A 56,918-nucleotide genomic window follows, 5' to 3' on the forward strand; every position below is an offset into this window, starting at 1 on the left:
GCTTGACCTGAGTCGTCTCCACGCCGAACACCCACACGCCGGTGACATTGCCGCCGGCGTCCAGGCGGGGCTCGTAGGAGAAGTCGAAGAAGGCCTCCCGTGCCGTGGGACCGCTGCCCAGCAGGGCGCGGGTGTCCCGGCCGACGTGGCGCTTGCCGCTGCGGTAGACCCGGTCCAGGAGTTCGAGGAAGCCCTGGTTCGCCAGTTCCGGCATCAGCTGCGCCAGGGGCACGCCCGTACGGGCGCGGTCGTCACCGCCGATCGCCGCGATGAAGGCGGGATTCGCGCTCTCCAGCAGGTGGGCGGGCCCGGCAAGGGAGGCGAACACGGCCGTGGACTGTCCGAAGAGCACGCGCAGATCGTGGCCGGCCTGCTCGTCGGCGTGCGGACGCGCCACGGTGGAAAGGGTGGTCGGTGCCGGCTGTTCCGGTACGCGGGTCATCGCTCCTGCTACCTCTCAGCCGACAGGGACGCCGAGGGAGCGCTTCCCCCGGAGTCGGATCCGTGCCCACCACTGCCGGAGGCCAGAGCAGCCTCCATCGTGCCATGGACGCCGATCGCCTGGTCCAGGCCGGTCAGGGAGAAGGCGCGCGCCACCGTCGCGGGGACCGCCGCGAGCCGTAGTTCGCCACCGTGCGCCGCCAGTCGCTGATAGATGCGGACGAAGCATCCGATTCCCGACGAGTCGCAGAAGTCGAGGGCGGTGCAGTCGACGACGACCAGCGCTCCCTGCCCGTCGGCCTCGTCCAGGAGGCGGGCGGCGGCCTCGTCCAGTTGGACGACGCTGTCGAAGTCGAGTTCCCCCCGCACCACGAGTACGGATGCGGGCGCGGTCGACCGGACCTCAATCGAGAACACTCTTCACAGCCTCCAGCTCGGCTTTCCTCGCCCTCATCGTAAAGATCTCGTGCCGCATCACGGAAACTCGCTCCCGGGCAGGCGGCGGGACCTCGTGATCCGCGCCGGAGGCACGGCGGTGCGGGCCTCTTTACACCGGCGCATGCACCCGATCGCACGCCTCCGCGAAACCCTTCACCGTCTCCGCAGGTTCTTCACTTGTCACCTCCAGGTCACGAGGCGGCACCGCGCTGCGGCGGCCCGCGACGCGATGACAGGCCGCTGACCTGCCCGCTTCTTCGTTCGGGACGCGACGCCGCCCGGCGAGCCGCGATGGACGGAGGTGCGCACCGGAGCCGTAGGGTGGCGAAACGTCCGCCCGGCAGGGCATTTGAGGGACGGCAGGTTGCCAGGGGAGCAACCGGTGGAGGATGGTTGCCCCACGGCAACAATTCTTCGACCGGAAGAGGTGAGGGGTTCGCACAGCGGGCCTTCGTCTTTGTGACTTCAACCCAGCAGGAACACGGCATGAGCGCGCACGCTCCGGCACTCATGTCATGGTCGTCCGTCCCCTACCCGGTCGTGATCGCGGATCCCGCCGGCACGGTGCGGCACACCAATCCGCGGGCCGAGGATCTGTTCCCGGGAATCATCGTGGGCTCGCCCCTCGGGTCGGCCGTCCCCGCCTGGCTGGCGGAGGCGCACACGCACCGGACGGCGGACGACCGGGGCGAGGGCGCCGCGGTGTCCGGCCCGGTGGCCGAGAGGATGTTCGAGGCTCACCCTTCGGTGCAGGACGACGGCAGCGTCGCCTGGTGGCTGACGGACGACACGGACCACCAGATGGCCCGCGAGGCCCTGGAGACGGAGCGCGATCGGACCGCGTTCCTCACCGAGGCGTCCAACACCCTGCTCTCGTCCCTGAACCTCCAGCGCTGCATGGACGTCACCGCGCAGCTGGCGGCCGGGCACCTCGCGGACGCGGCGCTCGTCGTCGCGCCCCGCAGCGGAAACCGTCTGCCCGTCGTCACGTGCACCGGGTACGGACAGCCCGAGCGCTCCCTGCGCGAGGTGAACGCCGAGGACGTACCTGGTCTCGCCGAGGCGCTGCAGGGTTTCCCGCCGGTGCCCTCGCGCTGGATCGATCCCGCGTCCGCCCCGGACTGGCTCGTTCCCGAGGTGTTCGGGCCGGTCGGCTCCATCGTCGTCACGCCGCTGCCCGGCCACGGCGTGCCCGCCGGTGCGCTCATCCTGCTGCGTCGTAGCGAGGAGGCCGCCTTCACCGAACAGGAGGAGGTCTTCGCCCGTCTCTTCGCCGCCCGCGCCGGCGCCGCCATGTCCGCGGCCCGGCTCTACGCGGAGCAGGCATCCCTCTCCCAGACCCTGATGCGCGACCTGCTCCCGCCGGAACTGCACCAGATCTCGGGGGTCGACTTCGCCGGAGGCTACCGCCCGTCGAAGGACCATGAGCGGATCGGCGGCGACTTCTACGACGTCCACCCCGCCGCCACCGAAGGTGAGGCGTCCTTCGCCGTACTCGGCGACGTCTGCGGGAAGGGGCTCGAAGCCGCCGTACTCACCGGCAAGATCCGCAACACGCTGCACGCCCTGCTGCCGATGGCCGACGACCACCAACGGATGATCGACCTTCTCAACGGCGCCCTCCTCAACTCGCACAGCACTCGCTTCGCCACCCTGGTCATGGTCTCCGCCGTGCGCGACGCGGGCTCCGTGCAGCTGCGGCTGACGAACGCCGGCCATCCGGCGGCGCTGATCGTGCGCGCCGACGGCACCGTCGAGGAGGCCACCCGCCGCGGCACGCTCGTCGGCGCGCTCCCCGAGGCCCGCACCACGACCACGCACAGGACCCTGGCACCGGGCGAGTTCTGCGTGCTGTTCACCGACGGCATCACCGAGGCCCGGGGCGGGCCGCTCGGCGACGAGATGTTCGGCGAGGCCCGGTTGCGGGAGGCCCTCGCCCGGTGCGCGGGGATGCCGGCCGAGGCGATCGTGGAGCACGTCCAGATGCTCGCGGCGCAGTGGGTGGGATCCGAAGGGCACGACGACATGGCGGTCATGGTGATCGCCGCTCCCCGTTCCCGGCATCTCAGTGCGGTGGGCGGCCGTACTCGGGGCAGGTTCACCTCATGACCCTCACCGCCACCATCTCCCAGGACCACTGGAGACAGCAGCTCTGGGAGGCCGTCAGTACCGGTGACGAGCGCGCGGCCACGGACACCGTGTTCGACGCGCTCGACCGCGGCGTGACGGCGGAGAGCCTGCTCCTGGAGCTGATCGCGCCCGTCCAGCGCAAGGTGGGCGAGGAGTGGGCCGCCAACCGCCTCACCGTCGCCCAGGAGCACGCCGCCACCGCGATCAACGACCGTGCCGTCGCGGCGCTCTCGCACCACTGTGCCGACGGCACCGCACATCCCCTCGGCCGGGTGACGGTCGCGTGCGTGGACGGCGAATGGCACGGGCTGCCCGCCCGTCTCCTCGCCGAAGTGCTCAAGCTGCGCGGCTGGAAGGTCGACTACCTCGGCGCGCAGGTCCCCACGGGCCACCTCATCTCCCACATCCATCAGACCGGACCCGATCTGGTCGCGCTGTCGAGCTCGATCGCCACCCGGCTGCCGACCGCTCACGCGACGATCACCGCCGTCCAGGCCACCGGCACTCCCGTGCTGGTCGGCGGGGCGGCCTTCGGCAGCAGCGGCCGGTACGCCACCCTCCTCGGCGCCGACGCCTGGGCGGCCGACGCGCGCGACGCCGCCGACCGGCTGAGTCACGGTCCCCTGCGGCGGCCCGCCGCAGCGCATCAGCCCATCGACGACCTGCCGCACCTGGCCGACCAGGAATACACGATGGTCACGCGCACGCGCGCCCCGCTGGTGCGCACCGTGATGAGCACACTCGAAGAGCGCTTCCCCGCCATGCGCGAATACGGCGCAGCGCAGCGTGCGCACACCGCCGAGGACATCGCGCACATCGTGGACTTCCTCGCGACCGCCCTCTACATCGACGACGTGGAACTCTTCACGGGCTTCCTCACCTGGACGGCCGGGATCCTCACGGCCCGCAGGGTTCCCGCGCGTTCCCTCACCCCGGCCCTGGCCATCCTGGGCGAGCAGCTCAAGGACTTTCCCCGCGCCACCCTCATGCTCACCCAGGCCGCCGGCCGTCTCACCGGTGCACGGTCCGTGATCGCCTCCGACACCAGGAACACCGCATGACGCCGCCCGCCCCGTTCGACCCCACCTACCTGCGCCTGACCACCGCGAGTGAGTCCGGCGACGAAGTGCGCCTGGAACTGCACGGGTTCCTCGACTACGACAGCGCCGACCACTTCCTGGCCGTCGCGACCGAGCAGCTCGCCGACAGCTGCGGTCTGCGCGTCCTGCACGTGGACTGTGCCGGCATGAGCGGCATCGACTCCACGGGCCTGGCCATGCTGCTCATGCTGCACCGCCGTACGACCGCGGCCGACGTCACCCTCCGCCTGGCCGGGCGGCCCCCCGCCCTCGAACGGATGCTGGACATCACGGGCACCCTGGAGCACCTCGTCCCCGACCGGGCGGCCGAGGCCGGGGGCCGGTCCGAGTCCCCGTACGCCGAGTACCACCCCGCGTCGGAGAACGGACTCCCCGCCGACTCCGCGGGCCACGGCTCGCACGCCGTGGGACCGGAGATAAGCGGCTGACACCGGGGCCCGGCCGGGAGCGGCTCCGGACGCCCGTCCGTGATCTCCGACAGGCGCCCTCCTGATCCTTGACGGATAGTGGTCCGCGTCGAGCCGTCGCGGGATTGGACGCACATGGACCGCTACCCTCCCATCGCCGAACACGGCCTGGTCGGCGACCTGCAGACCGCCGCCCTGGTGTCCTCCCAAGGCGTCGTGAACTGGTTCTGCTCGCCGAGGTTCGATTCGCCCAGCGTCTTCGCCTCGTTGCTCGACCACGACCGCGGCGGGTACTTCCGGCTGGCTCCCGAGCACGCGGACGTGTCCTGCAAGCAGCTCTACTACCCCGACACCGGCGTGCTGGTCACGCGGTTCATGTCGCCGGAGGGCGTGGGCGAGGTCGTCGACTGGATGCCCGCGAACACCAGCCGTGTTCCCACCGACCGGCACAGCCTGATGCGGGTGATCCGCGTGGTGCGCGGCACCGTGCGGTTCCTCCTGGAGTGCAGGCCGAGGTTCGACTACGGCCGGGCGGACCACGAGCTCGACCTGAGGGCACAGGACGCCGTCTTCCGAGGTCCGGGGATCGCGGGTCACCTCCAGGCCACGTTCCCGCTGACCCGCGACGGCAAGGACGTGCGGGGGGCCATCACCCTCGGCGTCGGCGAGTCCGCCGTAGCCGTCTTCACCACGTGTGCCCCCGACGGTGAGGCGCCCCCTCCGCTCACCGTCGACGGGGTGACGGAGAGCCTGTGGCACGAGGTGGACTTCTGGCAGAAGTGGCTCCACACCTCCCAGTACCACGGGCGCTGGGCGGAGATGGTGAACCGCTCCGCCATCACCATCAAGCTCCTGACCTACCACCCGAGCGGCGCACCGGTCGCCGCCGCGACCATGGGGCTGCCGGAGCAGGTCGGCGGGGAGCGCAACTGGGACTACCGGTACTCCTGGGTCCGGGACGGCGCGCTCTCCGTACGGGCTCTGCTCGACCTCGGTTTCGCCGAGGAGGCGTCGGCGTTCACCAAGTGGCTGGGCGACCGGATGCGGGACCGGGCCGATCTGCCCGGTGAACGCCTGCAGATCATGTACCGGGTCGACGGCGATCCCCATCTGACCGAGGAGACCCTCGACCACTGGGAGGGCTACCGGGGATCGAGGCCGGTCCGGGCCGGCAACGCCGCCGCCGACCAGCTCCAGCTGGACATCTACGGCGAAGCCCTCTACGCCCTGGCCGAGGGCAAGGACGTCGGGGTGGAGCTGGGCTACCACGGCTGGAAGGGCCTCGCCCGGACCCTGGACTGGCTGTCCGACAACTGGGACCGCCCCGACGAGGGCATCTGGGAGACGCGCGGCGGCCGGAACGACTTCACGTACAGCCGCGTGATGTGCTGGGTCGCCTTCGACCGCGGCATGCGCCTGGCGACCGAGCTGAGCCGCCCCGCGGACATCCCCCGCTGGCGCAACGCCCGCGACGCCATCCTCGAACAGGTCATGGACAAGGGCTGGAGCGAGTCCGAGCAGGCGCTGGTGCAGCACTACGGCGGAGACGTCCTGGACGCCTCGCTCCTGCTGATCCCCCGTGTCGGATTCCTCGCCGCGAAGAGCCCCGGCTGGCTCAACACCCTGGACGCCATGGAGCGCAAGCTGGTGTCGGACAGCCTCGTCTACCGCTATGACCCGGCCGCCTCCCCCGACGGCCTGCGCGGCTCGGAGGGCACCTTCAGCCTCTGCACCTACCTCTACGTCGACGCGCTGGCCCGCGCCGGACGCATTCGGCCCGCCCGCTACACCTTCGAGAAGATGCACACCTACGCCAACCATGTCGGCCTGTTCGCCGAGGAGATCGGGCCGAGCGGCGAGCAACTCGGCAACTTTCCCCAGGCGTTCACCCACCTGTCGCTCATCATGGCGGCATCGACCCTGGACGAGGCCATTGACCGGCAGCGACAGCTCCGCTGAGGCGCACACCGAGCAGCCCGGACGCGGCGCGCGCCCCCGTCAGAGCCGTGCCGCCTTCGACACGCTGTACGCGCGTCTGCGGCAGCGGGCGGACGACGCCACGTCCCCCGCCGGCCCCGGTGCACCGGCCGGGATCACGCGGGCGACGGTGCTGGCCGCGGCGGGCGAGGTCCGCACGGGGCGGACGGTCTCGCTCGCGTCCCCCATCGAGACCCGGACGGAGCCCGACGATCCGCACCCGGCCGTCCACCGGATCACCAACCGCCCCAGGACCGCGGCAGCGGGTCTGCAGTTCGCCACCGACCGCTTCGCGATGAACGTCCACGGTGACGCGGACAGCCACCTCGACGCCCTGTGCCATGTCGTCTACGACGGCACGCTGCACGGCGGTGTTCCCGCGAGCACCGTCACGGACGAGGGTGCCACCGCCCTGTCCGTCGCGTCCCTGCACGACGGCATCGTCGGCCGGGGTGTCCTGCTCGACATTCCGCTGCTGCGGGGGGTGCCGTGGCTGGAGCCCGGCGACTGCGTCACCTACGACGACCTCCTGGCCGCGGAAGCGGCGCAGCACGTTCGGGTCGGCGCCGGGGACATCCTGCTCGTACGGGTCGGCCACCGCCGCAGGCGCGAGGAGCTCGGGCCCTGGGACGCCGCACGCGACCGCGTCGGTCTGCACCCCGCCGCCGTGGAGTTCCTGGCCGAACGCCGGGTCGCCGTGCTCGGCGGCGACGGCAACAACGACTCGGCCCCCAGCCTCACCGACGGCGTGGACTTCCCCGTACACGTCCTCGCCCTCCACGCTCTCGGCGTGTATCTGATGGACTATCTGCGGTTCGAGGACCTCGTGCCTCTCTGCGCGGACGCGGAGCGCTGGTCGTTCCTGTGCGTCGTCGCACCCCTGCGTCTGCCCGCCGCGACCGGCTCCCCCGTGAATCCCATCGCCATCCTGTGACGTTCGGGGTTGGATGGTCGCGCCTCGCCCGCATCTCCCCTCCGACGAGGGGACGACCGCAAGGAGCAGCATGGTGGGATCGGCCACGGCACCGGCGATCATCGTGGTGATGGGTGTTTCCGGTTCGGGCAAGACGACGCTGGGCCGGCTGCTCGCCGGCCGGCGCGGGGAGCCGTTCGTGGAGGGCGACGCGCTGCATCCGCCGGAGAACATCGCGAAGATGTCGGCCGGTCGGGCCCTGACCGACGAGGACCGCGCGCCCTGGCTCCGGGCCGTCGCCGACGTGATCCGTGCCGCGACGGAGAGCGGGAAGGGTGCCGTGATCTCGTGCTCGGCCCTCCGCCAGGACTACCGGTGTCTCTTCCGGGCCGCCGGCCCCGGGGTGTGGTTCCTGTACCTCGCTCTGGACCGCGAGGTCGCCGAGGCCCGGGCCGGGGGACGGTCGGGACACTTCATGCCGGTCGCCCTCCTCGACTCGCAGTTCGCCGCGCTGGAGCCGCTGCGGGGTGACGAGCCGGGGCTGACGGTGGACGCGGCCTCCGGAACCGAGGCGATCGTGGAGCGGGCGATGGCCGCTCTGGCGCGCTTCGAGCCTCCTGGGCAGCACTGACGGCCTCACGTCACCGCAGGCGGTCGAGGAGGTGGTCGCCGACTCGCAGAGCGTTCGCGATCGCCGTCAGAGACGGGTTCACCGCCCCGATGCTCGGGAAGAACGACGTGTCGACCACGTACAGGTTGTCGAGGTCGTGCGCCTTGCAGTTGACGTCCAGCGCCGAACTGGCGGGGTCCGTACCGAATCTGACCGTGCCCGCCTGGTGGGCGGTGGCCCCGATCGGCATGCCCTTGTGCAGGTAGATGCTGTGTGACAGCAGATGGTCTTCGTGCATGCCCAAGTGCCCGAGCATGCCCTGGAGTTTGTGCCGGAGTCGGTGGAGACCCGCGATGTTGTTCTTCTCGTCCAGGGCGAGATGGATGCCCCCGTCGCCGTCGAGGGTGACCCGGCTCGTGGGCAGCGGCAGGTCCTCGCCGCACAGCCAGAAGTCGACGGCGTGGTGGGCGAGCATCTCGAACGGCATGTCGGGCGCGACCGCACCGGCCCAGCGCGGTGCCTCGCCGTGGATCTGGTCGGCGTCGGACTTGCCGAGCATCTGGATCCCGCCGAGGGGGTAGTCCCAGTCGTCCGCGCCCAGGTACCAGTCGTGCAGGGCGAGTGTCTTCTGGAACCGGGTGGGATTGGGTTCCTTGGACACGGCCATCAGAGCCAGGTTGTTGTGCCGCATGTAGTGGCGTCCCACGACGTCCGAGCTGTTGGCCAGGCCGCGCGGATGCCGGTCGTTGGCCGAACGCAGCAGCAGGACGGCCGAGTTGACCGCTCCGCAGGCGACGACCACGATGTCCGCCCGGAAGGTCTCGGTCGATCCGTCACCGAGTGCGGTGACGACTCCCGTGACGGTACGGCCGTCCGTGCCGGTCTCCAGGCGCCGTACTTCGGCGTTCGTCAGCATCGTGACGTTGTCGTGTTCGAGGGCCGGATCGACGCAGATCACCTGTGCGTCGGACTTGGCGCCCAGCAGACACGGGAAGCCGTCGACGCGGTCGCAGCGGATGCACGCGCTGCCGTGTGCGGCACGGCCCTGCTCGTCCTGCGTGAGGTCCACGCCGATCGGCAGGTGGAAGGGGTGCAGCCCCTGCTTCTGGAGGTCGTCGCTCAGTTGCTGGATGCGCGGCTCGTGCGCGACGGGAGGGTAGGCGTAGTCCGCGCCGGCCGGACCCTCGGTCGGGTCCTCACCGTGACGCCCGTGCACACGGTAGAGGTGCTCGGCCTGCGTGTAGTACGGCTCCAGATCCTGGTGGTCGATCGGCCAGGCCGGTGACATCCCGTCGTGGTGCCGGAGTTCGCCGAAGTCCTGCGGGCGCAGCCGGAAGAGGGCGGCGCCGTAGAACTTCGTGTTGCCGCCGACGTAGTAGTTGACCTCGGGCGGGAACGGGTCGCCGTGTTTGTCGTACCAGAACTCGGGGGCGCGGTACTTGCCCTTCACGAAGACCGCCGTGGAGTCCCAGTTGTCCCGCTCCCTCGGCAGGTAGTCGCCCCGCTCCAGGACGAGAACGCGTTTGCCGCTGGGAGCCAGTCGGTGGGCGAGTGTGCCGCCGCCGGCACCGGTGCCGATGATGATGACGTCGAAGTGCTGCTCGTCGGCCATGCGACGGCCCCGTTCCTGGAGTTCCGCGCCGCCCCGGCCCTGTCGCGGACCGGCTCCGGCCGAGGCCGTCGGGGCGGCTGTCTGCTGAGACCTCACGTCCGTTCCGGACGGGAACCTATCCCGGCCCCCGGACTGCGGAGGTCCGCGCCGGTCCGGCGGGCCGACGCTTCACCCGAACGCCTCTCCCGGTCGGCGTCCCGCGGGATCCCGGCGGCGCCGCCTCGTCCGGGACGGCGAAGAGGTCGCCGTGGATCTCCTGCGCCTTCACGCCGCCGACGGCGCTGTCGGGCCGGTCGACGTGGGCGGTCTGCCGGCCGTCGGACAGGGCGTGACGGTCACGACGTCGCCGGTGACCAGGGTGACCGCGTGGGTGGCCGTCGGCTTCGCGGGAACGGGGGCTGGGGCTGGGGCCTACTGGGCGCGGCCTGCGCGGGCTCCTGCAGTACGGCGAGCCCGGACGCCACGAGCGACACCCCGGCGAGGGCCGGAGCAGTCGCCGACGTGTGCGTCGGGGGGCGGAGGACGGGGAGGGAGAAAGCACGCCCCGGGTCTACCGGCCCGTCGACTTCGCCGAGAAGGCGGGACGACGACAAGTCCTCGCCATGGCGAGGACTTGTCAGTCACTCCCGGCACCCGAACCGACTCGGCCGCGCTGTCCGGATCGGCCGCGCTCGGGCGCGCGCCAGGGTCAGCCGGGCCGGGTCGCCCGTTCGGATCGGTGCCGGTCGGAACGCGAAGGCCGTTGTCAGGACGGGGCGTCGAGCCGTGCCACGGATCCTTCGCTCAGGCGCCGACCAGCGCCTTGTTCACGGCGCCGAGGAAGTCGTCGAGGTCCTTCGGTGTCCGGGACGTGACCAGGGTGTAGCCGTTCGCGGTGTCGCTCACGACGGACTCGTCGACCCAGTCCTTGGCGCCCGCGTTCCGGATGTCCGTGCGCACGGAGGGGTAGGAGGTCAGCGTCTTCCCGTCCAGTACGCCGGCTTCCACCAGCGCCCAGGGACCGTGGCAGATCGCGGCGATCGGACGCCCCGAGGACGCGAATGCCCTGACCGTCTCCAGGGCCTTGGGTTCGAGCCGGAGTTGGTCGGCGTTGATGGTGCCGCCGGGAAGCAGCAGCAGCTGATGCCCGTCGGGATCCAGAGATTCGAGGGTCGCCGTGGGCTCGACGGTCTCGCCCGGGTCCTTGTCACCGACCAGGGTCTGGATGGGGTCCGAGGACACGGCGGCGATGGTGACGTCGGCGCCGTCCTCCCGCAGTCGGTTGACCGGCACCACCAACTCGTCCTGTTCCACACCGTAGTTGGTGACCAGGACGAGCACGCGGTGACCGTTGAGCGGCTTGTCGGACATGGTGATGCGTCCTTCCTTTCGTTCTGCCTGTGCCGTGGGTTTCAGAGGTCGAGTGAGCGGGGGCGGTGGCTCCCGCGAGACGCCCGCCGGCTCCGTCTCGGCCCGGCGGGCTCCGAGCGCAGCGGTCGCGTCAGCGGGAGACGGACTGCTTCGCCGCGTCCTTCTCGGTCGTGGCGCCGTCCGTGGCGAGTGTGCCGCCCGCGGTCTCCAGGTGCGCCCGGATGAACCACTGGAACTGCTCCAGGTCCCGCAGTTGCCCGATGAGCAGGTCCTCGGTGGCGGGGTCGATGTCTCCCGCCTCCTTGACCGCGGCGCGCAGGTCCTCGATCAGCCCGGTGTACACGAGGTCGAGCGCGCCGAGGTGGGCCATGGCGTCGGCGCGGCCGACGCTGTAGTCCTCCCAGGTGCGTCCGTCGACCAGTGTGCCCGGCGTGCCCTGTGCGACTCCGCCCAGCGCGGCGATGCGCTCGGCGACGTCGTCGGCCATGGCACGGACGCGGTCGACCTGCGGGTCGAGCATCTCGTGCACGGCGATGAAGTGCGGGCCCACGACGTTCCAGTGGACGTGCTTGAGCGTGAGGTGGAGATCGTTGAGGGAGTGCAGGCGCAGCTGCAGTACGTCGATCAGGGAGCCTGCGTCCTCCACAGTGAGGCCGGGGACGGTGTAGCGGGGGGTGGTGGCGCGCGCCATGGTCATATCTCCAGTTCTCTTGCGGTTTGCCCACTCTGGGTACCCGGGACCGGAGGACGCAATCCGCCGTGGCGCATCCGGACCGGACAGTGGTCTGGCTCTGTTCCCGTCCGGCTGCCGTACTGGTGCCGCTCGGCGTCGGGGCGTTCCCGCCGAGTCGGTCAGACGCCGGCACGGTGCCGAACAGGATCTCCCCCACCGGCCGCCGGGTCGCGCAGGGCCGTCAAGAGTTCCGCCAGGCCGCCCGGAGCCCGCCCCCGCAGTCGGGACGCGGTGCGTACGGGGTGCCGGTCGGTGCGGGCGATGCGGTGGCCTGTCGTGGACAGCCGGACCGCGAGGTCGTGGTCCTCGCCGGTGGGCAGCGGGGCGAAGCCGCCCACTCGGAGGTAGGCGGCGGCGGAAACCCCCAGGTTCGCCCCGTGCACATGCGGGTGCTCCCACCTCGACTTCGTCCCCGTGAGACGGCGGGTACGGAAGTATTCGGCGTCGTGGCGGGCCACATGAAGGGCGCCGACCGTGGTGGAGGCGAGGCGGATGGTCCCCAGGACGGCGTCGTATCCCCGGTGCGCCCAGGCGAGCTGGTGGGCGATCCACGTGGTCGGCACGGTGCTGTCGGCGTCCGTCATGGCCAGCCACACGTCCGGTCCGGCATCGGCCAGCAGCGTGAGGGCGTGGCTGACGCCTGCCGCCCTCGCGGCACCGACGTTGCGGTGCCAGGTGGGGACGACACTCGCTCCCTCGTGGACGGCGAGCGTCGCTGTGGCGTCCGTGCAGGCGTCCGCCGCCACCACGATCACGACGGGCACCGGCGCCACGAAGGCGGCGGCCGCGCGCACGCTGCGCAGGCAGGCCTGGACGCGCCGCTCCTCGTCGTGTGCCGGGACCACGACGGCGACGGCGGCGGGCGTCACGCCAGTCCTTCCGCGCGAGCCGGTGAGAGCACCGGGCCGGGACCCGGCCGGTGCTCGTGGACGGTGAGGGTGAAGTCCGGGTCGTCGTAGCGGGCGAGGGGATTCAGGCCGGTCAGGGAGTCGAGCCGGTCGGCGATGTCACGGCCCGTGCAGGTGTGCTCGGCCACCGGGTGGTTCCAGTGGACGGTGACCAGATGGCCGCCTTCACCCAGGCTCTCCGCACTCCGCCGCAGCAGCCGCGTACGTGTGTCGCTGTCGAAGTAGTAGAGGAGTTCCGACAGCACGATCAGGTCGAACACGCCCTCCGGCCACTGGTCGGGCACCGTCATCCGTCGCACGGTGACGTGGTCCAGGCCGGCGGTGCGTCGCGCGGTGGCCTCGACGGCCGAGGCGACGCGGTCGGTGGACAGCACCTGCTCGCACCGGGACGCGAGGAGTTCGGTCAGCACACCCACCGAGCAGCCCGGCTCGAAGGCGCGCCGGTAGCGGCGGCGGGGCAGCGCGGCCACGGTCAGGTCGTACTTGCGGCGGTCGTACCACCGCTCCCCGAGATGCCACGGGTCGGTGGCCTCGGCGTACTGGTCGTCGAAATAACTCGCCGGGGTGTTCAACGGATCACCGTCTCGAAGGTGCGGGTGTGGTGGGCGATCTCCTGCGCGGGCAGCACCGGCCCGACTCCGCAGTCACGGCCTTCGAGCTGGCTGATGAACCGGGCCAGGGCGGCCTTCTTGCGGTCGACCGCCGCCTGAGCCAGGGGGAGGACCGAGACGCGGTCCCAGGGAACGCGAGGGTCGTACGGACGCGCCCAGTGCCACATCCAGACCGGGTAGAACCACACCGGTGTGGACCGGTCGCCGCAGGCATCCCGGGCGGCCCGACCGGCGGCCTCGTGGTCGCTGTGCAGGTCTCCCACCCAGGGCGCCACGCACACGGCGGCCCCCACTTCGTCCAGCACTTCACCGATCACGGTCCGTGCCCGGCTCTCGTGCTCGTCGAGACCCGTGTCGGGGAGGCCGGCATGCACGGCGAAGGGCAGGTCACCGAGATCGCCCAGGGCCGCGGCCAGCTCGCCGCGACGGCGGGCGGCCAACTGCTCCCGGTCCGGCGTCGGAAGGGGACCGTGCGAGGCTTCCCCGTCGGTCAGGCACACCGTGCGCACCGTCGCACCGGCGTCGAGGAGAGCGGCCATCGCGCCACCGAACCCCAGCACCTCGTCGTCGGGATGGGCGGCCACGACGACGACGGGACCTTCCGGGAGAGCGAGGTGGGGCAGCAGATCCGGGAGGCGTGCCGCCAGCCACTCCGCCTCGTCGGTGCCCTGAGCGTCGATGGCCGCGGCGGCGGCCGACCTCTCGGCGCCCATGGTCTCCGCCGAACTCATCGTGTCGCCTCCGCCGCGTCCGTCGCGATCAGACGGCCGAGTTCGGCCAGGTTCGCCTCGGCGTGGTGCTGACGGACGTAGACCGTCAGGTCCGCGACGGCGCGGGCGTGCCGCTCGTCGTGGCACAACGGGCCGGCACCCGTGGCGCGCCCCACGTGGTCCAGCACCTCGGTGCACACCTTCTCGGCGAGGGCTCGCACGCGCATGCTGCGCACGCCGGCCTCGTTCCGGACGTCGAGGGGGTCGGCGTCGATGTCCTCCCCCGCCTGGCGCAGGATCGTGTCGGCCGCGTGCAGCAGGACGTCGACGGATCCGAGATGAGCGGCCGCGTGCGCGTTGAGCCTGCCCGCCGCGCCGCGCTCGTACAGGGGCGCCGCGACGGCGTGGGCGCCGCCCAGCCAGCACGCCGCCACGCCGATGCCTCCATGCTGGAATCCGGGCCGGTCCAGATAGCCCTCCACCGGGCCGACGGCTCGCGCGGGCACGGCGGTGAAGGACACCTCCAGGCTGTCGCTGCCCGCCATGCCGATCGCGGGCCAGGTCCCTTCCACCGGTCGGACGCCGGGGTGGTCCAGGGCGACGGCGAACAGGCGGTAGCCGTCCTCGGCGTCCGCTGTCACGAGGGCGTGGGTGCAGGCGTGGGCACCGGAGCAGTAGGGCTTGACGCCGCTCAGCGTCCACCCCCGTTCGCTGCGGGTGGCATGGGTACCGGGTCCTGGCGGGCGTGCGGCCCAGACACCCCATCTCTCGCCCGCGGCGGGCAGGGGCTGGCCCAGTTCGTGCAGGATCGCGGCGGCGTCCAGGTGCCCCTCCGCGAGCCGGGCGAGGGAGAGGTCGCGACGGCCCAGCGCCATGAGGGTCGCGAATCGCCGTGCCGTCGACCGGCCCGGCAGGGGCACGCTCGGTGCCTCGCGCTCGACGAAGTCGGCGAACAGGTTCGCCGTGCGCTGTTCCGGTGTGCGGAGGCGGTCGGGGATCTGGGGAGGCGTGACGGTCACGCGGACCTCCTGCGTACATCGTCGAGGGTGTCGGGAGGCGTCTGAGTATCCGCAGGCCCGTGGTCAAAACACGCGACACGCCTGGTCCGGTGGGCGGTCGGCGCCCGTGGACCGGGCCGGTCGACCCGCGACCGGCCAGCACGCCCCTGTGCACAAGGGCCGCTCGGGCGGACGGGGCGCCTTCCGGTGCCCTGAGCGGCGGCCCTCCGGCCGGAGCCGACGGTCGGTGTCGTCCCTGCGGGCGGGGTGGACGCCGTGCACAGCCAGCATCCGGCAGCTCACGGACCGCCGCCACTTCGCGAGGCGTCGCCCTTGTGTGGCGGCGATCGCTCGGCATACCTCGGCGGAACGGTGGCACCTGCATGGCCGTACCCGGGCGGCGCGGGAAGGGGTCGGTCGCGCAGGTGCAGCGCGGAGAGCGCGCCGCCTGACGCCGGCCCGCGGCGGGGCATCGCTCGGGCGGCCCGCCCGGACCCTTCCGGACCGGTCGCCCGTCACTGTCCGGCGGGGGGGGCGCTCCGAAGCGCCGTACACATCCCACAGGTGATGTTCCGACGAATTCGGGGCAAACATGTCGAGACGAGCAGGTCGCCGGGCGGTGCCGCCCTGCGAGCGCGGTGCCGAGCGCCGCGTTCCCTCGTCAAGTCGAGGCAAGCCACTCCGGGTTCTTGGAGGACCGCGTGGACGACCGCGTGACAGAGCTGGGGAATCTGCGGAGCGACAACACCCACCTGCACGAGACGATGCGCTCCGGCGCCGTGGTGGACCATGCCATCGCGGTCGTCGTGGCTCTCGGGCAGCTGGCGCCGGAACAGGCGGAGCACATTCTTCAGGAGCTCGCTCGGCACACCGGGATCAAGCTGCGTCACGTCGCGCAGTTGCTCATCGAGTGGACCCGTACCGGACGGCTGTGCGCCGACCTCCGTACGGAACTCGACCGGCAGCTCGCGGGACACACCAAGTCTCCGCAGGTCGGCGTCTGAGCTGGTCGACGAGTGCGCCCGTTCACCCCCCGGCGCCCGCACCGCACCGCGGGCCCGGGGAACGCGGGTCAGCGCCCCAGCGCCTCGCGCAGCTGCTGCTTGTTCATCGAGGAGCGCCCTTCGACGCCCTTCTTCCTGGCCTCTGCGTACAGCTGGTCTCGTGTGGGGCCCTGGGCGCCGCTGTGCGAGCGTTCGCCGCCACGTTGCGACGCGGACTTCTTGTCGCGTGTGGACGTCCTGCTCGCCGTCTCGGACTCGCCCGCCCTGGCACGCTCCTTGTTGACCGTCCGGGCGGCGATCTCCTTCGCCCGGGCGGTGGACTCGCCTCGCTTCTCCGCGCTCTCCTTGACGTGCTCGTACTGGCGCTCACGTTTGGGACTGGAACCTGCCGGCATGACGTCTCTCCTTGTCCTTCCGAAGGGTCCTTCCGAAGGCCGGTCGGGCTGAACGGCCCGTGGTACGAGGGGTTCCCCGTCCAGAGGCACGCACGCGCGGGAACCGCCGCCTCCACTCCAGCGCAAGACCCTTCGGAGCGCGACCCAAGGGGCATGGACATGGAGGGCGCGTACGTCAGCCCTTGGGCCGTTCGATGCGGAGTCGGGCGCCGGAGAGCAGCCGTTGCGCGGAGGCCAGTACATGCCTCGTGGCCGTGCTGCCGTGGAGCGCGGCGCGGGCCGCGTTCGCTCCGCAGGCGCCGTGGACTCCCCCGCCCGGGTGCGCCGACGCCGAGGCGAGGTAGAGCCCTCGCACAGGTGTCTCGGGGCGGCCGGTACCCGGCACCGGCCGGAAGACGAGTTGCTGATGGAGGTTGGCCGTGCCGCCGTTGATCGCACCCCCGTGCAGGTTGGCGTCCATGGCCTGAAGGGTGGGAGGCGCGAGGATTCTGCGGGCACGGACGAGTGAACGGAATCCCGGCGCGTACCGCTCCACCTGGCGTTCGACCCGGTCGGCCATCGCCTCCTGCTCGCGCTCGTCCCAGGTTCCGGTGATGTTGTCGGCGCCCGCGTCGCCGAGCACGGTCTGCGGGACATGTGTGTAAGCCCAGGCGCTTTCGGTCCCCAGCGGGGAGCGCGAGACGTCGGCCGTCGTCATCTGTCCGAGCAGCGTGAAGGGCCGGTCGGGCACGCGGCCGGCGGCGAGTTGGGCCGCGAAGCGCGTCATCTCGTCGACCCCGTCGGACAGATGCACGGTGCCGGCGCCGGCCGCCTCCGCCGCGCTCCAAGGGATCGGACCGCTCAGCGCCCAGTCGATCTTGACCGTGGCGAAGTCCCATTGGAAGCGGTGCATGCTGTCGAGCAGGCGGCGCGGCAGGTGCCGTTCGTCGACCAGGCCGCCGTACAGGTCGGGTGCCGAGACGTCGGCCAGAACGCCGCGGCCGACCGGGATCACCTCACCGCTCTCGGTACGCACTCCCACGGCCCGGCCGTCTCGCACGACGATCTCGCGTACCGGCCGGCCGCAGCGCACGCTGCCGCCGCGCCGTTCGAGCCGGCGTACGAGCGCGGCCGAGAGGCTTCCCGCTCCGCCGACCGGAACCGGAAAGCCGTACTGCTGTCCGAGCATGCACAGCAGCCATCCGAAGCCACCGCTGCCGGCCGCCTCCGGTGCCAGGTCGGCGTGCAGTGCGTTGCCGGCCAGCAGCAGGCGTCCCGCCTCGCCCCGGAACTCCTCCTCGCCGAGCCTGCGGGCGGGCAACGCGAGGGAGCGGACCAGGGGGAGGCCGGCCGGGCCACGCAGCCTCCTCGCCAGGCCGGCCCCTGCCCTGAGCGGGGGAAACGGAGTGAACAGGGCGTCCAGAAGCTGCATGCTGATCCGGTCCCACGTACCGCACATGCGCGTCCACGCGGCGCCGTCTCCTTCGGCGAAGGCGTCCAGTCCCTTCGCCGTCGCCTCGGTCGACCGTTCGAGAACGGCGCAGCGTCCGTCGGGGAGGGGGTGGGCGAGCACGGACGGGGCATGGGCCCAGCGCAGTCCCTCCGCGTGCAGGTCCATGTCCCGGATGACCGGGGACGCGGCGGCCAGGGGGTAGAACGCACTGAACATGTCGCTCACGTAGTCGGGGTGCACTCCGTGATCACTGCGGACGGCTCCCCCGGGCCGGCTCTGCGCTTCCAGCACCTCGACGCTCCACCCCGCGTCGGCCAGGAGGTTCGCGGCCACCAGGCCGTTGGGACCGGCTCCGACCACCACGGCGTCCAACATGGCGACTCCTCAGGCCCCGCGGACGAGGCCCTCGGGCGCGGGCACTTCGGCGGAGGTATCGGCAGCCGGCCGACGCTCGACGACCTCCGCGAGGCGGGCGAGCATCTTGCGGTGGCGCAGTTGGATGAGGACCTCCAGCGGCGCGGTGTGGAGGGCACCGCCCAGGCCGCGCAGCGGGTGTTCGTCCACCAGAACCAGCGAGTGGGCGCCCCACGCGCGTACCTCGATCGCGATACGTGCCGTACCGAGCCGGCCGCTGTCGGCCTCGAGCTCCAGCCATCGAGGGCGCTCCATGCGGCGCACGACCGTCCGCCCCTCGTACGCGAGGCGACCGCGGCCGAGGACGTACGTCAGTCGCGCCCCGACCTGCGGCCACCGGCCGTCCGCCGGTTTCGACTCCGAGGTTCCGACGACCCACTCGGCGTAGAGCCGGGGGTCCTCCAGAACCGCCCACACGGTCTCGGGAGACCGCTCGATCACCTGGTGCCGAATGGCCACGACGGGCTCCTCAACCAGTGACGACATCGCGACGAGTAGCGCATATCGGGCGAGTGCCCCTCTGGGGCCACACCATGCGCGGCCCTCCCGTGCGTTCCGTCGGCTGCTGCCGCCCGGTCCGCGTCCGTCGGTCGGACTGCCCGGCGGGGGCGGGACCCTCGAGGTCGACGGCATCACCGACGGCCGGCCTCCGCGGGTCCACGGGCTTGCCGCAGACCCATGGACGTCTTGCCGCAGGCCCATGGACGTTTCCGCCGGGGCGCGGCTGCGCCCTCGGCGCCCGGACGACTCTTGAAGTCACAGCCCACCGGCCCGTCAGCGCGTCACCCCGGTCCGCTCGTCACGTGGTCGCCGAGGACGCCGAGGACGCCGTCAACGGCTGTTCGGCGCCGTGAGTACGGACGTCAGTTCCATCACCGCCAGCAGGCGGCTCACGCTCGGCTGAAAGGACCCGCGCAGACGAAGTCGCGCGCCGGCCGCCTGCGCCTTCTGCCGGGCCCGTATGAGAACACCCAGCGCGGCGCAGTCGCAGAACGAGACGTCGGTGAACTCGACGTCCACCCATCCGGCGCCGCCCGCCAGTACGTCCTCCAGCTCGTCCGCGAGGCGCGGCGAGGTCAGGTAGTCGACCTCGCCCGCCACCCGCACGATCGTCCTGCCGCTCGCGCCCGCGACGGACAGATCCATCCGCGAGTCGGCGTCGTCTCCCTGGCCCATGCGCGCCGAGTGCCCACATGGTGACAGTCGATGCTCATGTCTTTTTCTCCCCGTCTGCGGTTTCTGGTGCGGGCGGCAGGGCCGGCCGTCGAGACGCCCACGACGGGCTTCACGCCTCGACACGGCGCCGGAGCCGGCACGGTTCCGGCACCCGCCCGCAGGCCCTTCCGGCTCAGGAGACGCGGAGAAGGGTGGTGGCCGGGCGGATCGCGTCGGGCCCGAACTTGGCACGGATGCGGTCGCTGACCTCCTCCGCCACGAGGCGGGTCTCGCGCACCCCGTCGAGGCTGATCTGCTCGGCCACCCGGTCGGCGGCGACGAGGTCGTCGGCCTTCAGCGTGATCGCGGTGATCCGGCCGCGCTGGAGCCCCGCGGCGTCGATGAGCCGGTACGCCATCGTGCGGAGGTCGTCGTCGTGGGCGGAGGCCTCCGGAAGCCGCCGGGACTTCTCCCAGGTGGTGCCACCGGCGAAGCGCAGCGCCAGGGTCAGACCGCGAGCGGCCCGGCCACCGCCGCGCAGCTGGACGGCAAGGGTGACGACGAGGTCGAGGAGGGCCGCGCGGACGGCGGCACCGTCCAGGGTGTGCCGGGGGAAGGCACGGTGGACGCTCGCGGTCGCGGGCAGCGCCCGCGGGACGACGGGGCGGGGGTCGACGCCACGGGCACGGTCGGCGGCCTGCCGTCCTGCCCGGCCGCCGAGAAGTCGCTGCGCGGTGGCCGGCGGGACGGTGGCCAGCAGGCCGACGCTGTGGACCCCGTAGTCGCGCAGCGCCTGGGCCTGGCGGGGTCCGATGCCGTGGAGGGCTTCGACGGGCAACGGTCCGAGCCAGTCCGCGACCCGGTCCGGGGGCACGGCGAGGACCCCGCCCGGGCGGGGAACCTGCCCGGACGCGGTGGCCGCGACCGTGATGGACGACCCGATCCCGATCCGTATGTCGACGCCCAGCCGGGAGATGGTCCGTACGCGCAGCATCTCCGCCAGCCGGACAGCGTCCGCACCGTGGTAGCGCAACGCACCCTTGAGTTCCGACAGGGCGGCTGTCGGAGGCAGCGCCTGGACGACCGGCGACAGTTCCGCCATCTGTTCGAGCACCTGCCGATAAACGTCCTCCGGCAACCGCTCCGGGCAGCGCACATGCATCACGCTCGCCTCGCTTCGCACCTCGACCTCGGACGTCACGGCACTCACCTCCTCCCCACAGACTATCGAACTATTATTCGAACACGCGAGGTGGCGAAGCTGGGCGGCCGGGGAACTAGAATCGGATCTATGTTCGATGACCTGCCGCCTGACCTGGCGCGACTGCTCACCCTGCGGGTGTGGCACGCCATGTGGCTGCAGCGGATCGACGCCAAGATCGCCGCGCTCCGGAAACGGGAGGCCGAACAGGAGCGAGGCCGTACGAACCGGCCCGCGGAGCCGGACTGGATCGTCGAACTCGGCATCGGCAACGGACGCCCGCCCATCGAGGTGCACGCGGGCGACTGCTACGCCGCAGGCAAACGACGGCGGGCCGTCCCCCGGGACGAAGCGCGCCGGCTTCTCTCGTCGGGCGTCCGCGCCTGCGCCCACTGCAAGCCCGACGCCCATCTGCGGATCCTCGACTGAACCCCCCGCGTCACACGCCGCCGCGCCTCCGTGACCGACGACGGAGGTCCGCTCGCCATGCCACGGGAGCGGAGTGCTCCTAGGCTGAGAACCCTCGGGGCCTGATGCGGAGGTTGAGCATGCCCCGAACCGTCTGGTCCGGCGCCATCTCGTTCGGCCTGGTCACCGTGCCGATCCAGGTGGTCAGCGCGACCGAGGACCACTCCATCCGGTTCCACCAGGTCCACCTGGAGGACATGTCCCGGGTGCGCGTGCGGAAGGTCTGCGAGATCGAGGACCGCGAGGTCGCCCAGTCCGAGATCGGCAAGGGCTACCAGTGGGGCAAGGACACGATCATCCCCGTACTCGACGAGGAGCTGCGGGAGTTGCCGCTGCCCACGGCGAAGGCCATCGAGATCGAGGCCTTCGTGCCCCTCGACTCGATCGACCCGATCCAGATCGGCGACGGCTACTACCTCCAGCCGTCCGGACAGGTCGCCGCCAAGCCGTACAAGCTGCTCCGCCAGGCCCTGGAGCGGTCCTCGAAGGTCGCCGTCGCCAAGTACGCGTGGTCCGGCCGCGAACGCCTGGGCCTGCTGCGGGTCCGCGACAACGTGATCGTCCTGCACTCCATGCGCTGGCCCGACGAGGTCCGCGACCCCTCCTCCCTGGCCCCCGAGGCGGTGGAACTCACCGAGGACGAGATCGCCGGAGCCGAACAGCTCATCGCCCGTATGACGCGGGACGACCTGGACGGCCCCGAGTTCGTCGACCGGTACAACGACGCCGTCGCCGAGGTCATCAAAGCCAAGCGCGAGGGCGTCGAGCCCCCCGAGGCCCCGGAGGAGGCCAAGCCGGCCGGGAAGGTCGTGGACCTGATGGCCGCGCTCAAGGAGTCGGTGGCCAAGGCCAGGGAATCGCGGGGCGAGGACGCGACCGTCCACGATCTGCCCAAGAAGAGCACCGCCAAGACCACCAGGAGGACGACCAAGAAGCAGCCCGCCAGGAAGGCGGCGAAGAAGACGGCGGCGAAGAAGACCACGTCCGCGCGCAAGTCCCGAAGCGCCTGAGGCGCCTTGGGGCAGGCGAGACGTCGCGGTGACGCCCGGGCGGCGGTCCGGCCACCGCGTCGGACGTGGCCGTCCGGGCGGAGGGCCTGTGGTTCACCCGCAGGCCTCCGCCCAGCACGCGACCCGCCCCGCTACACCGCCTTCTCGAGCTTGGCGATCTGCGCTTCCATGACCTTCGCGGGCACCTCGGGCGCCTGCCCGCCCAGCGCGTTCATCGCGTAGAACACGACGAGCGTCGAGCCCTCACGTACGACGGTGTAGGACACGGGGATCTTCTCGCCGTCGATGTCATTGGTCATCGAGTAGGCCACCGACTCGTCGCCCAGCTCAGGAGCCTTGAGAGCCTTGACGGAGGTGTACTTGAAGTCCGTGTGCTCGAAGGACGTGCACTTCTCGCTCTGCGTCCGCAGATCGGCCACCACGTTCTTGGCGTCCGCCTCCTTGTGCGCGAGCAGTCCCATCCGCAGCACCGTCGCGTCGGTCTGCTCCAGGCTCGTCAGCGAACGGGAGACCCGCGCCGCCGCGTCGGGCTCGGTGCCGAGGAGGAACATGTCGGCGATGGCCTGACAGTTCGCGGGCTTCGCCGGCACGCTCACTTCGGGGATCTCGTCATCCGGAGTGTTGCCGACGCGGTACCCCTTCACATCCGCCTTGGTGATCGCGGCCTTCGTCAACTGCGCCTCGGTCAGCGGCTTCAGGCCTTCCTGGGCGGCCGGCGAGGCCTTGGCCGCCGGCTTGCCCGACGCGGCGCCCTTGTCGCCGCCGTCGTCCTGCCCCCCACACGCCGCCGTCGCCGCGAGCGCCACCGACACACCGGCGCCGACCAGCACGCGCCCCAAAACTGACTTCACGTTCGTTCCACCCCAAGAGTCCAAGGGCACGACCACCACATCGGTCATACCGCGACGCATCAAAGCCCACAACCAGCGGGTTTTGCCAGCGCGTTAGCCGCTCTTGGCGTAACGATCAGAGATCAACTATTTGGTTGTACGGACGCAAAGTGGCACGCGCCACAGATCCGTGGGCGGCGGTCGCACGGCCGCCGACCCCGGCGACATCTCCCTTCGTCCGGCCGCGCCCACGGATCAACCGCGTTGCGACGGGCCCGCGTCGAAGCCACCGAGGTCACATCGACGCCTGTCCCGGCATCGCCGAGGAGGGCCAGAGGGAGCGGTTCCGAGCGACCCCGGTGATCCCGCACGACGGGTGGCGGACCTCTGCGTGTCACACGGCCTCACAGCGAAGGATCTCGATCCGGGCCGCAGGGAGCGGACCTCGTCGTCCCTGTGAGACCGCCCGTCGCGCGCCAGGAGCCCTCCCCCACCCCCGAGACACCGCGCCGACATCCTCAGCCCGGTCGACGCCCGGCCATGACCGCAAACACCCACGTGAGAGGCAGTCAGCTACGCAGAGTCATGGGCTGTTTGAGTTATTTTTCGGGTTTTTGACGGTGTCTCAAAGGATCTTTGGCCGATTCATGGCATTCATTATGTGCTCGGTCGATAAGTACGACAATCATTCCGGCTTGAAGGAGCCTCGCATGGTCACCACCTCTTCCCTCCGCGCCCGCAGCATCCGTGGAGGTGCCGCGATGGCCGTCGCGGCCGTCGCCACTCTCGCCGGAGCCGGCGCCTCGTACGCCGCTCCCGGCGACAGCGGCGACATCGACGTCCGCTCGATCGGGTGGCACGCACGGGGCGGCGACGGCGTCGAGGTCTGTGAGTTCGTCCTCGCCGCCAGCAACTTCGAGTCCTTCCCCGCGGTCGCCTGGACGATCACCGCCCAGCCCCCGACCACGCCCCCCGGCGACACGCTCCAGAGCACGCTGCCGCTGGTCAACGGCTCGGCGCGGAGCGCGAAGTATCTGCTCCCGGAGGGCACGTACCAGCTGGTGTGGACCACCCCGGCGGGCCCGAAGCAGAAGCGGTTCTCGGTCGACTGCAAGACCCGGCCCCAGGCCCAGCACAGCCGTCCGGCCGAGATCGGCGCGGGCGGCAGCCCCGCCAAGGAGTACTCCAAGCCGGTCGGCGGAGTTCCCGCGGGCGGCGGCGCCGTCCCTGAGGGCAAGGAGAATCTGAGCTCCGGCAGCGACACGAACTTCGGCACCACCGCCGCACTCGCCGCCAGCGGTGTCGGCATCGCGGCGCTGGTCATGGTCCGCCGAGCCGCGCGCCGCCGTGCCCGCAACGAGGCGTAACGTCCCCAACCGACGGCGCCGACGACGTGGACCGAGTCGCGCGTGCCGTCTGTCGATGACGCTGACGGTGACCTTCTCGCTGGTGGCCGGAATCGTCTGGGCGTGCTCCGGCTCGCCCGACGACTCCGCGGTCACCGCCGCCCGTGGCAGTGACGCCGCGGGCGGCGGGCCGCCGCCCGCGGCGCAGGCCGCGCCCCCGCCTCAGGCGCGTTCGCGGCCCGTGAAAATCGCCATTCCCTCCATCTTCATCGAGGCCCCGGTCGTCGACCTCGGTCTCGACAAGCAGGGGCAACTCGGTGCCCCGCCTCTGACCAAGCCGAAGGAGGTGGGCTGGTTCCGCGGCGGCCCGTCCCCCGGCGAGGCGGGAACGTCCCTGATCGTCGGCCACCGGGACACGACGACCGGACCGGCCATCTTCCTCAACCTCAACGCACTGCACCGGGGGGACACGGTGAAGGTCACCCGGGCCGACAACGTGACCGCCGTCTTCACCGTCGACGAGGTCGGCAAGTACGCGAAGGACAAGTTCCCGAACGACAAGGTGTACGGGAATACGAAACGTCCGGAACTCCGGCTCATGACATGTGGCGGTCGCTTCGACAAGAAGCACGGCTACGCGGCCAATGTCGTGGTCTTCGCCCACCTGGCCTCGCTCAAGAAGCGCGCGGCCTGAACACGAGCACCGTGCGGAAGCGGCCGGCACCTCGCATCGAGGAACCGGCCGCTCGGCATGTCAGGCCGCGTCGGACGCGAGCCGTCCGTCGACGGGGACCAACGTGAGGTAGGCCAGGCCGAGTACACCCCGATAGCCCTTCAGCCAGCTCGTACGGTGCCGGTCCACACGCTCACGTGTCTCGTCCGCCAGCGGGTGGTCGCCGTGGACGGCGAGCCACTCCTCCACGTCGGACTGGTACCCGGACTCGAACGCGTCCCATTCGTCGCTGTTCGCCGTCTCGATCCAGACCGGGCGGAAACCGGAGGCCACGGCGAGGTCGACGAGACCGGCCAGATCGTGCAACTCGTCGACACGGGCCCCCGGCCACATAGCGTCGAGTTCGGCCGGGCTCGGGGTCCGCTGCCAGAAGGTCTCGCCGAGGAGGACCCGCCCTCCAGGACGGACCAGTCCGCGCAGCGCGCGCAGTGCCGCGGCTGTGTGCGCGGGCGGTTCCGCGCCGTTCAGCGCATGGCTGGCCCCGAGACACAGCACCAGGTCGGCCGGACCGCGTTCCGTGCCGTCGGCGGACTCCTCCACGAACGTCACGCGGTCGGCCAGTCCACGCGCCAGCGCGTTCGCGCGTCCCCGCGCCAGGTCCTGGGCGTTGACATCGACGCCGAGGCCGGTCGCGCCTTTCACCGCCTCCAGCGTGCGGAGCATCAACTCGCCCCAGCCGCACCCGATGTCGAGGACGGTGGCCGGCGCGGCCGGGACGAGTCTGTCGACGATCCGTGCGGCTCGGGACTCGGAGAGGGGGCCCTGGAACGTGAGGCGGGTGAGCCGTGGCGGAGGATCCTGATCACTCATGGAGCGCAACGCTAGTCTCGGCACGGCCGCCGCGACATCGAGTTTCCGCGGACCTCGGCTCAGCGGATACTCCGCACCCGGTTCGGCCGGGTGCCGCACCGGCTGTCGCGGTCCCGGAGCTGGACGACGGTGGCGTCCGCCGCCGCTCCGTTCTTCCTGTCCAGGCAGCGGTTGCCGCCCTGGCCGACGACGGTGTTGCCACCGGACGGGGGGTGCCCATCCTCGTACCGGCGGGCCGCGGGGGTGCCCATCCTCGTACCGGCGGGCCGCGGCGACCGAAGCGGGCGCCCCGGATCATGATCTCGGCGCCGTTGTTCCGCCCGGCCTGGTGAGGTGAGGAGTCGAGGCAGATGTCCTACGCCTCGTCCCAGGACCCGCCGGTGGTCCGGTAGGAGACGGTACTGCGCGGTTTCTTGAAGGCACCGACCTGCACCGGGAGGCCACCGCCCGCGCTGCAGGTGCCGTAGTGGCAGCCCGCGTAACCGGACGGGTACGCGGCGGGAACGCCGTTCGCTTCGGGGAGTTCTCGTGCCGCCTCGGTGTGTCTCGCGCTTCTTCGTCCTGCTTCTCGTGCCGCCCGGCCGCGTGCCGCCGCGCGGCGAGGCTCGCCACGACATGTGCCGTGCCGAGGTGCGCTCTCTGCACGTGGACCTCGCCGTGCGGCGTGCACCACCCTGTCCGGGGCAGGGGCGAACGATTTTCCTATGTGGTGCGGCAGTTCAGTACGGGTGTACCGGCCCCGCCCGGCGCGGCACCGAAGCCGAAGCTGGTGGAGGCGCCGGCCGCGACGGCGCCGTTGTGGTCGGCGTTGCTCGCGGTCACCGTCCTGCCGACCTGACTGTAGGAGGCGTTCCACATCCCGGAGACGGTCTGGTTTCCCGGCCAGTCCCAGGTGACCTGCCACGACTTGGTCGCCGAGGTGCCCGTGTTGGTGACCGTGATGTCGGCGTTGAACCCGCTGCCCCAGTCGCTGCTGACCTTGTACGTGGCCTTGCAGCCGGCGGAGCCGCCCCCGGTGCCGGTGGTCGTCGCGGCGACCGAAGCGGACGCCGGGGAGGTGTTGCCGGCCGCGTCGCGTGCCCGCACCGAGTAGTCGTACCGGGTCCCGGCGGTGAGGCCCGCGTCGGTGAAGGACGTGCCCGTCACCTGACCGACCCTGCCGGTGCCGCGGTAGACGTCGTAGCCCGCCACCGCGGTGTCGTCGGTGGACGGTTTCCACGACAACGACACACTCGACGCGGTGGTGGCCGTGACCGCGAGTCCGCTCGGCGTCGACGGCGCGGTCGTGTCACCGCCTCCCCCTCCCCCGCCCCCGGTGAATCCCGGGGCCTTGATGGCGGCGAGGTAGCCGTCCTTGACCGTGTCCACGGTCTGCCAGTCGTCCTTGAGGATGCCGCCGGTGTCGCCGGAGTCCGGATTCCACGACCAGAAGGTCCAGTTGAAGCTGTCCGCGCCGTACGTGCTCGTCGGGCGCAGGTAGTCGACGAGGGCCGCGAGCCACTTCTGGTCCACCGTGGACTGCAGCGTGGTACCGAACTCGCCGAGCCAGACGGGGGCGATGTTCTGCTTGAAGATGTAGCCCCAGTTCTTGTCCCAGATGGCCGGCATGTTCGCCGGGAACGACGGGTCGCTGAACCACGGTTGCTGGGCGACGCTGGTGGCGTAGTCGTGGGCCGAGTAGACGAGGCGGTCGGCGACGCTCAGGCGTACCGGGGCCGTGGCGACCCCGGCGAGGTTGCCTCCCCACCAGTTGCTCTGACCGTTCACCGTCTGCACGCCCTCGACGAATATCAGCAGACCGGGATTGACGGAAAGGACCGCGTTGCCGGCCCGCTCGGCGGCGAGCCGCCAGTCGAGGCTCGTGTCTCCGCATCCCCAACAGGCCGGGTCGTGGGGCTCGTTGTGCAGGTCGATGCCGATCACCGCCGTGTTGCCCTGATACCGCGCCGCCAGTGCCTTGAGGTCGGAGATCCAGGTCGTCTCGGGCACGGCGGAGGTGTACCAGAGCGCCGACTGGCCCGAGGAGTCGGGGCGATGCCGGTCGAGGACGACCTTGAGGCCGATCGACCCGGCGTAGTCGACGATCTTGTCCATCACCTGAAGCGAGTTGAGGCCCGCCAGATCGGTGTTCAGGCCGTTGGCGTAGGTGATGCCGTTGGGCTGGGTGCCCTTGAAGATGTCGTCGCTGTAGGGCAGGCGGATGGTGTTGTAGCCCAGCGTCTTCATCTGGTCGATCATGGACTTGTAGTCGCGGGACCAGAGGCCGTGCGCGACGTAGTTGGCCGTCTCGAACCCGAACCAGTTGACGCCGGCCATCCGTACCGGCTGGTTCTGCGTGTCGAGGATCCGGCGGCCGTCGGTGTGCCAGTACCCGGCGCCGGAGGCGGCTGCCGCGGCCGAGGGGGGCGAGGGGGCGACGGCCGCCTGCACGGGTCCTGCCGCCGCGAGCGGGACGAGAGCGGTGAGCGCCGCGGTGAGGAACGCGACCAGGGCGCGTCTGACGCGGTAGCGGGGTGGATGACGCATGGTGGGGGTCCTTTCCGGGTGGGAGCGCTCCCATTTTTGGGCGCACGTCTCCGGGCGGGCAGGCGGGTGGGCATCCGGCATGGCGGCTCCCGCAGACCGGCAGGAGTGTCCCGCTCCCGACGGCCGGCTCATCGAAGCCGGACTGCGCACATGGAAGCCACTAAGCGTGTCCGCGTCAATACCTCACGCAGCGATCGCATCCCTTCGCGAACGTGTCGGCCACCGGGCACGCCCGTTTCGGCCACGTCCTCGCCCCCACACCGTCGAGGCAGGGCAGCCGCCTTCCATGTTCCGCACCGAGCACCTCGGAGGTCTCCCGCCCCTCCACCCCCACCGCGACCTGGCGCGCGCACCGCGCAGCCACCACTCGCCCCGCGACTCCGACCAGACGCTCGACGTCCCGTCAGAAACCCACTCCTGACACGGGTGTTGACATCCACGGTTCCGGCGTCGCACCTTGGGAGCGCTCCCACGTTCGGTGCCCCTGTCCCCGCCGTCACCTCAGCGACCGGGCACCGTCTGCGCGCGACGACGAAACGCCGGGCCCCCGCCCGGTCGGCGCCGCGGCGCGCTCCTGTTCGGCGGCCCGTCTGTTCCACTCCGCGCGACGCACACGGTCGCACCGTCGTCCTGCCCGCACGCCCTGTCCGGCGGTCTTCCGTCCGGCGTGCCCGGGACGCGGCGCACCGGACGGTCGCCGTCGTCCCCGCACGCCCGTACCTGCCCGCTCTCCCCAGGAGATGACCGATGCCTTCCCGTAGACCTGACTCCGCCCTGCGTCGAAGCGGCCCGAAGCGCACCGCCGCTCTGGCCGCCGGCGCCCTTCTCGGAGCCCTGTCCGTCACCGCTGTCCCGACCACCGCGACCGCGGCCGCCAAACTCGACAACCCCTACGTCGGCGCGAAGGCGTACGTGAACCCCGACTGGTCGGCCAAGGCCGCGGCCGAGCCGGGCGGTTCGGCCGTCTCCAACCAGCCGACCTTCGTCTGGCTGGACCGGATGGCCGCGATCCAGGGCACCGCCGACGCCCGCGGTCTCAAGGCGCACCTGGACGCGGCCAAGGCCCAGGGTGCCAACCTCGTCCAATTGGTCATCTACGACCTGCCGGGCCGCGACTGCGCGGCGCTCGCCTCCAACGGCGAACTCGGTCCGGACGACCTGGCCACCTACCAGAGCGACTACATCGACCCGATCGCCGCGATCCTCGCCGACCCCGCGTACGCGAGCCTGCGGATCGTCAACCTGATCGAGCCCGACTCGCTGCCCAACCTCGTGACCAACGCGGGAGGCACCGCCGGCTCCACGCCCGAGTGCGCCACCATGAAGGCCAACGGCAACTACGAGAAGGGCGTCGGCTACGCCCTGCACAAGCTCGGCGCTCTGCCCAACGCCTACAACTACATCGACGCCGGTCACCACGGCTGGCTCGGCTGGGACAGCAACCTCACACCGTCGGCGCAGGAGTTCAAGAAGGCCGCCACCACCAACGGCGCCACCGTGAACGACGTGACGGGCTTCATCGTCAACACCGCCAACTACTCGGCCACCAAGGAGCCGTACGTCAAGGTGACGGACACGGTGAACGGGCAGACGGTGCGCCAGTCCAAGTGGATCGACTGGAACCAGTACGACGACGAGAGCTCGTACGCGCAGGGGCTGCGCACCGCGCTCGTCGCGCAGGGCTTCGACTCCGGTATCGGCATGCTCATCGACACCTCGCGCAACGGCTGGGGCGGTTCGGGCCGGCCGACCGGTCCCGGCCCGACCACGAGTGTCGACGCCTACGTGGACGGCGGTCGCATCGACCGGCGCATCCACGCGGGCAACTGGTGCAACCAGAGCGGCGCGGGGCTCGGCGAGCGCCCGGCGACCGCGCCCGACACCGGGATCGACGCCTATGTGTGGGCCAAACCGCCGGGTGAGTCGGACGGGGCGAGCCAGGCCCTCGACAACGACGAGGGCAAGGGCTTCGACCGGATGTGCGATCCCACGTACACCGGGAACGGGCGGAACGGGAACAACCTCACCGGAGCACTGCCCAACTCCCCGCTCGCCGGGCACTGGTTCTCCGCCCAGTTCCGTCAGCTGCTCGCGAACGCCAACCCGCCGGTGAGCGGATCGGGCGGCGGTGGCGGTGACACGCAGGCCCCGACCGTGCCCGGCGGTCTCGCGGTCGGTTCCACGACGAGCACCAGCGCCACCCTGAGCTGGAACGCCTCGACGGACAACACCGCCGTCACCGGATACGACGTCTACCGCGACGGCACCAAGGTCGGCAGCGCCACCACCACGTCCTACACCGACACCGGGCTGTCCGCCTCCACCACGTACGCGTACACCGTCAAGGCCAAGGACGCGGCAGGCAATGTCTCGGCCTCGTCCACGGCGGTGTCCGCCACCACCAAGGCGTCGGGCGGCGGTGGGGGTACACCGGGCGTCAAGGCGCAGTACAAGAACAACGACTCATCCGCCACCGACAACGGGATCAGGCCCGGTCTCAAGCTCGTCAACGGTGGTTCCACCGCGGTCGATCTGTCCAAGGTGACCATCCGCTACTGGTTCACCGGGGAGTCCTCCTCCGCCGGTTACCAGACGTTCTGCGACTGGGCACAGCTCGGCTGCTCGACGGTGAAGACCTCGGTGAGCGGCGTCTCCCCGAGCCGCACGGGTGCGGATCACTACCTGGAGGTGGGCTTCACCTCCGGTTCGCTCGCCGCCGGAGCCGACAGCGGTGACCTCCAGTTGCGCCTGGCCAAATCGGACTGGTCGAGCTTCGACGAGTCGAACGACTACAGCCGCGGCGCCAACAGCTCCTACGCGGACGCGGCGAAGGTGACCGTGTACGTGGCGGGCACCCTCGTCTGGGGTACCGAGCCGTAGAGCGGCCGGAGTGAACGGGGGCCGGGGGCCGGGACGGCGACGTTCCGGCCCCCGGCCCGTCGGTTCGCCGCGTGCGGGCCGGTCCTCGGCGCACGAAGAGCGGCGACGGCCGGCTCGTCCGTCGGCTGGACGAGGCGGCCGGCCTGTCAACGCGCCGACGGCACGCCACGCATCACCGGACCGTCATCCGGCTGTCCGCGGAGGGAAGCGTGTCCTGGCGTCGACCGTATGGGCGCGCATCACGCTCTCGGCGCGACCGCCGTCACCGTGGGCGATGGCGGCGATCAGCTCGCGATGTTCCACCCAGGCCTGGTGGACGATGGGGGTGTAGTAGCGGCGCACCCGGCGTTCGACGTGCACGGCCAGTTCGGCCAGCACGGTGTTCCCCGCCAGCTCCCGTACACAGGCGTGGAACGTGGCGTTGGCGTCGACCGCGGCCTCTACGTCGTCCGCCGCGACCGCCGCTTCGCCCGCGGCACACAAGTGGTCCAGTCGGTCCAAGTCCGCCGGGGCGGACGAGCCCATGGCGGCCAACCGCGCGGCCTCCGTCTCCAACAGCGCGCGGACGCCGAAGAGCTGGTCGGTCTCGTCCTCGGTCGGCGTGTGGACGAACGCCCCCTTGGCCGGCCGAAGATCCACCCAGCCCTCGGAGTTGAGGCGCTGCAGGGCCTCGCGCACCGGCTGTCGTGAGACACCCAGGTGGCGGGCGAGTTCGTCCTCGATCAGGTGTCGGCCAGGAGGCAGCTCCTGCGAGCCGATCAGCTCCAGCAAAGCCTCGTACACCCGGTCGCGCCGTGGCTCCGGGCGCGCCGGCCCGGGCAATGAGCCTTGGGACAGCCTCTCGAACACCATCTCGGCCTCCACTGATCCATCTCGCTCCCCCAATCTAGGCACCTCGCCAGGCCGGGGAAAGGGCCCCACCACGACCGGCTCCCGAGATGCGCCGTCCAGAAAGGAAGGGCTGCTCAGCCGTTCGCCGGGCGGTCGTCGAGGTCGAGGGTCCATGTCTGGCCCACGAGGTCGTGGCCGAAGCTGTGATGGGGTTCCTGATCGGTGAGGGTGAAGCCGAACCGCTCGTAGATCCTGCGCGCCGACACCAGGACGTCGTTGGTCCAGAGGGTCACCTGCCGGTAGCCGGCGGTGCGAGCGAAGGCGAGGCATTCCCCGACGAGACGGGGACCGAGGCCGAGGCCACGGGCGTCCGGAGCGACGAGCAGGATCCGCAGCTGGGCGACGCCGGGCCGGTCACCGTCCACGATGAAGACACATCCCGCGCGCCGGCCGTCGACCTCGGCGATCCAGGCCGCTTCCCTGTCCGGGTCGTGCTTGGCCGCGTACTCGGCGACGATCTTGGCCACGAGTGCCTCGAAGTCGGTGTCCCAGCCGAACTCCTGGTCGTAGAGCTCCCCGTGAGCCATCACGGCCCAGCCGAGGTCGCCGGGCCGGTCGGCACGGCGGACGACGACCTGCCGTTCGGCACGCTGCTCCGACATGTGTCACTCTCCGAGTTTTCATGGACGCCATACGTTACTGACACGATCGTGTCAGTGGGCTTAGGCTAGGTCCATGTCCCCCGGAACAGCAACCCCGTCCGCACGGCAGGTCGAACTCCTGGAGGCCGCCTACGGGTACGCGCTCACCCACGGCCTGGCCGAACTGTCACTGCGTCCGCTCGCCGAGGCCATCGGCTCCAGCACGCGGGTGCTGATGTTCCTGTTCGGCAACAAGGACGGACTCGTGCGGGCCCTCCTGGAGCGGGCGCGGAGCGACGAGCTCGCGCTTCTGGACCGTCTCAGGCAGGCCGACCGGCCCATCGGCCTCGTGCCCGCGGCCGACCAGGTGTGGACGTGGCTGGCCGCCGGCGAACACCGCGCTCTGCTGCGGCTCTGGGCCGAGGCCTACGCCCGGTCCCTCGTCGACCCGGGCGGCGCCTGGGCCGGCTTCGCGCGCGCCACCGTCGACGACTGGCTCGACGTACTCGCCGGCTGTCAGCCACCCGCGGAGCGCGACAGCGCCGACGGCGTCACCCGCCGCTCCCTGGTCCTCGCGACACTCCGAGGAGCGCTCCTCGACCTGCTCGCGACCGACGACGAGCCCCGGGCGAGCGCGGCTGTCCGCAAGCAACTGGAGCTGCTGGGCCCCTCACGGCCGGTGGGCGCGGAGCCTGAATAGACCGCGCCCGCCCGCCTGTTCAGGACGCCGTGCTTCGGTACCGTGCGAGGACGGCAACACCGCCCACCGGCCCGTCACGACGGAGGCGTGGGCGCGTCGGCGGCGCGGTCCGCGACGAGGCGCATCGCCGCGGTGGTGAGGTCCGGGTCGTGGAGCAGGACGTAGTGGTCGCTGCCCGTCGCCAGAATCTGCGGGGTCTGCGGCCGGAGGCCCACCAGCGCCTGCTGGGCCTTGGGCCAGGCGGCCTCCAGCTTCTTCAGCAGAGCCTTGTCCATGCCGGGCGGTGCGGCGAAGGGTGCCGTCTTGCTGAGCACCGCGAGCGGCACCGGGGGCAGCGGGCCGCCCCGCTGGATGTCCGTGACGCCGCCGTCGATGTCGACCTGCTCGAATTCCGGGTCGTTGTCGAAGGCGGTGCCGGGGTGCCGCAGCGCATCCACGTAGGCGGGCCAGGCGTCGCCCATCGCGGGCTTCAGTCCGGGTCCGAGCGCGTCGACCAGGACCAGGCCCCGGGTCTTCTTCGGGTGCTCCTGGGCGTAGCGGAGCGCGATCATGCCACCGAAGGAGTGCCCCACCAGCAGGTACGGTCCCGGCACGTGGCCCGCGGTGAGTACACGGTTCAGTTCGTCGACCATGGCGGGCAGTTTCCGGGTGCCGCGCTCGGGTGTGGTGCGGGTGGTGAGCGCCGGCGGCTGCGAGTAGCGCAGGGTGCCGGGGCGGTCGTAGGTGCACACGCGGGTGAAGCGGGCCACGCCCGGCAGCACCGGGGTCTTCGGGACGGGCGGTTTGACGTCGGAGAGCGACCACGGGTCGGATGATTCGTGCAGTCCGGACACCAGCACGACGGTGGGGCTCCCGGATCCCGAGCAGTGGAGGTACACGCTTCGTCCGCCGCCGACGTCCACCCGCTGGTCCGTGTCCCCGCCGGCCGATCCGGGAGTGGCGGCGACCAGCAGCACGACGGCCGCCACGGCCGCCACGCCGCTGGACGCACGCCATCGGCATCGCATACCTCCAGCGTCCTCTTGCGATCGCGGGCTCGCATCCGGGAGCGACGGCCCGCCCGGTCAGCGGCCGAACGTGTCCGCGAACCTGCGTCCGTCGACGACGGGGTAGCCGAAGTCCGTGGCGTTGAAGGCGGTCGCGGACGTGCTCGTCAGACCCGCGGTCGAGCCGCGCAGCACCCACGCCGCCCCGTCGTCGTATCCGCCCGGCAGGACGTCCTCGCCGTACGCGCCGACCGCGAGATCCGCCTTTCCGTTGCGGTTGATGTCGCGCAGCCTCACCGACGAGCCGAAGTGGTCCCCTGCCTCGGCAGCGCCCGGCACACCCGGTGTGGCCTGATGGAAGGACTGGGCGCCGCTCGTGCTGATTCCGTTCCAACTGCCCTTCAGGAGAACGATGTTGCCTACATTGCGGACGCCGTCCACCGTCTCGTACGGGGCGCCGACGGCGACGTCGGCGCGTGCGTCGCCGGTCGCGTCCCCCACCGCGACGGCCGCGCCGAAGTTGTCGTACGGCTCGTCGGTGCCCGGTACGCCCGCGCTGGCCTGGGTGTAGGTCGTGCCCGTGACGGGGAGTCCGGTCGAGGTTCCGTACCTGACGGTGAACGAACCGCCCTTTCCGGCGCCGGTGTTACCGGTGACCAGGTCGTCGTAGCCGTCGCCGTTGATGTCTCCGCCCGCCACGGCTGCCGAGAACACGGTGCCGCCGGGGGTGTTGCCCGCGGCCAGGACCGAGTACGACAGGCCGATGTCCCCGGGGCCGCCGCGCAGGAGGCCGAGATAGGCGGTGGAGGTGGTGCCGCTCGCGTCGTCGATCCTGCCGTGCACCACGAAGTCGTTGCCGTCCGTGGCGGAGAAGCGGCCGGCGACGACCCCGTCCAGTCGCACCCCGGGCGGCAGGAAGTCGACCTCCGGGGCCAGCGCGCCGTCCTGGGTGGGCTTTCCGTCGCCGTACCACCAGAAGGTGTCGTCGCCCACGACGACGAGGTTCTCGGCGCCGTCGCCGTCCAGGTCGGCGAAGGCGGCGCCCTCACCGAACCCGGACGCCTCAGCGGTCGGGGCGGTGAGCGACATGCCGCCCGATGTGAAGGGCTTCGCCCCGCCCCAGATGATGGTGACCGAGCCACGGGGTTTGCCGGTGACCTCCTCGCCGGGCGCGCCGACGATGAGGTCGGCGTAGCCGTCGCTGTTGACGTCGCCGCTGGTGACGTTCTCGCCGAACCGGTCCACGCTCTCCGACACTCCCGGGACGCCCGGGGTGTCCTGGGTGACGCTCACCGAGCGGGCGGGGCTGACTCCGGATGCCGAGCCGAAGACCACGGTGACCGTGCCCCCGCTCGCCTTGGGGGTGCCGATGGCCAGATCGCGGTAGCCGTCCCCGTTGAAGTCGTAGGTGAGCACGGCCGGGGTCCCGACGGCGGCCGGGGCGGCGAGCCCCGCGACGGCGAGGGCGACCGCCGTCGCGACGGCGAGAGTACGTGCGCGCAAGGTGACGCTCCCTGTCTGTGGAACCGAATCGCCGCTACGGGCTTCGGTGACCTACGACTCCACGGATGACCAAAGGGTTGTACGCGCCCGTCGACAAGGTGAACGCGACGCGTGGGCGCCGCCGTTGGCCGGGCGGCGAAGGGGCGGCGCGACCGCGAGCCAGCTCCGGGGGTGGTCACACGACCCCTCTGACACCCAAGCCTGACGTGCGTTCATCGAACGAGCTGTCAGAGTGACGTCCTACAGACCGAACATGCCCGGGGAGGCATCTGCTGTGAACACCGTGCGGTCCCTGCTGCGGCGCGACGCGGGTTACGCCGCGCTCCGGAGGTCTGTCAGAGCGGCGATCGTCGCTCCTGGCCTCTTCGCCCTGACACGGGCGATCACGGACAGCCCCGTCGTCCCGCTCTTCGCCGCTTTCGGATCGATCGGGCTGCTGCTCTTCGTGGAGTTCGGGGGGCCCATGCGCGACCGGCTCACCGAGCAGTCGGCGTTGATCGTGACGGGCGCGGTACTGATCTCGCTCGGCACGCTGGTCTCCCGCGAGGTATGGCTCTCCACCGTGGCCACGGCGGTCGTGGCGTTCCTCGTGCTGTTCTCCGGCGTGGTCAGCTCGGCGCTGGCGGGTGCCTCCACCTCACTGCTCGTCAGCTTCATCCTGTCCACCACGCTGCCCGGTTCGGTCGACGCCATCCCGGACCGGCTCGCCGGATGGGGTCTTGCGGGCGTGGCCTCGCTCCTGGCCATCCGCTTCCTGTGGCCGTCGCCGGTACGCGAGCCTCTGCGGACCGCCACGGCGAGCGCGTGCGGCGCGCTCGCCGCCCAGCTCAGGGCCGAGGCGGACTGTGTGCTGCGCGGCTTCGTCACGGCCGACCGCACGGCCCTCGGTTCGGTCGTGGACGAGGCGAAGGGCGCGGTGACCTCACTGCGGGACACGTTCTTCGCCACCCCGTACCGGCCCACGGGCCTCTCCACGTCCACGCGCGTCCTGATCCGCCTCGTCGACGAGGTGCTGCTCCTCGCCACGATCCTGGACCGCGCCCCCGTGGGAGAGAAGACGGGCCCCACGGACGTGATCGTCTGCGGAGTGAAGACGGCCGCCTCGGATCTCCTGCGAGCGAGCGCGGAACTCCTGGGCGCGACGGACGACAGCGACCCCGGCGGGCTGGCACCGCTGCAGGAACGGCTCGTCCAGGCCCGGTCCACGATGGAGAACGCCGTCACCGCGTTCCGGCCGATGACGGCCACCGGGCACGACGCGGAGCGGAGTCCCGCCGAAGGCCGGGGCGAGCGGACCGCGACCCGGTTCGTGAGTTCCCTGGAGCCGAGTTTCCGCGCCCAGGAGATGAGTTTCGCCGTGTCCGCGATCGCGAGGAACGTCGACCTCGTCCTGGCGGCGCGCCGGCGCACACTGTGGCAGAAGATCACGGGGCGACGCCCCGAAGGTGCCGCCTCGACGCTGGCGTCGGCGCAGGAACGCGCTGGCGCGCATGCCGAGCGGCACTCGGTGTGGCTGCACAACAGTGTGCGGGGCGCGATCTCCCTGGCCCTCGCCGTCCTCGTCGCGGAGTTGTCGGGAGTGCAGCACAGCTTCTGGGTCGCCTTCGGCACGCTGGCGGTGCTGCGCTCCAGTGCCGTACTGACCGGACAGAACTCCCTGCGGGCGATCGCCGGTACCACCGCGGGCATCGTCGTCGGCGGCGGACTCATCTACATGGTCGGGTCCAACACGACGTTCCTGTGGATCCTGCTCCCGATCGCCGTCCTGTTCATGGGCTTCGCCCCGGCGACCATCTCCTTCGCGGCGGGGCAGGCCGGGTTCACCGTATCGATCCTCATTCTGTTCAACCTCCTGCAGCCGACGGGCTGGACCGTGGGCATCGTGCGCATCGAGGACGTCGCGATCGGCTGTGCCGTGAGCGTCGTCGTCGGTCTGCTGTTCTGGCCCCGCGGCGCCGCGTCCGTCCTCGGTCACACCCTGGCGGAGGGGTTCTCCGAGAGTTCCCGGTATCTGCGCAGCGCGATCGACTACGGCGTGACGCGCTGCGACGGCCTCGTGCGCACCGCTCCGGTTCCCGACGCCGAGCGGTATCGCGCGGCAGGCGCCGCACGGCGGCTGGACGACGCCTTCCGTGGCTTCCTCGCCGAACGGGGCACGAAGCATCTCTCCCTGACCGACGTCACCACCCTGGTGACGGCGGTGGCGGTGCTCAGGCTGACGGCCGACGCGGTGCTCGACCTGTGGGAGAGGGAGACGCCCTCCGCCGCCGACCGCACCGCCGCGCGCGCGGAGATCGATCGTGCGGGGGACGTGCTGGTGACGTGGTTCGAGACGACGGCGAAGGCCCTGACGGGGATCGGCGAGGTACCGGAGGCCAGGCTCAAGGACAGCGCGGCCGACGAACGCCTCATCGGCGCGGTCGAGCGTGACCTCGGCGACGAGGAGGACCGGCGTTCCTCGACCGCCATCAGGGTCGTGTGGACCGCGGACCACATCGAGGCCGCCCGACGTCTCCAGCAGGGCGTACTGGGTCCGGCTCGTGCTGTTGCCAGGCTGCAGCGGGAACACAACGCCCGTCTCAGGCTGTTCCGGCGGTCCTAGAGGCTTCTCGGCCTTCGTGGGCCGGAGTCGGTCGCCCTCCTCCGGCCCACGGGGACGTCAGCCGAGTCCCACCGAGAAGATGTGCAGCTCTCCCTCCTCGGGGAGGGTGACGGACGTGACCTGCTTGCCGTCCGGCACCTCATAGGGCTTCGTGGCGAAGACGAACGCCGCGTCGCCCCTGCCGCCCGCGCTGTTGCGGTACTCGGTCCTCGCCACGACGGTGTTTCCGTAGACCGGATCCGTCCCGCCGCCGGGCCGGGTCCAGTCGCCGAAGGACAAGTCCGCCTCGTCGGTCGTGCCGTCGGTGAAGGTGACCGTGGCGCTCGCCTGGTGATCTCCGTTCGTGGCCGAGCCGACGAAGACCAGGCGTGTGGCGTCCTTGGTGTCGGCGGCGAGGTCGAGGCGCTGGCCGTTCGCGGTGATGCTGTCGGGGCGGCCCTGGGGCGGGCCGGGCCAGACGAAACGCGTGCCGGAGACGTCGACCGCGGTACCGCCCTCGAGGCCGGCCGCGGCCAGCGCCTGCCGCGAGTAGCTGTTGCCCGCCCCGTCGAGATCGGCACCGGCCGGCAGGTCGTCGCTCGACACGCCGACGACCCCGTAGGCGCCGCTCAGGGCAGCGGTGACACCGCCCTCCTCGGCGACGAGGACGATCACGGTGCGGTGGACCGTGTCACCGCCCCGGCCCCGGACGGTGAACGGCACCTCGTAGTAGCCGGGGTCCGTCCCGGCCGCCGCCTTCACGGTCACTTCGGAGGTACCGGAACCCGTGCCTGTCGCGAGGTTCATGCGGCCGCCGGACACCGTCAGCCCCGCCGGAGCGTCGGCGGCGACCGTCAGCGTGCGGTCGTGCCCGGCCAGCCGCTGCCCGTGCACCGTGAGCTTGGTGCCGTCGCCGCCCGGTGACACGGTCACCTGGTTGCGGGCCGCGTACGCCAGGAAGTCCTGCTCCCCTTCGCGGTACGACGGCGGAGCCGCCTGCGTGGAGGTGGCCCAGGTCCTGTCCGGTGTGCCGGACAGGTCGAAGTCCAGTCGGCCGCCCCTCGTCACCGCGGACTTCGGCAGGTACGTCCGTTCGTAGTCACGGCCGTCGAGTCGCAGCCCGTGAACGTAGGGTGCGCCGGCGGCCGCTCGCGGAGCGCGCAGGTCCAGGTCCCGCCCGCCGCCGGGAAGATCCACGACCACGCGGGGGAAGAGCGGGCTGTGCACCGACAGGTCGGCGGTGCCCGGTGTGGCGGGGTAGAGCCCCATGGCGGCCCACACGTACCAGGAGGACTGGGCGCCGAGGTCGTCGTTGCCGGGCTCACCGTCGGGGGTGGGACGGAACAGGCCGGTCGCGATCGAACGGACCCTCTCCTGCGTCTTCCAGGGCTGCCCCACGTGGTTGTACACCCACGGAACACCGAAGTCGATCTCGTTGCCCGCCCACATGAACGGCTCGTTGGGCCCGGCGTTGAGTTTGCCGAAGAAGGTGTCGAGGCGCTTCGCCGCCGCATCGCGTCCGCCCATGGCCTGGATCAGACCGGCTGTGTTCTGCGGGACGAGCCAGTTGTACTGGGCAGCGTTGCCCTCGTCGAAGCCGTCCTGGCCGAACTTGCCCTCCGGGGGCGGCTGGTAGCCGGGGCCGTCCGGGAAGAGGCCGTCCTCGCCGCGCGGGGAGAGGTAGCCGGTCGCGGGATTGAGGATGTTCTGCCAGTTCTGGCCCCGGCGGGTGAAGGCGCGCGCCGTGTCGTGGTCACCGGCGGCCTGCGCCAGCTGCGCGATGGCGAAGTCGTCGATCGCCCATTCGAGGGTGACGGAGGCGCCGACGCGCGCGTGGTCCCCGCGCACGGTGCTGTTGTTCGCGTAGCCCCGCTCCATGTAGGCCTCGATGCCGGGCCGCTCCTGGTAGGCACCTGGCGTGCGGTCCACCGATGTAGCACCCTTGACCAGGTACTTCACGGCCGTCTTGAGGTCGAAGTCGCGTGCCCCGTAGGCGTACAGGTTGGCGATCAACGGAACGGAGTTGTCGCCGGTCATCTGGCCTGTGTAGTCGTTCGCGAGGGGCCAGCGCGGCCACCAGCCGCCCTGCTCCGCGTCGTTGACGAGGGACTGGGCCATGTCACTGGCCTGCCGGGGGAACAGCATCGCCTGGAGCGGCGCGAGCGAGCGGTAGGTGTCCCAGTCGGAGAAGTTGGCGTACTGCGTACGCCCTTCGGGCAGGGTGCGCACTTTGTCGTCGAAGCCGATGTAGCGGCCGTCGGCGTCGTCGAAGGTGTTCGGGTGCATCAGTGAGTGGTAGAGGAAGGTGTAGAACATCTTCCTCTCACCGGTCTCGCCTCCGCCGACGCGGATCTTCCGCAGCGCCTGCTTCCACTGGTCGCGGGTCTGCCGTCGCACGTCGTCCTGGTTCCAACCGGGCATCTCCGCTGCCATGTTGGCCTCGGCTCCGGCCACGGAGACGTACGACATGGACACCCTGGCCCGCACCGTGCGCTCGTCGCCCGTGTCGAAGGTCAGATAGGCGCCTGCCCTCGAGGCGTCCACCGCGTCGCCGCCCGCCGTCACCGCCTTGCCGTCCCAGGTGCCGTGCGCGACGAACGGGCGATCGAAGGTGATCGCGTAGTGCACGGTGTACTCGTTGCCCTTGCCGCAGAAATTGCCCGTGGTCGCGGATCCGGTGACCTGGCGGTCTCCCGAGATCTCCAGATCGGCCTTCTTGTCGCCGGCGAGGCTGCCGCCGCCCTTGACGAGGACCTGCGCCTGCTTGCCCGTGTCGGCGGGGAAGGTGAACGCGGCGAGGCCGGTGCGGGTGGTGGCGGTGAGTTCGGTGCGGACCTTCGCGTCGCCGCCGGTGGTCACGGCGTAGTAGCCGGCCTCCGCCTTTTCGCCGGTGTGCGTGAACGGCTCGGTGCGGTCCCACGGCGCGCTGCCGATGTCCCCCGCGACCGGCAGCAGCGGCACGTCGCCGAATGCGGTACAGCCGACGGAGGCGTGGTTGAGGCTGAAGCCCTTGATCCTGCTGCTGTGGTACTGGTATCCGGCGTACGAGCCCTCCGTGTCGGGCGAGAACTGCATCATGCCGAACGGGGCCGACGGACCGGGGAAGTTGTTGATCTCGCCGACCGACTCACCTCCGTTGCCCGTTCCGATGAGCGGGTCCACGAACTCCGTCGGATCCTCGACGAGTTGAGCGCTTTCCGGCTTGGACAACGTTGTCAGAGCAGCGGAAGCGACTCCTCCCGATCCTCCGACGAGCGCCGCCACGGTGGCGGCTACGACTGCGACGTGCGTTCTGAAGCGTGTCACGTGCGACTCCTGTGCAATGGCGTCCCGGCCACCACACCGTCGGTCATGCTCGCGCCAAGGTCAAGAGGCTTGCGACGCCCGCCCGTTGGGCGCCGCACGCCGGCCCTCCGGATCCGGCGGCCTGGACCAGCCGGCGCAGTGCAGCCTTCCGGGCCACGAAGACCGAGGTCAGGAAGGTTGCGGGCCTTGCAGCACGAGGGCGAGGCCGTGTTCGGCGTCGTCGCTCAGCGCGTCGTGGAAGGCCTTGTCGTAGGCGTCGCCCCCGGCCGCGTTCCGGGCCTGGAGCTCCCACAGGTCACGGACCTCGGCGAGCTCGGGGGTGCCGCGGCCGGGGTGGCCGAGCATGCGCCAGAAGGTGTTGCCGGTGCCCGAGGTGCGGGCGGCCTCGACGCCGTTGCCCTGCACCGCGTTCGCTCCGGTGAGCAGGTCGAGAGCGAGGGCGATCCCGAGGTTGTCGTTGAGGTTGTGCTTGCTGGCGAGCATGGCGCGGGCATGGCGTTCGGCGTCGTGCGCTCGCCCCTGGAGGAGGTCGATGAAGGCGAGTTGGTGGAACGCGTACGACCGGGCCCAGTGCTCTCCGTACTGGAGACTGAGCCGGCGCAGGCCGACGGCCGCGGCATAGGCCTCGTCCAGCCGGCCCAGCGCGGAGTCGGCGAAGGTCCGGATGACCATGCAGCAGAGCTGCGGCGCGCCCGACGGGGGCGAGGTGCTGTGCGCGGTCAGGGCCTCGTCGCTCACGTCGTACGCGGCCTGGGGGCGGCCGGCCATGAGGTGGGTGAGCCCGAGGGTGTGGGCGGCGAAGAGCCCCGACTGCGCCGTGCCGTCCTGCCGGGCGGCGCTCGCGCATTCCTCCCCCACGCGCAGGGCGGTCCGATGGTCGCCCTGGAGCGTGAGGGTGATACCGAGGGCCCACAGGGCGCGGGTGCGGGAAGGGCTCATGGGTGTGTCGAGCGCCAGGACGCGTTCGAGGTAGTCGCGGGACTCGTGGAGGTGTCCGCAGCAGGGCCAGAAGAGGCCGGTCCGGCCGACCGCGTCCAGGGCCGCGTCGGGGTCGGTCTCGATGAGGTGATCGAGTGCGGCGCGAACGTCGGGGTGGCTTGCGGAGATTCGCGCGTACCAGGCGACCTGCCGGTCGCTGAGCCAGCCGGTGTCCGCCTCCGCGAGCACCGTGGCGTAGTGCTCGGCATGACGTCGGGCGAGGGTCTCGTCCTCACCGAGCTCCGCGAGCCACATGGCGCCGTACTCGCACAGCGTGTCGAGCATGCGGTAGCGGGTGCCGTCCCGTTGGAGGACGGACTGGTCGACCAGCCGGTCGAGGAGCCGTGGGACGTCGTGGGCGTCGAGCGGGCCGCCCGCGCAGACGGATCGGGCGTCCGCCGCGTCGACGGGGCCACGGAACACGGAGAGCCTCGCCCACAGCAGTCGCTCGATCGGGGAGCACAGTTCGTGACTCCAGCCGATCGCCGTGCGAAGGGCCCGGTGGCGCCGGGGCCACGCCGTCTCGTCGACGAGCGTGTCGAGCCGGGACCCGAGCCGGTCGGCCATCTCGGTGAGGCTGCTCTCCCGCAGGCGGGCGCAGGCCAGTTCGACGGCCAGCGGGATGCCCTCCAGACGGCGGCAGATGGCTGCGACCATGTCGGCGGAGCCGGGAGAGTCGAGGGACACCGCAGGGGCGGCCGTGGCGCAGCGTTCACGGAAGAGGCGTACCGCGTCGCCGTCTCCGCCCGCGTCCATCGAGAGCGGGCCACTTCGACACGGTGCTCGTCCTCGACGCCGAGGGCCTGTCTGCTGGTGGCGAGGACCGACAACTGTGGAGCTCCGGGGAGCAGTTCCCCGATCAGGTCGTGACAGGAGTCCAGCACTCTTTCGCAGCAGTCGAGGACGAGCAGGACCTGTCGGCCGGTCAGCCACTCGGTCAGTGCTTCGACGGGCGCGCGCGGGTTGTGGTCCAGGAGATCGACCGCGTCGCACACCGTCGAGGTGAACAGTCGGTCGTCGTAGAGGTTCGACAGGTCGACCCACCAGACCCCGTCGGGATAGCGACCGCGCAGTCGTTCCGCCGTGCGCAGGGCCAGTCGGCTCTTGCCGACGCCCCCACCACCGGTGAGGGTGACGAGGCGGTGTCGGGTCAACGCCGTTGCGATCTCGTCGAGTTCGCTGTCGCGGCCGACGAAGCTGGTCGTCATGGCCGGGAGGTTGCCTAGCACGGAACCATCCTGCCCGGCCCGTGGACGTCACTGGGGGTGGTTGCGGGAATCGGTCACAACCGATCGGAGTTGCCCCCGACCGCGGTTCCTCCGTTCGACGCCCGACCATGCCGAGAGCGACACGTGGTCGGGAGCACGCTCAGGGCGCGCGACGGCGGAGGACGGCAGGGCGAGGCCGCCCCCGTGAGGACGGATCGACCGCGCTCTCGACCGTGCCCTTGCCGGGCGACCCACCCGGCCCGCCCCCTCTCTCAGGCATGGCGGGCCGGGTGGGCACGCCCCTCGCGAGGGAGGTGCGGTTCGCATCCGTCCGGGCCGTCGCCCGACTTCCGCGACCCGGCCGAGAGAGGGGCCGGGCCTATCGAGGCCGGGTCGCCTGCACGTAGCACAACCAAGGGCGCAGGTCACCCCGCCCGTTCACCTCGAAGCCGGTCTCCGCGATGTGGACGTCCAGCAGTTCGACACGGTTGTGCGCCATGGCGTGACCCGCGCCGCCGTGCACCATGTGACGGCCCATCCGGCTCTTCGGCGGCCGGAACTCGACGACCAGAAGCCTGCCGCCCGGCCGCAGGACGCGGTACATCTCTCGCAGCGCCGCGGGGCGGACCTCCTCGGGCAGATGGTGGAGCATCAGGCTGGTGACGACGGTGTCGAACGAGGCGTCCGGCAGCTCCAGGGCCTCGGCGATCCCCTCCATGTAGGTGATCGGCGCATGGCCCCGCGGTTGCTTCTTGCGGCGCGCGTAGTCCAGGACGGGCGGCGACGCGTCCACGCCGGTCACCACGCCTTCCTGGCCCACCCGGACGGCCATGCGCCGGGTCAGGTAGCCCGTGCCGCAGCCCACGTCCAGGACACGGTCACCCGCTCGGGCTCCGCTGAGTTCGGCGAGCCGGGTGAAGAGGCGATGTCGCCGGCCCGCGAAGCAGACGTCGACGAAGAGTTCGTAGGAGCGGGGGGTTGCGATGGTCACGCCGGGCGTGTCCGGGCGGGGTTCGCCCTGCATGAGGCTTCCGAGGTTCATGACGATGACCCTCCTCAATAACTTAGTCACGACTAAGTACGAGCCCCAACTTAGTCGCGACTAAGAAATGCCGCAAGGGGTCGTACGATGGCGGCGTGACCGAGCCCCGTTCCCGACCACGGACGCGTCTGCCCGCCGCCGAGCGCCGCGCGTCGATCCTCGCCGCGGCCACCGAGGTGTTCTCCGAGACCGGCTACCAGCGGTGCAAGGTCTCCGACATCGCCAAAAGGGTCGGGGTCACCGAGCCGGTGGTCTTCCAGAACTTCGGCTCCAAGTCGGCGCTGTACCGGGCGACGCTCGATCACGCGACCGGCGCCGTCGCCGCGCTTCTGCACGGGGCGACCGACGACGGCCGGACCGTGTCCGAGGTACTGACGGCGTTCCTCGACCCCCAGCACCTGGACCGGTACCACCAGCCCGGCGCCCACGGGTTCCTCTTCGCGGACGCCACGGCGCTGGCGCACGATCCCGAACTCGGCGACGCACTGCGGCAGGTGCACCAGCACGTCGCCGACATGCTCGCCGGGTTGCTGAGCCGTGGACAGTCCGCCGGCGACATCCGGGACGACATCGACCCGCAGACCGCGGCCTGGTGGCTCGTCTCGCTGCTGGCGGGCCGCTCCTTCCGCGCCGCCGTCGTCCCGGACCGTGACGCCATGGAGGCCGAGCTCACGGAGCTGGCTCTGCGGTCCCTGCTGCCGGGAGGGGTCTCGTCCGGCGGAGCCGCGTCCCCTCCCGCCTGAGGGATACGCCGATCGCCCCTCCGTCGGCGGAGACCGTCCGTACAAAGAGGTCAGCCGCGAGGACGTCGTGGCGGCGATGGCCCGGTCGCGCGTCGAGGCCGAATCCCCGGTGGCCCTCCGAGCCCCCTCGTCGTCCCCTTCCTGACACCTCGGTCCATGACCCCTCGCCGGCCCCTGGGCCGTGGGGAACCTCGTGAATCAGTGGAACTCGTGGACCACTTGGATCGGGCCGACGATGTTGCCGTTGAACTCGTCGAGCTCCTCGGCCGGGACCCACAGCTCCAGAATCGTCCGCCCGCCCGCCTGCTGGACGGGATACCGCCGCAGGAAGTCCGACGCGACCTCGAACCGTGTCACGTATCCGGCGCCGTCGTGCTTCACGTTCCAGTCACGCGCGATCCTGACGGCGTAGTCCTCGTCGAGGACGGGGTAGAAGATCGGCTGCTCCGGGAGCCTGGGAGGCCACGCCCGCCAGTCCAGCGCGCGCACCAGCTCCAGCTCCACGGGTCCGGTGGGACGCCACAGGGTGGTTGTCGCTCGCTGACTGGTCACGGAATCGTCCTTGTACGTGCGGTGGCCGACGGGACAGGGCCGACCGTGGCACACGACCTTACGTACGGTCTCCTGACGGAGCGAGGGAGTTTCGGTGCCCCGCCCGGCGTCGAAGGCCGCCGCGCGCCGTGTCCGCGCGTGTTCCAGCGCTGGTCTCCCCCTCAGGGTGGACGTGGTCGAGCCGGAGATCTCCACCTGGGGTTCCACCCGCGGGTCCACGCGTGGAAGGCGTTGTCACAGCAGGCTTGGGGCATGACGACATCCGATTGGATCACCGACATCGCCCTGATTCTCGTCGTGTTCCGGCAGCTGCGGGAGGGCCGGCTCGATCTCAAGTCCTTCCTCATCCCGCTGGGCATCGTGGCCTTCGTGGCGCACACCTACCTCGACTCGGTCCCCACCGGCGGCAACGACCTGGTGCTGGTGGGCACCCTCGTGGCCGCGGGCGCGGCACTCGGTGTCGCCGGCGGCATCTACACCCGCATACGCTCCGCGGGCGGACACCTGTTGATCAAGGCCGGTGCGGTCTCGGCGATCCTGTGGGTGGTCGGCATGGGCGCCCGGATGGGCTTCCAACTGTGGGTCGAGCACGGCGGCGGCGACGATGTCGCCCGTTTCAGCGTCACCCACCACATCACCAGTGACCAGGCCTGGGTCGCCGCGTTCGTCCTGATGGCACTCACCGAGGTGGTCACCAGGCTGGCCACCATCTTCATACGGAGCCGGATGACGCCCCGCGCCCAACCGGCCGCGGTGACAGGCCGCGAGGCACCGGTCGCCGACACCCTGGTCTGACCGAGCGGCGCCCTCCGACCGGTCCGCCACCTGTGGCGCGAGCGGGTGGTTCGCTACCGTGGGAGCGTCGTTCGATGAGAAGAGGAAGAGCGTTGACCCAGCTCCCCGACGTCTCACGAGCGCCCACGATGACGGACGTCGCACGCGTCGCCGGCGTGTCCCACCAGACGGTTTCCCGCGTCCTCAGCGACCACCCGAACGTCAGCGCCAAAACGCGTGCGGCGGTGACGCGGGTCATCGAACAGCTGGGATACCGGCGGAACTCCGCCGCACGGGCTCTCGCCACCCGCCGGACCCACACGTTGGGTGTCATGGCGGTGGACACCACGCTCTACGGTCCGGCCAGCACGCTCGCCGGAGTTCAGGAGGCGGCGCGGGAGCGCGGCTACCTCGCCTCCGCGGTCACCCTGAGGACCGCCAGCCAGGGGGCCCTCGCCGAGGCCATGCACCACCTCGCGGAGTGGGGTGTCGAAGGGATCGTCGCCGTCACTCCGCAACGGGCGGCCGTGCGGGCCCTGGCCTCGCTGGCGGCGCCCTGTCCCGTGGTCACCGTGGAGGGTGGCCACACGCTGGACCTGCCGGGAGTGTCACTGGATCAGCGTCTCGGCGCCCGCATGCTCACGGAACATCTCCTCGCGTCGGGTCATGCGACGGTGTGGCATGTCTCCGGGCCGCTCGACTGGCTGGAGAGCGACCCGCACCGAGGGCTGGGAGGGCGCACTGCGCGATGCCGGTACGGTGGTGCCGCCGCCGTTGCGTGGCGACTGGAGCCCACTGTCGGGATATCTGGCCGGGCGGCAGCTCGCGGACCGGGTCCTTGCGTCGCCGGGGCAGCAGGCGGCCCCGACCGCGGTGTTCGTCGCGAACGACCAGATGGCTCTGGGCGTCCTGCGGGCGTTCCGGGAAGCGGGCCTTGATACGCCGCAGGACGTGGCCGTCGCCGGGTTCGACGACATCCCCGAGGCGGAGTTCTTCCCGCCGCCCCTCACCACGATCCGCCAGGACTTCTCGTCGCTCGGTCGCAGCAGTATCGGACTGCTGCTCGACCACATCGAGGGCAGGACGAGCGAGTCGACGCATCTGACGGTGGCACCGGAGCTCGTCGTGCGCGCGAGTACGACCCTGCGGAGATCCGCTCCCGAGGCGTGAACGCCCCCGGACCGATCGACCTGGATCGCCCCCCCCCCGGCTCGGCATTCCCCTCGGGCGAACAACAGGATCGAGGATCGAACGACACTCCCGAGGAGGGTGCGCACAGTCGACGCCGCCGGACGGCGACTGTGCGCACCCCGTACCTCAGTGACGAGACCCTACGGCCACGGTGTCGGGGCCGGCGGTGCGACCACCGCAGGCCGGTCGTCGCACGTGATGGTGTTCGGGAGTTCCCAGGACGCCAGCCACGGGCCCGTCGTGCCGCCACCGTCGTTGCCGCCGAGGTCCTGCACCGCGAACTCGGATCCCGTGGGCGGGAAGTTGAACGATCCGCAGTTGTTGATGCCGACCGCACCGACGTTGCGGGCGTCCACGTTCTCGAAGGACGCCGAACCGGCGGAGCGGGCGCTCAGCACCGACGTGCCGGTGCCGTCCACGCGGATGTCCTTGAAGTGGACACCCCGGATCGCGTACTTGTCCTTCACCGGGAAGTCGGAGACCAGCATCACCGCGTTGTAGGTGTTGTCGAGGAAGTGGTCGCCGGTGACTTGGATGTCGGCGTCGATGTCCCGCTCCAGGGCGTAGAACCAGATGGCGCCGAGGCCGATTTTCCAGTTGAGCTCGAACGGCCCCGATCGCACGGTGGTGTTGTCCGTGATCCACAGGTGTCCGCCGAACGGTTCCGCGCCGAAGCGGGAGCCCACCTGGATGGCGCTGCCCTCCCTGATGGGGTCGGCGATGAGGTTGCCGGTGACCTTGTTGTCGGTACCGCCGTACAGGGCGATGCCGTTGGCGAGGACAGGCGTCTGCACGGTGTTGTGGGAGAAGACGTTGCGCGCGTTGCCGGTCTTCTCCGACCACATGGCCAGACCGTCGTCACCGGAGTTGCGGACGAAGGTGTCCGAGACGGTGGAGTCGGTGACGCCGGTGTGGAAGTTGAGGCCGTCGGCGATCTGGTCGGTGATCACGTTGCGTGTGATCCGCAGGCGTGTCATCGGGCCGTCGAACCACATGCCGACCTTGGTGTGGTGCAGATAGAGGCCGTCGATCGTCGAGTCGCTGAGGGCGCCCCCGATGGCGTTGACCTGGTCGGTGTCGACGCGTTCACGGACGTCGCCCTCGACGGCGAAGCCGGACAGGTGGACGTCGTGACTGCCGCCGTCCGCCGCGTCCTTGCCGTAGAAACCGACGCCGGTGTGGACCGACCCGTCGGGGGCAGGGGTGGCGAGGGTGACCTGGTGTCCCTTGACGACGGTGTACCAGTTGCCCGCCCCGACGATCGTCACGTCGTCCACGACGATGTGCCGGTTCACCTGGTACGTGCCGGGCGGCAGATACACCTTGAGGTGGCGCTTCTTGGCGTACGCGATCGCGCGGTCGAACGCGTCGCCCGCGTCACGTCGGCCGGTGGGGTCGGCGCCGAACGCGAGGACGTTCGCCGCGCGCAGCTCGATGTGCGGGGCCGCGACGAGCTCCGTGTCGAGCAGGTCGATCACGGTCCAGGCCGCCGCGCTGCCCCGGGGCGCGGTGAGCCGGACGGTGTCGCCCGCCTCGTAGCGCTTGCCGAGCAGGAGCCGTTGCTCGTCGTAGAAGTGGCTGGGCCTGAACGGCTTGTCGACGACGGGAGTCGGGGTGGTGGCGGCGGGCACGCATCCGCACTCCGTGATCCACCAGTCCGGGTGCAGCAGGTCGGCCTGGGGGTCGTTGCTGAAGGGGTACTGGTTGTAGAGCCAGGAGTACTGGGAGGTGAGCGTCATCGTGGAGCGGTGCCTGCCGTCGACGGAGACGTCGAGCGGTGCGGTGATGCCGCCGCCCCGGGGCGCGTCGGGGATGCTGTAGCGCACGGTGAGTGCGTTGGCGGCCCGCGGCAGGGTGAACTCGACGTGCTCGCCCGGCTTCAGGCGCACCGCGGTCCGGCCCGAGGCTTCCGAGGGCAGGGTGTAGGCGGTGCGGTCGGGGCCGACGACCGTGCCGTTCGTCGACGCGTTCTCCGCCTCCTGCTCGGCGAAGTCCACGGCGGCGCCGCGCCCCGCGACGAGGGCGGGGTCGAGGCCGGCCCGGGTCACCACCGGAGTGCCGGCGCCGCCGCCCTGCGCGCCGGCCTGCACGCCGGCCGCGGGTGCCGGTGAGCCGAGGCCGAGGACCAGTCCGGCGGCCGCCGCGGTCATTGCCGCGGCGGTTCTGACCGGTCTTCGCGCGCGGCTGCGGACCCGTTCCGCATCCCCGTCTGTGCTGTACCGCGACATCGGATTCTCGTTTCTTTCGGGACGGACGAACCAGGACGGACGAGGGGGGGGACGAGCGCCGAGCACGGTCGGACGGTGGCGGAGAGGAGCGGACGAACGGTGCGGGCGAAGGGAGTTGAGCCGCCGCGCCATGCGAGCGGGCGGCAGGAGGCAAAAGCCGTGCCGGTGCGGTGACAGTAGGACGTGGCGGGGCCGCCCTACAAGACACCGGACGTCTCTTTCCATCATCTAGTTCGGTTCCTGCGTTCTTTCATCGATTTCTTGCGGCCTACCGCACGACGGGACGCCCGCCTCGGGCTGCCCCCATTCCCTGGCCTCGCACCGCGGCTCACGGTCAGCATGCGGATGCCCTCTTACCTATCCTTCCCTACCTGTCATACTGATGCGGTAGAATACGGAGTCTTCAGGGAACTTTGAGGAGCCATGTCCGCTTCAGCTTTGTACTCGACCGAAGAGGTCGCCGAGATGCTCGGCCTCCACGTCCGCACGGTTCGCGGCTATGTGCGGGACGGCCTCCTGCCCGCAGTGCGGATCGGCAAGCAGTACCGGATCGCGGCGGCGGACGTGGACGCCCTCACGGAGGGCCGCACTCCGGCGCCGGCCGCCCCGGCGGTGAGCGGTCGACCGCGCGTCGAGGTGACGGCCGTCGTTCAGGTCGACGGAATCGACAGGGCGGCGATGTCCCGGCTGAGCACGCTCGTGACGAGCGCGGCGGCGACGCGTCCGGGGCGTGGGTCGCGCCTGCACCTGGAGACCCTCTACGACGAGCAGCGCGACTCCGCGAAGTTCGTGGCCATCGGCAGTGCCGACGACACGGCCACGCTGGTCGCCCTCATCGGATCGTTCGCGGAGTCGGAACTGTGAGCGTCCACTCGATCCAGCAGTCCCCGACGGACGGGGACCAGGAATGACCAGGAGTCCCGACATGCCGGTTCCCGAAGACGCCCAGGCTCTCCGGTCGCTGCTCCGCGCCGATCTCGTCGCGGCGATGAAGGCGCGCAGGACCGAGGCGGTCGGCGCGCTGCGCACCGCCCTCGCGGTCATCGACAACGCCGAAGCCGTGGAGACCCCCGCGCAGGGCTCGGTTCATGCGGTGAGCGAACACGTCGCCGGCGCCCGCACCGGCGTCGGGTCGACAGAAGCGGAACGCCGCGTCCTGTCCCTCGACGACGTTCGCGCCCTCTTGCAGGCACAGGTCGACGACCGCACCAACGAGGCCGATCGGTACGACACTTACGGTCAGAGCGACGCGGCTCTTCGACTCCGCCGCGAGGCCGACGTCCTCAGTCAGTACCTGGTCGGCTGAGACCGCTCCTCAGTCACGCCCGCGCGGGCTCGCCCACGGGTGACCCATCTGTCGCCGGTCCCGGCGGATCAGGACGGCGGTGCTGATCGCGACGAAGAAGAGAGCGGTGGCGAGCGGTGCGATGAAGTAGGTCATGTCGACTCCTGTCGCCCGGCCGCGCGCTGCGTACCAGGACGGGCGAGAACGTGGTGGGGGTGGGCCGCGGGCATTCCGTCGGCCCCGTTCGAGGCCCTGCCCCGGAACGCGGCCGACGGCCCGGAGCGCACGGCCACGGCGAGGGCGGCGGTGTACGCGATGCCGGGCAGCCCCGTGGCTGTCTCCACGCACATCCGCATCTCCGCCCCCTCCCTCGCCCGCCGTGATCGGGTGGCGCACTGCTCCCCTCCGGGCTCCCTGCCGGACATCACCTGCCGGTGACCGGCATCAGAACCCTTCACAGTGCTCCGCCGACGTCATGGTGCACGGTCGGCCCACGGACGCGCATTGCCGAACCCCGGCAGTGTTCTTGAGGGCGTCCATGCCGGTGCCCCGCCAGAAGCACGTCACCGGCACGTCAAGACTTCCGGAGATGACGTGCCGGGCCCGGGAGACCTCGAGTACTCTCCGCACAGCTGCATGGACGCCTTCAGCGGGGGCTACAAGCCCGGGTCGGCGCAGGCCCTCCAACGGCCGGTTCACCGCTGCCGGACGTTGCCCATCTCCGCGGCGAACGCCGTCGGTGAACCGTCGAAGCCGCGGACCGCCTCCTGAAGCGACCAGGCTCCGGAGCCGTCCCGGGTGAACTCCGCGATCGTCGTGGCGTTCGATCCCGCGACCCGGCTGAGGTCTGTCCGTCATCAGCTCCCGGTAGTCCTCCACCACCAGTACCCCCGCGTTCCTGATGTCTCCGAACGTCAGGGCCCCCTGGTCCTGATGGATCGCCACTCCCACCACGACGCGCGCGTACGAAGACGCCAGGCGGTCGAGCTCCAGCACCATCACCTCGACGAAGCCGAGGCCGACGCCGGTCTCACTGTGGCGGCTCATGTTGATGGTGCCGTCCGGTGAACGGCTTTCGGTGTGAACGACGTACACCGGTCGCCCGCGCGGCTCCTCGGCGGAATAGGTCGCCGCCATGATGTCGAGGTGACGGGGCGGCTCCCCCCAGGGACTGGGATCCCAGCGGAGTTTCACCTGGACCTTCGCGAGCCCACTGCTGACACCACTCACGGACGTCGCCTCCCCTGAACCCAACGCGTATGGAACGCGTATCCACGTCGTCAAGTATCGCCCCGCGCTGGGCTGTTCAGGCAGCGCGATCGGGAGTGGTATGTGCCGGACGCCGGAGCAAGCTCCCGACCACCCGTCGTCGGACGGTCGTGTCGCGCCGCCCCGCCCCTCCGGAGCCGGTCGTGCCCGCCACCGGGGCCGGGGCCGCTCTGCACAAGGACCTCTAGGCTGGCGGGACTGCCGACGAGGAGGAGACACCGGGCCGATGTTCAGGCTCTCACTGCCCGCTGCCACGGAACGGCTCGCTCTGCGCCCGTTCACGCCGGACGACCTCGACGACCTGCACGCGTATCAGAGTCTTCCCGATGTCGCCCGTCACCTCTTCCGGCCGCCGCTCACCCGCGACCAGTGCGCGCGGAGTCTGACGCGGCGAGCCGCCGGTACCGCGTGGGCCGAGGACGGCGACGACCTGGTGGTGGCCGTGTGCGAGACGGGCGGGACGACGGTCGTCGGCGAGATCGTTCTCAGACTTGCGAGCGCGCGAGCGCGCCAGGCCGAGATCGGCTGGGTCTTCCATCCGGCGTACGCCGGACGGGGTTACGCCACGGAGGCCGCGCGCGCGACCGCTTCACTCGCCTTCGCGGAGCTGAACGTCCACCGGCTGTTCGCCCGTCTCGACGTACTCAACACCGGTTCGGTGCGCGTGTGCGAGCGGCTCGGCATGCGCCGCGAAGCGCACTTCGTCGAGAACGACCTCGACGGGGAGCGCTGGGCCGACGAGTACGTCTACGCGACACTCGCCCGCGAGTGGAAGACCGAACCGGTCCGGCGCGATCCTCTCCCATGAGCCCGATGCAGGACGGACGTGGTCGAAGGCCCGAAGCCTGACGGCATCCGGCGAACGGCAAGCGGCAGCCACCCCGAACCGGCTTCGCACGGATCGATCAGGACGCCGGTGACGAGGGCCGGCGCACCACCTCGTAGTGCAGATGCGTCACGCCAGGTGCCGGGATCGTCTGGAGGAGGCGCAGGTCCACGTGGCGCGGGAGTTCGTGGAAGAAGGGGCGGCCGCCTCCGAGGAGGACCGGCACCTGGTGGAGGATCACCTCGTCCACCAGGTCGGCCGCCAGCGCGGAGGACAGCAGGCCGCCGCCCATGAGGGCGACGTCCTTGCCCTGCGCGGCCTCGCGTGCCGCCGCCACCGCGTCCTCGATGCCGGTGGTGACGAGCATCTGCGCCTCGGTGATCTCGGGCGCCGGGCGGTGGCTGAGGACGAAGAGCGGCGCCGTCGGGTGCGGGCCGCCGCCGCCGAAATGACGGGAGTGCTCGTACGTGGTGCGGCCCGCCACCGTCGCCCCCACCCGGCCCGCGATCGCGTCGAAGAACCGGGCGCTGGGTTCGCTGAGGCTGAAGCCGTCGAACGACTCGCTCGACGTGTCCCCGCCGAAGTACCAGTCGAAGAGCATGGTCGCGTCACCGAGCCCGCTGCCGAACTCGTCCTGCCCCTCGGGGACGCGACCACTGATGTAGCCGTCGACCGAGACGGCGTGGGCGCTGAAGACCTTGCTCATGCTGCTCCTGCGCTGTTGCGGGGGAAGAGAGGGTTCGCGGGGGACCGTGGTGGGACGGACGGCGTCCGTCGTCGACTGCTGCCGGCGGGGAGTGGTCGGCCCCCGCCAACATAGCGATCGCCCGCGTCTGTCGGCGGAAGGCCGCCGGGTGATCGGCGCGGCTGGAGTACTCACCCCGCCGGAGGCGGGTCCCTCCCCCACAGGACGGCGGAAGAGCGGCGTGCGAACCGTGGTGCGGGCCCGGCCCGTCGTCGTGTCCTGGCAGGATTGCGCCATGGAACATGTGCTTGGAATCGGTGGGTATTTCCTGCGCGCGGCCGACCCGGCGTCCCTGAGCGCCTGGTACCGCGACTGCCTCGGGCTGAACACCGGGGAGAACGGCCTGTGGCAGCAGGAGGCCGGGCCGACGGTGTTCGCTCCGTTCGAGGCCGAGACCGACTACTTCGGGTCCCGCGCTCAGCAGACCATGCTCAACTTCCGCGTCCGTGACCTGGATGCGATGCTCGCGCAGCTGCGGGCGAAGGGAGCGGATGTGGCCGGGGAGACGCAGGACATGGAGGGTGTCGGCCGGTTCGGCTGGGTCACCGATCCCGAGGGCAACAAGATCGAGCTGTGGCAACCCGCCTGAGCCGCGCCTCGACGAGCTCCGCGCACATCTCGCGGGCTGCCGGACTACGAGCCCCCGGCGGCGGAACTCCCCCTGGTGGGAGGGAGTTCCGCTGCCGGGCGCGTTCGGTTCCCGGGACCGGCCGTCAGCGCACGGAGATGCTCGTCAACCGGGCGTCGCCTCGCTTGCCCGCGTCGGTCGCCAGTGCCACGTAACGGGCGGTGGCGCTGGTGGCGAGCAGACGGCTCGTACCGTGTCCGGTGAGCCGGCCGGCCTGGGTGTAGGTCAGGCCGTCACTGCTGAGTTCCACGTTCTGGCCCGGGACGCGACCGCCGGTCCACTCCGTGCGGACCTCCCGGACGGGACGTTCGGCGCCGAGGTCGACGACCATGCGGCCGTCGGGGCCGGGCGTCCAGGCGGTGTGCGGGTCACCGTCGACGGCGGCCGAGGGGTCCGACATGCCGGGCGGGAGCGGGGTGGTGGGGAAGACCGTGCGGCCCAGGGCGAGGTCGTCGAGGGGGTAGGCCTCGGCGCCCCGCAGGGTGACGGTGGTGGTGCGGCCCGCGCGGACCTCCGCCACCTCGGTGTGTCCCTGGCCGGTCACCCGGAGGCGGCAGGACGCTCCCGTGAACCGCACCGTGGCGGCGTCGACGACCTCGGCCCGGAGCCCGGCGGGCAGCTTCCCTCCGAAGGCGGGGCTCACCTCCATACGCGGAGGCAGGAGTTCGGCCGTGGCGGCGTCAAGATCGGCCTCGTAGGAGCTGCCGTCCGCGGTGAGGGTCTGGCGTCCCTCGAACAGGACGGCGCGTGCTCCGGATCGAGGGATGCCGACACGTGTCGTCACCTGCTGCTCGGACAGGTTGAAGAGACTGAGGTGGTCCTCCGTGAGAGCGGCACGGACGCTGTCGTCCTCGGCCTGCGGAGCGGCACCGTGTGCGAGAGCGCGGAGCCTGTCGGTGGATATGCCGGGAAAGCCTTCTGCCAGCAGGGGGGTCGCGGCGCCGTCGGCGAGGACGATCGTGTCGCCGTACACCGCGAGCGGCTGCTCGGACCCCCGGACGACGAGGCCGGCCCGTCCGTCCACGTCGAGCCAGCCGCCCTTGCTCGACACGTCGGGCTCGGGCCACGAGACGAGGTCGTTCCACTGCTTGCCGTCGGCCGATCCCTGCACGGTGTACGCGCGTCCGGCGGCGGCTTCCCAGCGGAGGGTGACGCGGTCCACCGTGTGCGTGGCTCCGAGGTCCACGGCGATCCAGCTGTCCGCCCGCGGACGGTCCGCCTTCGAAACCGCCCATCGGCTCGTGGCGTTGCCGTCCACCGCCAGCGCCGGCTCCTTGCCGGGGTCGTACGAGGAAGCGGTCGCCGTGCCGCTCCGGGCGAGGTCGGTGCCGTCCGAGCCGTCACGGGCCTCGAAGGCGTAGAGGGAGTATCCGTACGTCGGGTCGGGCAGGACGCCGATCATGCGCAGGTGTCTGACCTCGGACTTCGCGAAGGTGACCTCGTCCACGCGTGGCGTGGCCGCGGCGGAACGCGCGTCCTGTGCCGTCACGGTGGCGCTGCCCTCGGCGAAGCGGTAGGTGCGTGAGCCCGTGAGGCCCGCCATGCCCGGCATGGTGAGGTTGTGGATCTCAAGGTGCCCCTCCCCCGCCGCGACACCGGTCGTCGCGTAGACGACGGCGCCCGAGGGCAGGGTGGTCAGGCCCGCTCGGCCGGTGCCCAGGCGCAGCATGGTGGCGCTGCCGTCGAACCCGTCACGGACGGTGCTGTACGTCCGCACCTGGCGGCCGGTCACCTGGGCCGCGGTGCTGGGCAGGAACAT

The 56,918-nt window shown here is 71.1% G+C and carries 50 protein-coding genes and 3 pseudogenes (2 of these 53 only partly in view); 21 read left to right on the plus strand and 32 right to left on the minus strand.

Annotated elements, in window-relative coordinates:
• Nucleotides 1-442: the beginning of a SpoIIE family protein phosphatase gene (locus tag B0675_RS38175; RefSeq protein WP_081224360.1), read on the minus strand. 1,766 nt of this gene lie to the left of the window's left edge; 442 of the gene's 2,208 nt are visible here — the first part of the coding sequence; it begins with the start codon at nt 440-442; its stop codon lies beyond the left edge, outside the window.
• An 8-nt stretch (nt 443-450) separates the two neighbouring features.
• Nucleotides 451-858, minus strand: a complete 408-nt coding sequence (locus B0675_RS38180; RefSeq protein ID WP_081224361.1) for an STAS domain-containing protein — start codon at nt 856-858, stop codon at nt 451-453.
• 507 nt (nt 859-1,365) lie between these two features.
• On the opposite strand from B0675_RS38180, the gene B0675_RS38185 reads away from it, so the two are divergent.
• The 6 genes from B0675_RS38185 (at nt 1,366) to B0675_RS38210 (ending at nt 8,037) form a co-directional block, all read left to right on the plus strand.
• The gene (locus tag B0675_RS38185; RefSeq protein WP_241540174.1) at nt 1,366-2,988 is read left to right on the plus strand and encodes a PP2C family protein-serine/threonine phosphatase; all 1,623 of its coding nucleotides are present in this window, start codon (nt 1,366-1,368) and stop codon (nt 2,986-2,988) included.
• Nucleotides 2,985-4,070, plus strand: coding sequence for a cobalamin B12-binding domain-containing protein (locus B0675_RS38190; RefSeq protein WP_081224362.1), 1,086 nt, complete (start codon nt 2,985-2,987; stop codon nt 4,068-4,070). Before B0675_RS38185 ends, B0675_RS38190 begins: the two co-directional genes overlap by 4 nt.
• A complete protein-coding gene (locus tag B0675_RS38195; RefSeq protein WP_081224363.1) occupies nt 4,067-4,537 on the plus strand; it encodes an STAS domain-containing protein in 471 nt (156 codons plus the stop codon). Before B0675_RS38190 ends, B0675_RS38195 begins: the two co-directional genes overlap by 4 nt.
• 78 nt (nt 4,538-4,615) lie before the next feature.
• Nucleotides 4,616-6,475 carry a glycoside hydrolase family 15 protein gene (locus B0675_RS38200; RefSeq protein ID WP_277625269.1) on the plus strand — a complete coding sequence of 620 codons (1,860 nt, stop codon included), beginning with the start codon at nt 4,616-4,618 and terminating at the stop codon, nt 6,473-6,475.
• A 133-nt stretch (nt 6,476-6,608) separates the two neighbouring features.
• Nucleotides 6,609-7,427, plus strand: a complete 819-nt coding sequence (locus tag B0675_RS38205) for a cyclase family protein (protein WP_241540196.1) — start codon at nt 6,609-6,611, stop codon at nt 7,425-7,427.
• A 70-nt stretch (nt 7,428-7,497) separates the two neighbouring features.
• Nucleotides 7,498-8,037: a gluconokinase gene (locus tag B0675_RS38210; protein ID WP_081224365.1), complete on the plus strand. Its 540-nt coding sequence runs from the start codon at nt 7,498-7,500 to the stop codon at nt 8,035-8,037.
• Between the two features lie 10 nt (nt 8,038-8,047).
• Here B0675_RS38210 and B0675_RS38215 read toward each other — a convergent pair whose 3' ends face one another.
• From B0675_RS38215 to B0675_RS38250, 7 genes are all read right to left on the minus strand, one after another.
• A complete protein-coding gene (locus B0675_RS38215; RefSeq protein WP_081224366.1) occupies nt 8,048-9,628 on the minus strand; it encodes a GMC family oxidoreductase in 1,581 nt (526 codons plus the stop codon).
• Between the two features lie 783 nt (nt 9,629-10,411).
• On the minus strand, nt 10,412-10,978 hold the full coding sequence (locus B0675_RS38225) for a type 1 glutamine amidotransferase domain-containing protein (RefSeq protein ID WP_081224367.1): 567 nt from the start codon (nt 10,976-10,978) through the stop codon (nt 10,412-10,414).
• A gap of 130 nt (nt 10,979-11,108) precedes the next feature.
• Nucleotides 11,109-11,669: a DNA starvation/stationary phase protection protein gene (locus B0675_RS38230; RefSeq protein WP_081224368.1), complete on the minus strand. Its 561-nt coding sequence runs from the start codon at nt 11,667-11,669 to the stop codon at nt 11,109-11,111.
• A 161-nt stretch (nt 11,670-11,830) separates the two neighbouring features.
• Nucleotides 11,831-12,580 (minus strand): glycosyltransferase, encoded by a 750-nt coding sequence (locus B0675_RS38235; protein ID WP_081224369.1) that lies wholly within the window; start codon nt 12,578-12,580, stop codon nt 11,831-11,833.
• Nucleotides 12,577-13,191, minus strand: coding sequence for an SAM-dependent methyltransferase (locus tag B0675_RS38240; RefSeq protein WP_081224370.1), 615 nt, complete (start codon nt 13,189-13,191; stop codon nt 12,577-12,579). The genes B0675_RS38235 and B0675_RS38240 overlap by 4 nt, the downstream gene beginning before the upstream one ends.
• On the minus strand, nt 13,188-13,961 hold the full coding sequence (locus B0675_RS38245) for a PIG-L family deacetylase (protein WP_081224371.1): 774 nt from the start codon (nt 13,959-13,961) through the stop codon (nt 13,188-13,190). Before B0675_RS38245 ends, B0675_RS38240 begins: the two co-directional genes overlap by 4 nt.
• Entirely contained in the window at nt 13,958-14,959 is a 1,002-nt protein-coding gene (locus tag B0675_RS38250) for an acyl-CoA dehydrogenase family protein (protein ID WP_081224372.1), read from the minus strand. Before B0675_RS38250 ends, B0675_RS38245 begins: the two co-directional genes overlap by 4 nt.
• Before the next feature lie 680 nt (nt 14,960-15,639).
• Here B0675_RS38250 and B0675_RS38255 point away from each other — a divergent pair.
• Nucleotides 15,640-15,942: an ANTAR domain-containing protein gene (locus B0675_RS38255; RefSeq protein ID WP_081224373.1), complete on the plus strand. Its 303-nt coding sequence runs from the start codon at nt 15,640-15,642 to the stop codon at nt 15,940-15,942.
• 68 nt (nt 15,943-16,010) lie between these two features.
• On the opposite strand, the gene B0675_RS38260 is transcribed toward B0675_RS38255, so the two are convergent.
• From B0675_RS38260 to B0675_RS38280, 5 genes are all read right to left on the minus strand, one after another.
• The gene (locus B0675_RS38260) at nt 16,011-16,337 is read right to left on the minus strand and encodes a plasmid stabilization protein (protein ID WP_081224374.1); all 327 of its coding nucleotides are present in this window, start codon (nt 16,335-16,337) and stop codon (nt 16,011-16,013) included.
• A 175-nt stretch (nt 16,338-16,512) separates the two neighbouring features.
• The gene (locus B0675_RS38265) at nt 16,513-18,144 is read right to left on the minus strand and encodes an NAD(P)/FAD-dependent oxidoreductase (RefSeq protein WP_081224375.1); all 1,632 of its coding nucleotides are present in this window, start codon (nt 18,142-18,144) and stop codon (nt 16,513-16,515) included.
• A gap of 9 nt (nt 18,145-18,153) precedes the next feature.
• Complete coding sequence (locus B0675_RS38270; protein WP_081224376.1) at nt 18,154-18,642, minus strand: SRPBCC family protein; 489 nt, start codon at nt 18,640-18,642, stop codon at nt 18,154-18,156.
• A gap of 372 nt (nt 18,643-19,014) precedes the next feature.
• Nucleotides 19,015-19,359, minus strand: coding sequence for an STAS domain-containing protein (locus B0675_RS38275; RefSeq protein WP_081224377.1), 345 nt, complete (start codon nt 19,357-19,359; stop codon nt 19,015-19,017).
• 172 nt (nt 19,360-19,531) lie between these two features.
• Nucleotides 19,532-20,500, minus strand: a complete 969-nt coding sequence (locus B0675_RS38280) for a hypothetical protein (RefSeq protein ID WP_081224596.1) — start codon at nt 20,498-20,500, stop codon at nt 19,532-19,534.
• A 129-nt stretch (nt 20,501-20,629) separates the two neighbouring features.
• Between B0675_RS38280 and B0675_RS38285 the strand changes: the two genes are divergently transcribed.
• Together B0675_RS38285 and B0675_RS38290 are read left to right on the plus strand one after the other, a co-directional pair.
• Complete coding sequence (locus B0675_RS38285; RefSeq protein WP_081224378.1) at nt 20,630-20,968, plus strand: DUF6233 domain-containing protein; 339 nt, start codon at nt 20,630-20,632, stop codon at nt 20,966-20,968.
• 119 nt (nt 20,969-21,087) lie between these two features.
• A complete protein-coding gene (locus B0675_RS38290; RefSeq protein ID WP_081224379.1) occupies nt 21,088-22,017 on the plus strand; it encodes a Ku protein in 930 nt (309 codons plus the stop codon).
• Nucleotides 22,018-22,148: 131 nt separating this feature from the next.
• On the opposite strand, the gene B0675_RS38295 is transcribed toward B0675_RS38290, so the two are convergent.
• Entirely contained in the window at nt 22,149-22,868 is a 720-nt protein-coding gene (locus B0675_RS38295) for a hypothetical protein (protein WP_143661155.1), read from the minus strand.
• Nucleotides 22,869-23,557: 689 nt separating this feature from the next.
• On the opposite strand from B0675_RS38295, the gene B0675_RS38300 reads away from it, so the two are divergent.
• Both B0675_RS38300 and B0675_RS38305 read left to right on the plus strand, forming a co-directional pair.
• A complete protein-coding gene (locus B0675_RS38300; protein WP_081224381.1) occupies nt 23,558-24,214 on the plus strand; it encodes a hypothetical protein in 657 nt (218 codons plus the stop codon).
• Between the two features lie 55 nt (nt 24,215-24,269).
• Nucleotides 24,270-24,887, plus strand: a complete 618-nt coding sequence (locus tag B0675_RS38305; RefSeq protein WP_081224382.1) for a class F sortase — start codon at nt 24,270-24,272, stop codon at nt 24,885-24,887.
• Between the two features lie 60 nt (nt 24,888-24,947).
• Here the strand turns inward: B0675_RS38305 and B0675_RS38310 are convergent, their stop codons facing one another.
• From B0675_RS38310 to B0675_RS38320, 3 genes are all read right to left on the minus strand, one after another.
• Entirely contained in the window at nt 24,948-25,736 is a 789-nt protein-coding gene (locus B0675_RS38310) for a class I SAM-dependent methyltransferase (RefSeq protein ID WP_081224383.1), read from the minus strand.
• Between the two features lie 59 nt (nt 25,737-25,795).
• The gene (locus tag B0675_RS38315; protein ID WP_081224384.1) at nt 25,796-25,987 is read right to left on the minus strand and encodes a hypothetical protein; all 192 of its coding nucleotides are present in this window, start codon (nt 25,985-25,987) and stop codon (nt 25,796-25,798) included.
• Nucleotides 25,988-26,438: 451 nt separating this feature from the next.
• Nucleotides 26,439-28,262 carry a cellulase family glycosylhydrolase gene (locus B0675_RS38320; protein WP_081224385.1) on the minus strand — a complete coding sequence of 608 codons (1,824 nt, stop codon included), beginning with the start codon at nt 28,260-28,262 and terminating at the stop codon, nt 26,439-26,441.
• A 747-nt stretch (nt 28,263-29,009) separates the two neighbouring features.
• On the opposite strand from B0675_RS38320, the gene B0675_RS38325 reads away from it, so the two are divergent.
• Complete coding sequence (locus tag B0675_RS38325) at nt 29,010-31,142, plus strand: glycoside hydrolase family 6 protein (RefSeq protein ID WP_081224386.1); 2,133 nt, start codon at nt 29,010-29,012, stop codon at nt 31,140-31,142.
• A gap of 183 nt (nt 31,143-31,325) precedes the next feature.
• On the opposite strand, the gene B0675_RS38330 is transcribed toward B0675_RS38325, so the two are convergent.
• Both B0675_RS38330 and B0675_RS38335 read right to left on the minus strand, forming a co-directional pair.
• On the minus strand, nt 31,326-31,994 hold the full coding sequence (locus B0675_RS38330) for a GntR family transcriptional regulator (RefSeq protein WP_081224597.1): 669 nt from the start codon (nt 31,992-31,994) through the stop codon (nt 31,326-31,328).
• A gap of 113 nt (nt 31,995-32,107) precedes the next feature.
• Nucleotides 32,108-32,635 (minus strand): GNAT family N-acetyltransferase, encoded by a 528-nt coding sequence (locus B0675_RS38335; RefSeq protein WP_081224387.1) that lies wholly within the window; start codon nt 32,633-32,635, stop codon nt 32,108-32,110.
• A gap of 73 nt (nt 32,636-32,708) precedes the next feature.
• Between B0675_RS38335 and B0675_RS38340 the strand changes: the two genes are divergently transcribed.
• Nucleotides 32,709-33,314, plus strand: coding sequence for a TetR family transcriptional regulator (locus B0675_RS38340; protein ID WP_081224388.1), 606 nt, complete (start codon nt 32,709-32,711; stop codon nt 33,312-33,314).
• 74 nt (nt 33,315-33,388) lie between these two features.
• Here B0675_RS38340 and B0675_RS38345 read toward each other — a convergent pair whose 3' ends face one another.
• Both B0675_RS38345 and B0675_RS38350 read right to left on the minus strand, forming a co-directional pair.
• Complete coding sequence (locus B0675_RS38345) at nt 33,389-34,321, minus strand: alpha/beta hydrolase (protein ID WP_081224389.1); 933 nt, start codon at nt 34,319-34,321, stop codon at nt 33,389-33,391.
• A gap of 57 nt (nt 34,322-34,378) precedes the next feature.
• Nucleotides 34,379-35,803 carry an FG-GAP repeat protein gene (locus B0675_RS38350; RefSeq protein ID WP_081224390.1) on the minus strand — a complete coding sequence of 475 codons (1,425 nt, stop codon included), beginning with the start codon at nt 35,801-35,803 and terminating at the stop codon, nt 34,379-34,381.
• A gap of 274 nt (nt 35,804-36,077) precedes the next feature.
• On the opposite strand from B0675_RS38350, the gene B0675_RS38355 reads away from it, so the two are divergent.
• Nucleotides 36,078-38,405 (plus strand): FUSC family protein, encoded by a 2,328-nt coding sequence (locus B0675_RS38355; RefSeq protein WP_179165554.1) that lies wholly within the window; start codon nt 36,078-36,080, stop codon nt 38,403-38,405.
• A gap of 57 nt (nt 38,406-38,462) precedes the next feature.
• On the opposite strand, the gene B0675_RS38360 is transcribed toward B0675_RS38355, so the two are convergent.
• The 3 genes and pseudogenes from B0675_RS38360 to B0675_RS38370 form a co-directional block, all read right to left on the minus strand.
• Nucleotides 38,463-41,594 (minus strand): GH92 family glycosyl hydrolase, encoded by a 3,132-nt coding sequence (locus B0675_RS38360; RefSeq protein ID WP_081224392.1) that lies wholly within the window; start codon nt 41,592-41,594, stop codon nt 38,463-38,465.
• 264 nt (nt 41,595-41,858) lie between these two features.
• Nucleotides 41,859-43,876 (minus strand): annotated as a pseudogene (locus B0675_RS38365) (NB-ARC domain-containing protein).
• A gap of 379 nt (nt 43,877-44,255) precedes the next feature.
• Nucleotides 44,256-44,918 (minus strand): methyltransferase domain-containing protein, encoded by a 663-nt coding sequence (locus B0675_RS38370; RefSeq protein ID WP_081224393.1) that lies wholly within the window; start codon nt 44,916-44,918, stop codon nt 44,256-44,258.
• Between the two features lie 95 nt (nt 44,919-45,013).
• On the opposite strand from B0675_RS38370, the gene B0675_RS38375 reads away from it, so the two are divergent.
• A complete protein-coding gene (locus B0675_RS38375; protein WP_081224394.1) occupies nt 45,014-45,661 on the plus strand; it encodes a TetR/AcrR family transcriptional regulator in 648 nt (215 codons plus the stop codon).
• Nucleotides 45,662-45,859: 198 nt separating this feature from the next.
• Here B0675_RS38375 and B0675_RS38380 read toward each other — a convergent pair whose 3' ends face one another.
• On the minus strand, nt 45,860-46,213 hold the full coding sequence (locus B0675_RS38380; protein ID WP_081224598.1) for a hypothetical protein: 354 nt from the start codon (nt 46,211-46,213) through the stop codon (nt 45,860-45,862).
• 252 nt (nt 46,214-46,465) lie between these two features.
• On the opposite strand from B0675_RS38380, the gene B0675_RS38385 reads away from it, so the two are divergent.
• Nucleotides 46,466-47,008, plus strand: coding sequence for a hypothetical protein (locus B0675_RS38385; RefSeq protein ID WP_081224395.1), 543 nt, complete (start codon nt 46,466-46,468; stop codon nt 47,006-47,008).
• 128 nt (nt 47,009-47,136) lie between these two features.
• Nucleotides 47,137-48,157: pseudogene (locus B0675_RS38390) on the plus strand (LacI family DNA-binding transcriptional regulator).
• A 161-nt stretch (nt 48,158-48,318) separates the two neighbouring features.
• Here the strand turns inward: B0675_RS38390 and B0675_RS38395 are convergent.
• Complete coding sequence (locus tag B0675_RS38395; RefSeq protein WP_179165556.1) at nt 48,319-50,328, minus strand: glycosyl hydrolase family 28-related protein; 2,010 nt, start codon at nt 50,326-50,328, stop codon at nt 48,319-48,321.
• A gap of 501 nt (nt 50,329-50,829) precedes the next feature.
• On the opposite strand from B0675_RS38395, the gene B0675_RS38400 reads away from it, so the two are divergent.
• Complete coding sequence (locus B0675_RS38400; protein ID WP_081224397.1) at nt 50,830-51,270, plus strand: helix-turn-helix domain-containing protein; 441 nt, start codon at nt 50,830-50,832, stop codon at nt 51,268-51,270.
• A 61-nt stretch (nt 51,271-51,331) separates the two neighbouring features.
• Entirely contained in the window at nt 51,332-51,712 is a 381-nt protein-coding gene (locus tag B0675_RS38405; RefSeq protein WP_179165557.1) for a hypothetical protein, read from the plus strand.
• A 9-nt stretch (nt 51,713-51,721) separates the two neighbouring features.
• On the opposite strand, the gene B0675_RS42505 is transcribed toward B0675_RS38405, so the two are convergent.
• From B0675_RS42505 to B0675_RS38415, 3 genes and pseudogenes are all read right to left on the minus strand, one after another.
• Complete coding sequence (locus tag B0675_RS42505) at nt 51,722-51,847, minus strand: hypothetical protein (protein ID WP_277625270.1); 126 nt, start codon at nt 51,845-51,847, stop codon at nt 51,722-51,724.
• Entirely contained in the window at nt 51,844-52,035 is a 192-nt protein-coding gene (locus B0675_RS38410; protein ID WP_143661156.1) for a hypothetical protein, read from the minus strand. Before B0675_RS38410 ends, B0675_RS42505 begins: the two co-directional genes overlap by 4 nt.
• A gap of 351 nt (nt 52,036-52,386) precedes the next feature.
• Nucleotides 52,387-52,921 (minus strand): annotated as a pseudogene (locus B0675_RS38415) (TerD family protein).
• A 265-nt stretch (nt 52,922-53,186) separates the two neighbouring features.
• Here B0675_RS38415 and B0675_RS38420 point away from each other — a divergent pair.
• Complete coding sequence (locus B0675_RS38420; RefSeq protein WP_081224400.1) at nt 53,187-53,768, plus strand: GNAT family N-acetyltransferase; 582 nt, start codon at nt 53,187-53,189, stop codon at nt 53,766-53,768.
• A gap of 97 nt (nt 53,769-53,865) precedes the next feature.
• On the opposite strand, the gene B0675_RS38425 is transcribed toward B0675_RS38420, so the two are convergent.
• Nucleotides 53,866-54,492, minus strand: coding sequence for a dihydrofolate reductase family protein (locus B0675_RS38425; RefSeq protein ID WP_081224401.1), 627 nt, complete (start codon nt 54,490-54,492; stop codon nt 53,866-53,868).
• A 274-nt stretch (nt 54,493-54,766) separates the two neighbouring features.
• On the opposite strand from B0675_RS38425, the gene B0675_RS38430 reads away from it, so the two are divergent.
• A complete protein-coding gene (locus B0675_RS38430; protein ID WP_081224402.1) occupies nt 54,767-55,120 on the plus strand; it encodes a VOC family protein in 354 nt (117 codons plus the stop codon).
• A gap of 124 nt (nt 55,121-55,244) precedes the next feature.
• Here B0675_RS38430 and B0675_RS38435 read toward each other — a convergent pair whose 3' ends face one another.
• Nucleotides 55,245-56,918 carry the 3' portion of a discoidin domain-containing protein gene (locus tag B0675_RS38435; protein ID WP_107482979.1) on the minus strand. 1,452 nt of this gene lie beyond the right edge of the window, so only the last 1,674 of its 3,126 coding nucleotides appear in the window; the start codon falls outside the window, past its right edge — the gene reads right to left on this strand; it ends in the stop codon at nt 55,245-55,247.

This window comes from Streptomyces sp. M41(2017) (assembly GCF_002078175.1).
Lineage (GTDB): Bacteria > Actinomycetota > Actinomycetes > Streptomycetales > Streptomycetaceae > Streptomyces.

Excerpts from the sequence above, each read along its gene's own strand:
- B0675_RS38265 (WP_081224375.1), bottom strand. The coding sequence starts at position 18,144 with ATGTTGGACGCCGTGGTGGTCGGAGCCGGTCCCAACGGCCTGGTGGCC.
- B0675_RS38315 (WP_081224384.1), bottom strand. The coding sequence starts at position 25,987 with ATGGGCACCCCCGCGGCCCGCCGGTACGAGGATGGGCACCCCCCGTCC.
- B0675_RS38285 (WP_081224378.1), top strand. The coding sequence starts at position 20,630 with ATGTTCGATGACCTGCCGCCTGACCTGGCGCGACTGCTCACCCTGCGG.
- B0675_RS38425 (WP_081224401.1), bottom strand. The coding sequence starts at position 54,492 with ATGAGCAAGGTCTTCAGCGCCCACGCCGTCTCGGTCGACGGCTACATC.
- B0675_RS38195 (WP_081224363.1), top strand. The coding sequence starts at position 4,067 with ATGACGCCGCCCGCCCCGTTCGACCCCACCTACCTGCGCCTGACCACC.
- B0675_RS38215 (WP_081224366.1), bottom strand. The coding sequence starts at position 9,628 with ATGGCCGACGAGCAGCACTTCGACGTCATCATCATCGGCACCGGTGCC.
- B0675_RS38210 (WP_081224365.1), top strand. The coding sequence starts at position 7,498 with ATGGTGGGATCGGCCACGGCACCGGCGATCATCGTGGTGATGGGTGTT.
- B0675_RS38340 (WP_081224388.1), top strand. The coding sequence starts at position 32,709 with ATGTCCCCCGGAACAGCAACCCCGTCCGCACGGCAGGTCGAACTCCTG.
- B0675_RS38300 (WP_081224381.1), top strand. The coding sequence starts at position 23,558 with ATGGTCACCACCTCTTCCCTCCGCGCCCGCAGCATCCGTGGAGGTGCC.
- B0675_RS38290 (WP_081224379.1), top strand. The coding sequence starts at position 21,088 with ATGCCCCGAACCGTCTGGTCCGGCGCCATCTCGTTCGGCCTGGTCACC.
- B0675_RS38370 (WP_081224393.1), bottom strand. The coding sequence starts at position 44,918 with ATGAACCTCGGAAGCCTCATGCAGGGCGAACCCCGCCCGGACACGCCC.
- B0675_RS38420 (WP_081224400.1), top strand. The coding sequence starts at position 53,187 with ATGTTCAGGCTCTCACTGCCCGCTGCCACGGAACGGCTCGCTCTGCGC.
- B0675_RS38225 (WP_081224367.1), bottom strand. The coding sequence starts at position 10,978 with ATGTCCGACAAGCCGCTCAACGGTCACCGCGTGCTCGTCCTGGTCACC.
- B0675_RS38320 (WP_081224385.1), bottom strand. The coding sequence starts at position 28,262 with ATGCGTCATCCACCCCGCTACCGCGTCAGACGCGCCCTGGTCGCGTTC.
- B0675_RS38330 (WP_081224597.1), bottom strand. The coding sequence starts at position 31,994 with ATGGTGTTCGAGAGGCTGTCCCAAGGCTCATTGCCCGGGCCGGCGCGC.
- B0675_RS38190 (WP_081224362.1), top strand. The coding sequence starts at position 2,985 with ATGACCCTCACCGCCACCATCTCCCAGGACCACTGGAGACAGCAGCTC.
- B0675_RS38280 (WP_081224596.1), bottom strand. The coding sequence starts at position 20,500 with ATGCATGTGCGCTGCCCGGAGCGGTTGCCGGAGGACGTTTATCGGCAG.
- B0675_RS38325 (WP_081224386.1), top strand. The coding sequence starts at position 29,010 with ATGCCTTCCCGTAGACCTGACTCCGCCCTGCGTCGAAGCGGCCCGAAG.
- B0675_RS38310 (WP_081224383.1), bottom strand. The coding sequence starts at position 25,736 with ATGAGTGATCAGGATCCTCCGCCACGGCTCACCCGCCTCACGTTCCAG.
- B0675_RS38335 (WP_081224387.1), bottom strand. The coding sequence starts at position 32,635 with ATGTCGGAGCAGCGTGCCGAACGGCAGGTCGTCGTCCGCCGTGCCGAC.
- B0675_RS38395 (WP_179165556.1), bottom strand. The coding sequence starts at position 50,328 with ATGACCGCGGCGGCCGCCGGACTGGTCCTCGGCCTCGGCTCACCGGCA.
- B0675_RS38305 (WP_081224382.1), top strand. The coding sequence starts at position 24,270 with ATGACGCTGACGGTGACCTTCTCGCTGGTGGCCGGAATCGTCTGGGCG.
- B0675_RS38430 (WP_081224402.1), top strand. The coding sequence starts at position 54,767 with ATGGAACATGTGCTTGGAATCGGTGGGTATTTCCTGCGCGCGGCCGAC.
- B0675_RS38405 (WP_179165557.1), top strand. The coding sequence starts at position 51,332 with ATGCCGGTTCCCGAAGACGCCCAGGCTCTCCGGTCGCTGCTCCGCGCC.
- B0675_RS38185 (WP_241540174.1), top strand. The coding sequence starts at position 1,366 with ATGAGCGCGCACGCTCCGGCACTCATGTCATGGTCGTCCGTCCCCTAC.
- B0675_RS38260 (WP_081224374.1), bottom strand. The coding sequence starts at position 16,337 with ATGCCGGCAGGTTCCAGTCCCAAACGTGAGCGCCAGTACGAGCACGTC.
- B0675_RS42505 (WP_277625270.1), bottom strand. The coding sequence starts at position 51,847 with ATGACCTACTTCATCGCACCGCTCGCCACCGCTCTCTTCTTCGTCGCG.
- B0675_RS38275 (WP_081224377.1), bottom strand. The coding sequence starts at position 19,359 with ATGGGCCAGGGAGACGACGCCGACTCGCGGATGGATCTGTCCGTCGCG.
- B0675_RS38385 (WP_081224395.1), top strand. The coding sequence starts at position 46,466 with ATGACGACATCCGATTGGATCACCGACATCGCCCTGATTCTCGTCGTG.
- B0675_RS38245 (WP_081224371.1), bottom strand. The coding sequence starts at position 13,961 with ATGAGTTCGGCGGAGACCATGGGCGCCGAGAGGTCGGCCGCCGCCGCG.
- B0675_RS38230 (WP_081224368.1), bottom strand. The coding sequence starts at position 11,669 with ATGGCGCGCGCCACCACCCCCCGCTACACCGTCCCCGGCCTCACTGTG.
- B0675_RS38400 (WP_081224397.1), top strand. The coding sequence starts at position 50,830 with ATGTCCGCTTCAGCTTTGTACTCGACCGAAGAGGTCGCCGAGATGCTC.
- B0675_RS38345 (WP_081224389.1), bottom strand. The coding sequence starts at position 34,321 with ATGCGATGCCGATGGCGTGCGTCCAGCGGCGTGGCGGCCGTGGCGGCC.